The organism is Alicyclobacillus tolerans (genome assembly GCF_900142255.1).
Classification (GTDB): Bacteria; Bacillota; Bacilli; order Alicyclobacillales; family Alicyclobacillaceae; genus Alicyclobacillus_I; species Alicyclobacillus_I tolerans.
In genome coordinates, this window is the sequence record NZ_FRAF01000011.1 from 1 (window position 1) to 57,671 (window position 57,671).

At 48.4% G+C, this 57,671-nt stretch carries 55 protein-coding genes and 1 rRNA gene (1 of these 56 running past the window's edge); 14 read left to right on the forward strand and 42 right to left on the reverse strand.

Features of this window, described 5'->3' with window-relative positions; all coding sequences use genetic code 11:
* A 16S ribosomal RNA gene (locus BUA75_RS07330) occupies positions 1 to 198 on the reverse strand; the annotation flags it as partial.
* A 216-nt stretch (positions 199 to 414) separates the two neighbouring features.
* Complete coding sequence (locus BUA75_RS07335) at positions 415 to 1,632, reverse strand: cytochrome P450 (RefSeq protein ID WP_207549727.1); 1,218 nt, start codon at positions 1,630 to 1,632, stop codon at positions 415 to 417.
* Positions 1,633 to 1,715: 83 nt separating this feature from the next.
* On the opposite strand from BUA75_RS07335, the gene BUA75_RS07340 reads away from it, so the two are divergent.
* Entirely contained in the window at positions 1,716 to 2,096 is a 381-nt protein-coding gene (locus BUA75_RS07340; RefSeq protein ID WP_207549728.1) for a winged helix-turn-helix domain-containing protein, read from the forward strand.
* A 174-nt stretch (positions 2,097 to 2,270) separates the two neighbouring features.
* Here the strand turns inward: BUA75_RS07340 and splB are convergent, their stop codons facing one another.
* The 10 genes from splB to purB all read right to left on the reverse strand — a co-directional run bounded on the left by splB (position 2,271) and on the right by purB (position 14,269).
* Entirely contained in the window at positions 2,271 to 3,296 is a 1,026-nt protein-coding gene (gene splB, locus BUA75_RS07345) for a spore photoproduct lyase (protein ID WP_072873964.1), read from the reverse strand.
* Positions 3,297 to 3,469: 173 nt separating this feature from the next.
* Positions 3,470 to 4,810: a phosphoribosylamine--glycine ligase gene (purD, locus tag BUA75_RS07350; RefSeq protein ID WP_083574174.1), complete on the reverse strand. Its 1,341-nt coding sequence runs from the start codon at positions 4,808 to 4,810 to the stop codon at positions 3,470 to 3,472.
* A gap of 34 nt (positions 4,811 to 4,844) precedes the next feature.
* On the reverse strand, positions 4,845 to 6,425 hold the full coding sequence (gene purH, locus BUA75_RS07355; RefSeq protein ID WP_072873965.1) for a bifunctional phosphoribosylaminoimidazolecarboxamide formyltransferase/IMP cyclohydrolase: 1,581 nt from the start codon (positions 6,423 to 6,425) through the stop codon (positions 4,845 to 4,847).
* Between the two features lie 49 nt (positions 6,426 to 6,474).
* Positions 6,475 to 7,503, reverse strand: coding sequence for a phosphoribosylformylglycinamidine cyclo-ligase (gene purM, locus BUA75_RS07360; RefSeq protein WP_072873966.1), 1,029 nt, complete (start codon positions 7,501 to 7,503; stop codon positions 6,475 to 6,477).
* Positions 7,500 to 9,023 carry an amidophosphoribosyltransferase gene (gene purF / locus BUA75_RS07365; protein WP_083574175.1) on the reverse strand — a complete coding sequence of 508 codons (1,524 nt, stop codon included), beginning with the start codon at positions 9,021 to 9,023 and terminating at the stop codon, positions 7,500 to 7,502. The genes purM and purF overlap by 4 nt, the downstream gene beginning before the upstream one ends.
* A gap of 7 nt (positions 9,024 to 9,030) precedes the next feature.
* Positions 9,031 to 11,268 carry a phosphoribosylformylglycinamidine synthase subunit PurL gene (gene purL / locus BUA75_RS07370; protein ID WP_072873967.1) on the reverse strand — a complete coding sequence of 746 codons (2,238 nt, stop codon included), beginning with the start codon at positions 11,266 to 11,268 and terminating at the stop codon, positions 9,031 to 9,033.
* Positions 11,258 to 11,944: a phosphoribosylformylglycinamidine synthase subunit PurQ gene (gene purQ / locus BUA75_RS07375; protein ID WP_072873968.1), complete on the reverse strand. Its 687-nt coding sequence runs from the start codon at positions 11,942 to 11,944 to the stop codon at positions 11,258 to 11,260. Before purQ ends, purL begins: the two co-directional genes overlap by 11 nt.
* On the reverse strand, positions 11,941 to 12,204 hold the full coding sequence (gene purS, locus BUA75_RS07380) for a phosphoribosylformylglycinamidine synthase subunit PurS (RefSeq protein ID WP_072873969.1): 264 nt from the start codon (positions 12,202 to 12,204) through the stop codon (positions 11,941 to 11,943). The genes purQ and purS overlap by 4 nt, the downstream gene beginning before the upstream one ends.
* The gene (gene purC, locus BUA75_RS07385) at positions 12,201 to 12,923 is read right to left on the reverse strand and encodes a phosphoribosylaminoimidazolesuccinocarboxamide synthase (RefSeq protein ID WP_072873970.1); all 723 of its coding nucleotides are present in this window, start codon (positions 12,921 to 12,923) and stop codon (positions 12,201 to 12,203) included. Before purC ends, purS begins: the two co-directional genes overlap by 4 nt.
* A 53-nt stretch (positions 12,924 to 12,976) precedes the next feature.
* Positions 12,977 to 14,269: an adenylosuccinate lyase gene (purB, locus tag BUA75_RS07390; RefSeq protein ID WP_072873971.1), complete on the reverse strand. Its 1,293-nt coding sequence runs from the start codon at positions 14,267 to 14,269 to the stop codon at positions 12,977 to 12,979.
* A 211-nt stretch (positions 14,270 to 14,480) separates the two neighbouring features.
* Here purB and BUA75_RS07395 point away from each other — a divergent pair, with 211 nt between their 5' ends.
* Both BUA75_RS07395 and BUA75_RS07400 read left to right on the forward strand, forming a co-directional pair.
* The gene (locus BUA75_RS07395; RefSeq protein WP_072873972.1) at positions 14,481 to 15,266 is read left to right on the forward strand and encodes a YheC/YheD family protein; all 786 of its coding nucleotides are present in this window, start codon (positions 14,481 to 14,483) and stop codon (positions 15,264 to 15,266) included.
* 109 nt (positions 15,267 to 15,375) lie between these two features.
* The gene (locus tag BUA75_RS07400) at positions 15,376 to 16,128 is read left to right on the forward strand and encodes an exodeoxyribonuclease III (protein ID WP_072873973.1); all 753 of its coding nucleotides are present in this window, start codon (positions 15,376 to 15,378) and stop codon (positions 16,126 to 16,128) included.
* A 65-nt stretch (positions 16,129 to 16,193) separates the two neighbouring features.
* Here the strand turns inward: BUA75_RS07400 and BUA75_RS07405 are convergent, their stop codons facing one another.
* The 12 genes from BUA75_RS07405 to BUA75_RS07460 form a co-directional block, all read right to left on the reverse strand.
* The gene (locus BUA75_RS07405; protein WP_072873974.1) at positions 16,194 to 16,499 is read right to left on the reverse strand and encodes a Dabb family protein; all 306 of its coding nucleotides are present in this window, start codon (positions 16,497 to 16,499) and stop codon (positions 16,194 to 16,196) included.
* Between the two features lie 23 nt (positions 16,500 to 16,522).
* The gene (gene guaA / locus BUA75_RS07410) at positions 16,523 to 18,088 is read right to left on the reverse strand and encodes a glutamine-hydrolyzing GMP synthase (protein WP_278247851.1); all 1,566 of its coding nucleotides are present in this window, start codon (positions 18,086 to 18,088) and stop codon (positions 16,523 to 16,525) included.
* 64 nt (positions 18,089 to 18,152) lie between these two features.
* On the reverse strand, positions 18,153 to 20,423 hold the full coding sequence (locus tag BUA75_RS07415; RefSeq protein WP_072873976.1) for a DUF4129 domain-containing transglutaminase family protein: 2,271 nt from the start codon (positions 20,421 to 20,423) through the stop codon (positions 18,153 to 18,155).
* On the reverse strand, positions 20,410 to 21,636 hold the full coding sequence (locus BUA75_RS07420; RefSeq protein ID WP_072873977.1) for a DUF58 domain-containing protein: 1,227 nt from the start codon (positions 21,634 to 21,636) through the stop codon (positions 20,410 to 20,412). The genes BUA75_RS07415 and BUA75_RS07420 overlap by 14 nt, the downstream gene beginning before the upstream one ends.
* Positions 21,636 to 22,637, reverse strand: coding sequence for an AAA family ATPase (locus BUA75_RS07425; RefSeq protein WP_242650272.1), 1,002 nt, complete (start codon positions 22,635 to 22,637; stop codon positions 21,636 to 21,638). Before BUA75_RS07425 ends, BUA75_RS07420 begins: the two co-directional genes overlap by 1 nt.
* 161 nt (positions 22,638 to 22,798) lie before the next feature.
* Positions 22,799 to 24,427, reverse strand: a complete 1,629-nt coding sequence (gene groL / locus BUA75_RS07430; protein ID WP_072873978.1) for a chaperonin GroEL — start codon at positions 24,425 to 24,427, stop codon at positions 22,799 to 22,801.
* 29 nt (positions 24,428 to 24,456) lie between these two features.
* Positions 24,457 to 24,741: a co-chaperone GroES gene (gene groES, locus BUA75_RS07435; RefSeq protein WP_072873979.1), complete on the reverse strand. Its 285-nt coding sequence runs from the start codon at positions 24,739 to 24,741 to the stop codon at positions 24,457 to 24,459.
* A 168-nt stretch (positions 24,742 to 24,909) separates the two neighbouring features.
* Complete coding sequence (locus BUA75_RS07440; protein WP_072873980.1) at positions 24,910 to 25,551, reverse strand: molybdopterin-guanine dinucleotide biosynthesis protein B; 642 nt, start codon at positions 25,549 to 25,551, stop codon at positions 24,910 to 24,912.
* On the reverse strand, positions 25,544 to 26,533 hold the full coding sequence (locus BUA75_RS07445) for a molybdopterin-binding protein (protein WP_072873981.1): 990 nt from the start codon (positions 26,531 to 26,533) through the stop codon (positions 25,544 to 25,546). Before BUA75_RS07445 ends, BUA75_RS07440 begins: the two co-directional genes overlap by 8 nt.
* A gap of 65 nt (positions 26,534 to 26,598) precedes the next feature.
* Positions 26,599 to 27,225 (reverse strand): molybdenum cofactor guanylyltransferase, encoded by a 627-nt coding sequence (mobA, locus tag BUA75_RS07450; RefSeq protein ID WP_072873982.1) that lies wholly within the window; start codon positions 27,223 to 27,225, stop codon positions 26,599 to 26,601.
* Positions 27,210 to 27,815 carry a 5-formyltetrahydrofolate cyclo-ligase gene (locus BUA75_RS07455; protein WP_072873983.1) on the reverse strand — a complete coding sequence of 202 codons (606 nt, stop codon included), beginning with the start codon at positions 27,813 to 27,815 and terminating at the stop codon, positions 27,210 to 27,212. The genes mobA and BUA75_RS07455 overlap by 16 nt, the downstream gene beginning before the upstream one ends.
* 36 nt (positions 27,816 to 27,851) lie before the next feature.
* Positions 27,852 to 28,778, reverse strand: a complete 927-nt coding sequence (locus tag BUA75_RS07460) for a phosphatase PAP2 family protein (RefSeq protein WP_072873984.1) — start codon at positions 28,776 to 28,778, stop codon at positions 27,852 to 27,854.
* A 160-nt stretch (positions 28,779 to 28,938) separates the two neighbouring features.
* Between BUA75_RS07460 and BUA75_RS07465 the strand changes: the two genes are divergently transcribed.
* The 8 genes from BUA75_RS07465 to BUA75_RS07500 all read left to right on the forward strand — a co-directional run bounded on the left by BUA75_RS07465 (position 28,939) and on the right by BUA75_RS07500 (position 38,325).
* Positions 28,939 to 30,918, forward strand: coding sequence for an ABC-F family ATP-binding cassette domain-containing protein (locus BUA75_RS07465; protein ID WP_165611974.1), 1,980 nt, complete (start codon positions 28,939 to 28,941; stop codon positions 30,916 to 30,918).
* A 98-nt stretch (positions 30,919 to 31,016) separates the two neighbouring features.
* Positions 31,017 to 32,702: a spore germination protein gene (locus BUA75_RS07470; protein WP_129583557.1), complete on the forward strand. Its 1,686-nt coding sequence runs from the start codon at positions 31,017 to 31,019 to the stop codon at positions 32,700 to 32,702.
* Positions 32,699 to 33,880 carry a Ger(x)C family spore germination protein gene (locus BUA75_RS07475; protein WP_072873985.1) on the forward strand — a complete coding sequence of 394 codons (1,182 nt, stop codon included), beginning with the start codon at positions 32,699 to 32,701 and terminating at the stop codon, positions 33,878 to 33,880. The genes BUA75_RS07470 and BUA75_RS07475 overlap by 4 nt, the downstream gene beginning before the upstream one ends.
* Before the next feature lie 10 nt (positions 33,881 to 33,890).
* Entirely contained in the window at positions 33,891 to 35,039 is a 1,149-nt protein-coding gene (locus BUA75_RS07480; RefSeq protein ID WP_083574178.1) for a GerAB/ArcD/ProY family transporter, read from the forward strand.
* A gap of 122 nt (positions 35,040 to 35,161) precedes the next feature.
* Positions 35,162 to 35,935: a hypothetical protein gene (locus tag BUA75_RS07485; protein WP_072873987.1), complete on the forward strand. Its 774-nt coding sequence runs from the start codon at positions 35,162 to 35,164 to the stop codon at positions 35,933 to 35,935.
* A 10-nt stretch (positions 35,936 to 35,945) separates the two neighbouring features.
* Positions 35,946 to 36,413, forward strand: a complete 468-nt coding sequence (locus BUA75_RS07490; protein WP_072873988.1) for a hypothetical protein — start codon at positions 35,946 to 35,948, stop codon at positions 36,411 to 36,413.
* A 38-nt stretch (positions 36,414 to 36,451) separates the two neighbouring features.
* On the forward strand, positions 36,452 to 37,021 hold the full coding sequence (locus BUA75_RS07495; protein ID WP_072873989.1) for a CBO0543 family protein: 570 nt from the start codon (positions 36,452 to 36,454) through the stop codon (positions 37,019 to 37,021).
* Between the two features lie 200 nt (positions 37,022 to 37,221).
* Positions 37,222 to 38,325, forward strand: coding sequence for a DUF3231 family protein (locus BUA75_RS07500; protein ID WP_072873990.1), 1,104 nt, complete (start codon positions 37,222 to 37,224; stop codon positions 38,323 to 38,325).
* 191 nt (positions 38,326 to 38,516) lie between these two features.
* Here the strand turns inward: BUA75_RS07500 and tsaD are convergent, their stop codons facing one another.
* From tsaD to thiL, 6 genes are read right to left on the reverse strand one after another with little or no spacing between them, the layout of a single operon-like run.
* Entirely contained in the window at positions 38,517 to 39,533 is a 1,017-nt protein-coding gene (gene tsaD, locus BUA75_RS07505) for a tRNA (adenosine(37)-N6)-threonylcarbamoyltransferase complex transferase subunit TsaD (protein ID WP_072874055.1), read from the reverse strand.
* A gap of 11 nt (positions 39,534 to 39,544) precedes the next feature.
* A complete protein-coding gene (gene rimI / locus BUA75_RS07510) occupies positions 39,545 to 40,039 on the reverse strand; it encodes a ribosomal protein S18-alanine N-acetyltransferase (protein WP_255567395.1) in 495 nt (164 codons plus the stop codon).
* Positions 40,017 to 40,763 (reverse strand): tRNA (adenosine(37)-N6)-threonylcarbamoyltransferase complex dimerization subunit type 1 TsaB, encoded by a 747-nt coding sequence (tsaB, locus tag BUA75_RS07515; RefSeq protein WP_072873991.1) that lies wholly within the window; start codon positions 40,761 to 40,763, stop codon positions 40,017 to 40,019. Before tsaB ends, rimI begins: the two co-directional genes overlap by 23 nt.
* Positions 40,748 to 41,332 (reverse strand): tRNA (adenosine(37)-N6)-threonylcarbamoyltransferase complex ATPase subunit type 1 TsaE, encoded by a 585-nt coding sequence (tsaE, locus tag BUA75_RS07520; RefSeq protein ID WP_072873992.1) that lies wholly within the window; start codon positions 41,330 to 41,332, stop codon positions 40,748 to 40,750. Before tsaE ends, tsaB begins: the two co-directional genes overlap by 16 nt.
* Entirely contained in the window at positions 41,287 to 41,409 is a 123-nt protein-coding gene (locus tag BUA75_RS16380) for a hypothetical protein (protein ID WP_278247852.1), read from the reverse strand. The genes tsaE and BUA75_RS16380 overlap by 46 nt, the downstream gene beginning before the upstream one ends.
* Before the next feature lie 30 nt (positions 41,410 to 41,439).
* On the reverse strand, positions 41,440 to 42,423 hold the full coding sequence (thiL, locus tag BUA75_RS07525; protein WP_072873993.1) for a thiamine-phosphate kinase: 984 nt from the start codon (positions 42,421 to 42,423) through the stop codon (positions 41,440 to 41,442).
* A gap of 208 nt (positions 42,424 to 42,631) precedes the next feature.
* On the opposite strand from thiL, the gene BUA75_RS07530 reads away from it, so the two are divergent.
* Both BUA75_RS07530 and BUA75_RS15865 read left to right on the forward strand, forming a co-directional pair.
* Positions 42,632 to 43,231, forward strand: coding sequence for a DedA family protein (locus BUA75_RS07530; protein ID WP_207549729.1), 600 nt, complete (start codon positions 42,632 to 42,634; stop codon positions 43,229 to 43,231).
* A 2-nt stretch (positions 43,232 to 43,233) separates the two neighbouring features.
* Entirely contained in the window at positions 43,234 to 43,455 is a 222-nt protein-coding gene (locus BUA75_RS15865) for a DUF1450 domain-containing protein (protein ID WP_072873995.1), read from the forward strand.
* Between the two features lie 82 nt (positions 43,456 to 43,537).
* Here the strand turns inward: BUA75_RS15865 and BUA75_RS07540 are convergent, their stop codons facing one another.
* The 6 genes from BUA75_RS07540 to BUA75_RS07565 all read right to left on the reverse strand — a co-directional run bounded on the left by BUA75_RS07540 (position 43,538) and on the right by BUA75_RS07565 (position 47,374).
* Positions 43,538 to 43,756 (reverse strand): DUF2922 domain-containing protein, encoded by a 219-nt coding sequence (locus tag BUA75_RS07540; RefSeq protein ID WP_072873996.1) that lies wholly within the window; start codon positions 43,754 to 43,756, stop codon positions 43,538 to 43,540.
* A gap of 75 nt (positions 43,757 to 43,831) precedes the next feature.
* A complete protein-coding gene (locus BUA75_RS07545) occupies positions 43,832 to 44,137 on the reverse strand; it encodes a DUF1659 domain-containing protein (protein ID WP_072873997.1) in 306 nt (101 codons plus the stop codon).
* Between the two features lie 228 nt (positions 44,138 to 44,365).
* Positions 44,366 to 44,974: an acetate uptake transporter gene (locus tag BUA75_RS07550; RefSeq protein ID WP_072873998.1), complete on the reverse strand. Its 609-nt coding sequence runs from the start codon at positions 44,972 to 44,974 to the stop codon at positions 44,366 to 44,368.
* 300 nt (positions 44,975 to 45,274) lie between these two features.
* On the reverse strand, positions 45,275 to 45,553 hold the full coding sequence (locus BUA75_RS07555) for a hypothetical protein (RefSeq protein WP_072873999.1): 279 nt from the start codon (positions 45,551 to 45,553) through the stop codon (positions 45,275 to 45,277).
* 658 nt (positions 45,554 to 46,211) lie between these two features.
* Positions 46,212 to 46,733, reverse strand: a complete 522-nt coding sequence (locus BUA75_RS07560) for an RNA-guided endonuclease TnpB family protein (protein ID WP_072874000.1) — start codon at positions 46,731 to 46,733, stop codon at positions 46,212 to 46,214.
* 278 nt (positions 46,734 to 47,011) lie between these two features.
* Positions 47,012 to 47,374, reverse strand: coding sequence for a helix-turn-helix domain-containing protein (locus BUA75_RS07565; RefSeq protein ID WP_072874001.1), 363 nt, complete (start codon positions 47,372 to 47,374; stop codon positions 47,012 to 47,014).
* 645 nt (positions 47,375 to 48,019) lie between these two features.
* Here BUA75_RS07565 and BUA75_RS07570 point away from each other — a divergent pair.
* Positions 48,020 to 49,393 carry a family 8 glycosyl hydrolase gene (locus BUA75_RS07570; protein WP_072874002.1) on the forward strand — a complete coding sequence of 458 codons (1,374 nt, stop codon included), beginning with the start codon at positions 48,020 to 48,022 and terminating at the stop codon, positions 49,391 to 49,393.
* Positions 49,394 to 49,599: 206 nt separating this feature from the next.
* Here BUA75_RS07570 and BUA75_RS07575 read toward each other — a convergent pair whose 3' ends face one another.
* The 6 genes in view from BUA75_RS07575 to BUA75_RS07600 are tightly spaced (at most 55 nt apart) and all read right to left on the reverse strand, a layout consistent with a single transcriptional unit that may run on beyond the window.
* Positions 49,600 to 50,607: an aldose 1-epimerase gene (locus BUA75_RS07575; protein WP_341350430.1), complete on the reverse strand. Its 1,008-nt coding sequence runs from the start codon at positions 50,605 to 50,607 to the stop codon at positions 49,600 to 49,602.
* A gap of 55 nt (positions 50,608 to 50,662) precedes the next feature.
* Complete coding sequence (xylA, locus tag BUA75_RS07580) at positions 50,663 to 51,973, reverse strand: xylose isomerase (protein ID WP_072874004.1); 1,311 nt, start codon at positions 51,971 to 51,973, stop codon at positions 50,663 to 50,665.
* 21 nt (positions 51,974 to 51,994) lie between these two features.
* A complete protein-coding gene (locus BUA75_RS07585) occupies positions 51,995 to 54,328 on the reverse strand; it encodes a glycoside hydrolase family 3 N-terminal domain-containing protein (RefSeq protein WP_072874005.1) in 2,334 nt (777 codons plus the stop codon).
* A complete protein-coding gene (xylB, locus tag BUA75_RS07590) occupies positions 54,325 to 55,866 on the reverse strand; it encodes a xylulokinase (protein ID WP_072874006.1) in 1,542 nt (513 codons plus the stop codon). Before xylB ends, BUA75_RS07585 begins: the two co-directional genes overlap by 4 nt.
* A 32-nt stretch (positions 55,867 to 55,898) precedes the next feature.
* On the reverse strand, positions 55,899 to 56,777 hold the full coding sequence (locus BUA75_RS07595; protein ID WP_083574194.1) for a carbohydrate ABC transporter permease: 879 nt from the start codon (positions 56,775 to 56,777) through the stop codon (positions 55,899 to 55,901).
* 5 nt (positions 56,778 to 56,782) lie between these two features.
* Positions 56,783 to 57,671 carry the 3' portion of a carbohydrate ABC transporter permease gene (locus BUA75_RS07600; protein WP_072874007.1) on the reverse strand. 5 nt of this gene lie beyond the right edge of the window, so 889 of the gene's 894 nt are visible here — the last part of the coding sequence; its start codon lies beyond the right edge, outside the window — the gene reads right to left on this strand; the stop codon is at positions 56,783 to 56,785.

A 57,671-nucleotide genomic window follows, 5' to 3' on the forward strand; every position in this document is an offset into this window, starting at 1 on the left:
CTTTCCCGCATCAGGCATGCGCCTCATGCGCCTATCCGGCCTTAGCACCCGTTTCCAGGCGTTATTCCGGTCTGTTAGGCAGATTCCCCACGTGTTCCTCACCCGTCCGCCGCTGGTATCTTTCGATACCCGCTCGACTTGCATGTATTAGGCACGCCGCCAGCGTTCGTCCTGAGCCAGGATCAAACTCTCAATGTCTGATTCCTTCTCCCTCGCTCTCTCGAGCTCGGGCACTTCTTCTCTGGCGTTTGGTGATTCTTGTGCGTGTTTAGTTTTCAAGGTTCTCTCGCTGCCAAGGCTCTCTTTCGCGTCCCCTCTTGCAGCGACAGCGACTATCTTACCTCCCTCCAAACTTTTTTGCAACCCCTTTTTGAAAAAAATAATCATGTATTTTTTTCCATCTAATTTATCGGTTTACAAAGAACTTGTGCATTGCTCCAATGGCATGCGGGAAAAACCATAAACAAAGTTAGAGTTAATCAGTTCAGAACGCTTTTCGTCGACCACAAACTGAAAATCCACGTCCAACATATAGCGCAGCGCAATACTAGCTTCCAATCGGGCCAAAGGTGCACCCAGGCAAAAATGGATTCCATGTCCAAAAGCTACATGGCGCAAATTAGTTCTTGTAAGAATAAATTCATTGGCTTGAGGAAAAACGCGATCGTCCCGATTCGCGGATCCTATCCAGGCTACCACGAATTTTCCTGGCGGCAATATTCTTCCCGATAATACCGTTTCACTGATGGTCAATCGAGACATATTTTGCACCGGTGAACGGTAACGTAAAGTTTCCTCAACAGCCTGATCCATTAACTCCGGATTCGCTTTCAGTTGATGCCAGACATCAGGGTAATTGTGAAATGTATAAATGGCATTGGACAATAGATTGGTGGTTGTCTCATTACCCGCCACTAGAAGCAGAATACAAAATCCTAAAATGTCCATATGCGACAGTGCTTCGCCATCTATCTGTGCTTCCAGCAGTCTGCTGATTAAATCGTCCTTCGGTGATTTTTTTCGGCTGGATATAATTTGCGAAAAATACTCAATCATTTCCTGCTGAGCATTGTCATAAGTTATCTCTTCTCCGTTTTCCAAAGCATGCGAGCCAGTAACAATGGCGTCCGACCACTCTTTAAAACGCTCTTGATCGGAAGATGGGACGCCGAGTAATTCGGCAATGACAATCACAGGAAGAGGATAGCTGAATTGTTTTACAAAGTCGGGGCTAGCTGATTCATGAAGATGATGAAATAATTCTTTTGTAATTTCTTGAATGCGAGACTGAAGGGCTGCAATAGCTTTCGGCGTAAAGGCTTGAGATACAAGTGAGCGAAGTAATCGATGACGAGGAGGATCTTGACTGATTAAACTGGCCGAAATCGGATCGTATGCTTCTATATCACCTGATCGTTTTGAAGAAAAGATTGCGTAATTAGAAAGTACTTCTTTCACATCTTCGTAGCAAAACACATGCCAAACTCCCTGTTCGTCTTCATAAATTGGATGGTGTTCACGCATATATGCGTAACCATCAAACGGATTAAGCGATGGCTGTTTAAGAAAGTCGAGCATGTAAAAACCACCCTCCTGATTATTTAACTCTAAAGATACATGAAACTGCGTCACAAAATAACCCTATTGTTTCACAAAATTCCATTACAACTGACGCAAGGTCATGCTAGTCTATGTGATATAGAGAAAGCTTGATGATGTGGGTGCAAAGGGGTGTCAATTCAATCGTGGAGCAGCCCTGGAAAATTCATTTAGGCCCCAATGTCTATTTGGACTTGCGCCAGGAAGCTGTGGTACGTGATGGAATGGTCCGCAATCTATCGCGTCTGCAGTTTCGTCTGCTTCACTTCTTAGCTCAGCACCTCAATACTCCCGTCTCAACCGAATCGTTGATTGAATATGTATGGGGCCAAACTTGGGTGAGTCGTGACGAATTGTACGTCTATATCAGCCGTATTAAGCGAATTTTAGAGATTGACCCAACACGACCAGACCACCTTTTAACGGTACGGGGCTACGGCTATCTTTTACGTACCGAACCGCCCAACTATATCCCAAACATGAATCGTGACGGATGATAACTTCAAGGTTAAATTGAATTTATTAGGGGATAACCTTAACAAACTGTAAGGTTCATTTCTTCAATTGTATGATAATCTAAGACCATCCCAATTGGAATCCTGTAACCAGTATCATCCCTTGAGGACACTTTCTTAAGTGTCTATTTTTTTGGCAGTCAACAACGCTTGCGTTTAAGTGAAGTATTCAATATTCGATCCTTCAAAAAGATTGGCAATTTTTTCTTCAAAGAGCGCACGGATTTGCTGTTGTTGTTCATCACGATACACATATTTCCCTATACCGTATCTCCCCCATTTATATTGCCGATCCGTTTCCTCCATATGGAGTTTAGTCTTTGGATAATTTTTTTCAATCACTCGTTTTGCCGGTTTTGTGAATCGATGCTGAATGATTTCAAAAGTGATTTGCGCGTGATAAGAGCTGGGTATAGTTCTAGAAAGCTCCTCCAATAGCGCTGTGTATTCGTCCTGCCAACCGTCAAACAGATAGACAGGGGCAATAATAAATCCTAGTGGGTACCCCGCCCGTACCACTTTACATGCCGCTTCTATGCGTTTTGAAAGCGGAGACGTGTTTGCCTCAAATTGTTTTACCATGTAGGGCGCATTGACGGAAAATCGAAAACGCGTATGACCTCCATGCTTCGCATCAAGTAAACTATCGACCCAATGATATTTCGTCACAAATCGCAATCTCCCATACGGCTGATTACCCATAAATTCAATTAACCGTCGCAAACTGCCTGTCAAGTGTTCAATACTCAGCGGATCGGACGTACATGCAGCTTCAAAACGGGTAATCTCAGGCTGGCGTTGATGGATATACATTTGTGCCTGTTGAAGAATTTCTTCTATATTCACATAAACGCGAATATAGGGCTTGGCGCCTAGCGTCGTCTGCAAATAACAGTAATGGCAGTGTCCTATGCACCCTGTTGCGATAGGAATTGCATACTCTGCAGAAGGTTTGGATGTATCAAATTTTAATGTTTTCCGTACCCCAACGACCAATGTTCGTTTGGCGTTTCTGTATTTTTGTAACTCTGTATCACCTGGCAAACCTCGGATTTGGTTATGTGAGGTTGTTTCTAGTATTTCCACACCCATGGCATGAAGCTTTTCTAATATTTCTTTGCCCATTGGATATTGAAGCGCTCCGGGTTCAACATAAGCTCTGTCGGGAACGAAAATTTGCATTCAGATCACCTTGCCATCGTTATTTTGACCTATCTTGTACTCTCCCCACACATTCATGCCTTAAAATAAATGAAATTTAGTAAGATTCCTCCATCTGCAAAAAATAAAAAACGACATGCCAATGAATCTACTCATCGACATGTCGCGTTCTATTCAAAATAGATGCAAATGGTTTATGCATCGAGATCGTGCAACAAATCACGACGCAAATATTTTCCCTTCATTTCTACCGCATTCGCCAATGCATAGGCTCGTTCTGCTGCCGTTTGTGCATCTGCTCCTGTCGCGGTAACTGCCAACACGCGACCACCCGCACTCACAAGCTCTCCAGTAGATGAAAGATCTGTGCCGGCTTGAAAAATCACAGTTTGTTTGGGCCAATCCTCTATAGGCGGCAGGACAATGGTATCCCCTTTGCGCGGCGTACCCGGATAACCTTCTGCCGCCAGAATGACAGTTACCGCAGCTTCAGACCGCCAGCTCACTTGCACATCCGATAGACGATGTCTTGCTGTGGCCAGACAAACTTCTAAAAGATCTGTCTCTAGCAGGGGCAGAATTGCCTCCGTTTCAGGATCACCAAATCTCGCGTTGAATTCTACAACCTTCGGCCCATTCGCTGTGACCATTAAACCAACATACAATACACCGCAGTATACGATTCCGTCTTTTTTCAATTCAGACAAAATAGGTTGAACAATGCGCCTCGTGACTTCTTCCACATCAGTCGGTGTAAAACTAGGTACAGGCGCAAAAACACCCATGCCTCCCGTATTAGGGCCTGTGTCCCCTTCTCCAATACGCTTATGATCACGCGCAGGTAACATGGGCTGCACGAAATGTTCATCGACAAAATACATCAGCGAAACTTCTCGACCTGTCATTCTCTCTTCTAATACCACACGGGCTCCCGCTTCACTTTTCATGATTTGCTCAACAGCCGCACGTGTCTCCGCCAGGCTTTCGGCCACAATGACGCCTTTCCCTTTGGCCAGCCCATCCGCTTTTACCACCATAGCTTTTCCAGCCTTGTCCAGATAATCAAGAGCGGACTGCAAATCAGAAAAAGTGGCTGATGCCGCTGTGGGTACATGAGCTCGCTGCATCATTTCTTTGGCATACGCCTTCGACCACTCCAGACGAGCTGCCGCCTTTTTGGGACCAAACGCCAATATCCCCGCAGCTTCTAATTCATCCGCTAATCCGAGAGCGAGAGGAGCTTCCGGGCCAATCACCACCAAGCGGATGGACTTCTCCTGGGCAAAACGAACGATACCTGCCACATCTTCCTCACTGAGAGGAACTCGCGTGGCTAACTTTTCCATCCCCGGGTTGCCCGGGGCTACATATAGCTCCGGCTGTAGATTGCTTTGCGCCAGCTTCCAGATTAAAGCGTGTTCTCTGGCGCCCGATCCAATAACAAGCACCCGCAAAGTTTCAGTCAATGCCAAGCGTCTCCTTTCTCCTAACCGTCCTTGACGCAAAATGGTTGATGGTATCACTTCTCGCAGCATTCCACCTTAAAAATCGCAGTGCAACTTGGATGGTTTAGTGAAGAAAATGCCGTTCTCCTGTAAACACCATGGCAATTTGCTTCTCGTTGGCAGCCTCCACACTTTCCGCATCGCGAATGGAACCGCCAGGTTGAACAATGGCCGCAATACCTGCAGAGGCAGCGGCATCCACCGTATCTCGCATAGGGAAGAATGCGTCAGAGGCCAGTACAGCGCCAACCGCCCTGCTACCAGCTTGGCGTAACGCAATCTCTGCTGCTCCTACGCGATTACTTTGACCAGGCCCAATACCAAGAGTCTGAAAAGCATTAGCCACTACGATGGCATTCGATTTCACATAACGCACTGTTCTCCAGGCAAACTGCAATGCCCGCCATTCTTCCTCACTAGGCGCACGATGAGTTACGACTCTCCATGTTTCCGGGGAACTGACAAACGTATCTACTTCTTGTACCAAAAGGCCGCCGCTAACACGCCGAAAGGTTACATCACCCGGCTGATGAAGAGGCTTGGCCATATCCACGGTCAATAAACGAACATTTTTCTTACGTGCCATAACGGCTAACGCTTCACTGGTATAGTCAGGAGCAATAATAATTTCCAAAAAAAGTTCTGCCATTTTTTCAGCCACACTGCGATTAACCACGCGATTCAAAGCAACTATGCCGCCAAAAATAGATACTGGATCGGCCTCATACGCGCGTGCATAAGCTTCTTCCAGTGTTTCACCAAGGCCAATACCGCAAGGATTCATATGCTTGACAGCAACAACCGCTGCTGTTTGCAAATCATCGAGTCCGCGCAGGATTTGAATCGCTGCATCAGCGTCCTGGATATTGTTGTACGACAATTCTTTGCCTTGTAATTGCTGAGCAGCAGCGATACTTGCCGGGGAAGCTTGCAGATCGCGATAAAAATGTGCAGCCTGATGAGGATTTTCACCATATCTCAACGACTGTTTGCTGATGGCAACATAATGAAACTGCATCGGAAACTCGGATGAAATTGACTTATCATCTGAAACTACGGCTGTATGTTCTGCACGCAGCAAATAATCTGCTACAAAACCATCATAAGCGGCTGTCACCGCAAACACTTTAGCAGCTAATTTTTGTCGATCCGTTGCGGTTAAACTGTCCTCCGCCAGCTTGTCCAAAACCCATCTGTAATCCGCCGGATCGACCAAGGGTATACAACCATGAAAATTTTTTGCTGCTGCCCGCAGCATGGAAGGTCCACCAATGTCAATCATTTCAATACATTCTTCAAACGTAGCGTCCTGACGGGATACTGTATCTGTGAAAGGATATAGATTGACAACCACCAAATCAATTGGATCGATTTGATGTTGACGCAGACTTTCTTGATGTTGCGGATGATTGCGCAAAGCAAGCAACCCTGCATGAATACGCGGATGTAAGGTTTTGACGCGGCCATCCAGCATTTCCGGAAAACCTGTATGCTCTTCCACATCCTTCACAGCTAGACCAGCATTGCGTAAGTGAGTGGCTGTCCCACCCGTAGACAAAATGCCGTAACCCAGTTCAACCAAACGCTGACAAAGCTCCACCACACCTGTTTTATCAAAAACGCTGACAAGTGCATAACGCGCCATGACACATCACCTTTCTGCTTTGAAAATCAACAGATGCTCCCGAACAAATTTAGTTCCAGACAGGTTCATCTCCAGCAATCACTTGACCGATGGGATAGGCCGTTTCCCCCGCCGCCTTGAACCATTCAAGACAAGAAGTTGCGGATTCTTTGGGAACAACCAGCACATAACCAATGCCAAGATTCCAGACGCGCTGCACAGCACGTAAAGATAGACCGGACTGTTCCAGCAAGAACGTCATCAGAGGCGGCAAAGACCATGCGCTGGAGTCGAATTGGACGGTTAATCCTTCCGGCAAGCAACGCGGTACATTTTCAATCAACCCGCCTCCTGTGATGTGAGCCATGGCGTGAATGGGCAGACCCAAAGAGAGAGCTTCGAGCACAGGTTTGACATAAATTCGTGTAGGTTGCAGCAAGGCTTCGCCAAGACTCATCATGCTGCCAGGGAACGTCTGCGTATAAGAAAGTCGCTGATCGGCAACGATTTTACGAACGAGCGAATAACCATTGCTATGCATACCGCTACTAGCTAAGCCAAGCAGTACATGGCCTTCCTGAACAAGGCTTCCATCCACAATCCGATCACGGTTGGCAACCCCTACCGCAAATCCAGCCACGTCGTATTCACCAGGATGATACATACCTGGCATTTCTGCCGTCTCACCGCCAACCAGAGCACAGCCAGCCAACCGACATCCCTCTGCCACGCCTCCTACAACCGCTTCTGCCACATCCACAGACAAGCGTTCTACCGCCAGGTAGTCCAAAAAGAAAAGCGGCGTAGCGCCAGCAGTGAGAATATCGTTGACACACATGGCAACACAGTCAATTCCAATCGTATGGTGTCGATCCAGTTCAAAAGCGATTTTCAATTTTGTTCCAACACCATCGGTACCTGAAAAAAGAACAGGTTTAGGAAAAGCCTGCAAATCGAGTTGAAACCCGCCTGCAAAACCGCCAATTCGCCCCAGCACTCCAGAAGTCTGGGTAGTCCGAGCTAAACGAGCATATCGTTTGGCCGCTTCATTGCCAGCGTCTATATCTACACCTGCCGCTTTGTATACATCTTCACTCACGCACCCCGACCGCCTTTCTCTATATAGGATGGCCTCGTTGCTGTAGCAACGAACGAACCTGTTTCGCCAGTTCCAGCCTTGTCCTTTTCTTGATCTGGCAAATCAGTGGGATAACGTCCTGTAAAGCAAGCATTACAAAAAGGCGCATGTTCGTGAGGGCCAGTAAATTGAAACGCCTCCATTAACTCTTCAACAGTCATATATTCCAGCGAATCTGCTCCCACTTCCCGACAAATCTCCTCCACACTGTGAGTCGCGGCAATCAGTTGCCGGCGAGTGGCTGTATCAATCCCATAATGGCAAGGATTCTTATATGGTGGAGAAGAAATACGCAGATGCACTTCAGTCGCACCAGCGTTTCGCAAAAGTTGTACAATGCGGCGAATGGTTGTACCGCGTACAATCGAGTCGTCAATTAATACAACACGTTTGCCATCCACGATGCCTCGCACCGCGTTCAGCTTCATGCGCACACCCATATCCCGCAATTCCTGAGAAGGTTGAATAAATGTACGCGCAATATATTTGTTTTTAATTAATCCCATTTCAAAAGGAATTTTGCTAGCTTCCGCAAATCCCGAAGCAGCAGAAATACTAGAATCAGGTACACCAATCACAATGTCACCATCCGCAGGATGGCGTTCTGCCAAAATTTTCCCAAGTTTTTTTCGCACTGCATGCACATTGTATCCGTCTATATCGCTGTCCGGACGCGCAAAATAAATATATTCAAACGTACACATGCGTCGTTGCCGCGGTTCGGCAAAGCGTCTGCTGATGATCCCGTCGGATTGAATGGTAATCAATTCTCCTGGTTCAATATCGCGCAAATAACGAGCTCCAATCGTCTCCAGAGCACAGGTTTCAGACGCTAGACAGTAACTTCCATCCAGCTCACCAAGCACCAGCGGACGCAGGCCAAACGGATCGCGCGCAGCAATCAATTGGTCATCTGTCAGCATGACCAGCGCAAAACCGCCTGATATGTCTTGCAGCGCTGACTCTACAGCCGAAACCATCTCTTCTTCTCCCGATCTGGCGATAAGGTGCGCAATAACTTCTGTATCACTGGTGGATTGGAATAAACTGCCCTCCAATTCCAACCCAATTCGCAATTGACGAGCGTTGACCAGATTCCCGTTGTGGGCAATAGCAAGATGATGACGATGCGTAGCAACAGTAATGGGCTGAGCGTTTTGTATCGTATTTTCGCCCGCAGTAGAGTACCGTACGTGACCAATGGCGTTTACACCAGACAACTCTGACAATTCCCCATTGGCAAACACATCTGACACCAATCCCAAGCCTTTGTGACTGTGCATACCGTCGACTGACATGACAGCCATGCCAGCCGCCTCCTGTCCACGATGCTGAAGCGCAATCAGCGCAAAATAAGTGAGTTCTGGAGCTTTCTCATGCTGAAAAATACCAAACACGCCACACTCTTCAACAGGTCGATCCGCTTTTTCTTCTAGATCGCTTGATGTCTCCCATGCTGTTGGACAATCTTTTGATAGCATCCGCGCCTCACCTCCAAGATTGGTTCATGTTATTTTCCAGCGCTGATGTGTAAATTTTCTTTAATTCATGCAAATTAGCCTGAATAGCTGGCGATGATTCACCGTCTATAGAAATGACCAATTCACCACTGGTATTTGTTTCTCCCAAACGCAAAAGCGGCGTGTGGAGAGTGAAAGCTAAATCTTGGAGCATGTTTTCTTTGGAAGCCTGAGCAGCTATCAAGAAACGACTCTGAGCTTCTCCAAACAGTACTCCGGGCAATTGAAATCCTGCTGGCAAGCTGACTGTCATACCAATCGGAGCTGTTTCTTCCACCATTTCAACAAGCGCTACTGCTAAACCACCCTCACTGATATCGTGAGCCGCTGTAATTCCTACTTCGCGAATGGCACGTTGAACAAAACGCTGCACCTTGACTTCCGTTGCCAAGTCAAATGAGGGAGCATCTCCTGCAGCTTGCTGAGCTTTCATTTGCCAGTACAGAGAGCCTTCCAAACCATCCGACAAATTCCCCACCAGATAAACGGCCAAACCCGCTTCCGAAAATTCGGAAGGTGTCGCCAACTGACTGTCCTCCACCACACCAACAACGCCGACGACCGGAGTGGGATAGATATCTTCTCCACCAGTTTCGTTATAAAAAGAAACATTGCCGGAAACTACGGGTGCAGAAAGCGCTCGGCAAGCCTCACTCATGCCTTCAATAGCCTGGGAAAACTGGTACATCACTTCAGGCTTCTCGGGATTGCCGAAGTTGAGACAATTGGTGATAGCCAGTGGCACACCGCCTGCTGCAACGACATTCCGGCAGGCTTCAGCTACCGCAATGGCTCCACCAACGCGAGGATTCAAATATACATAGCGGCCATTACCATCAGACGCCATAGCGACAAGTTTCTCGCTGTCCGGCACGAGTACCAGGGCTGCGTCATAGCCAGGTCCAAAGACGGTAGAAGCCCGCACACTTGTGTCGTATTGATGATAAATCCACTGTTTCTTGGCGATTGACGGATGTGCGAGCAACTTCTCCAGTTCCAACTGATAATTGACCGGATCCGGTGGTAAAGCGACATGAGCACCTGGCGGCTCGTAAACAGCCGCAATTTCACGGTCATAAACGGGCGCTTCATCCACCAACAAACGCACAGGCACATCAGCCACAACTTCGTCGTGAAAATACAGACGAAGACGTCCGTCATCTGTGACTCTGCCCACTTCTGCCACTTGCAAATCCCACTTGCGAAGAATCTGGAAAGCCAGTTCTTCTTTCCCTTTCTCCATGACCACCAACATGCGCTCTTGTGACTCGGAAAGCATCATTTCATAAGGTGTCATCCCTGCTTCCCGACAAGGAACGCGATCGAGCATCATCTCTATACCACCGCCAGCTCGACTCGCCATTTCAGCAGAAGACGATGTCAATCCAGCAGCCCCCATATCCTGAATACCAACTACTGCGCCTGTCGCCATTAGCTCCAGACAAGCCTCCATGAGCAACTTGCCCAAAAAAGGATCGCCCACCTGCACAGCGGAACGCTCTTTGGCGTGCGGATCTTCCGCAGATGCGAATGTCGCACCGTGAATGCCATCTCGACCCGTACGACTACCAACAACAAAAACTGGATTTCCTACCCCGCTCGCCGCGCCTTTGACAATTCTGTCTGCTGGTAACTGGCCCACACACATGGCATTGACGAGTGGATTGTGTCGATAAGACGGGTCAAATACGGCTTCCCCGCCAATGGTTGGAATCCCGACGCAATTGCCGTATCCACCAATTCCAGCAACCACATTCCCGAATAAGTAGCGCGTATGTGCATCATCAAGCGGCCCAAAGCGCAGCGAATTCAAGAAAGCAATGGGTCGCGCTCCCATAGTAAAAATATCTCGCAAAATGCCACCCACACCTGTAGCGGCGCCTTGATAGGGTTCTACGGCCGAGGGATGATTGTGGCTTTCCATTTTGAAGGCAATGCCAATACCGTCGCCAATATCCACAACACCCGCATTTTCACCCGGTCCTTGTAAAACCTGCGGTCCGTCGGTAGGAAATTTTTTAAGATGAATCCGCGAGCTTTTGTATGAACAATGTTCCGACCAAAGGACACCAAACAATCCTGTTTCGAGATAATTCGGTAGGCGTCCAAGTTTTTCCACAACTTGCGCATACTCCGCATCAGTCAGTCCAAGCGAACGATAAATTCCTTCACGTTCTATCTGCTCTGCTGTAGGTTCAGTGTGCATGTGCGCCCTCCCGTTCTGTCACGTATTGATGAATGGAGCGAAATACGCCCGCTCCATCGGTAGAACGCATAAAATCGGCTACCGCCCGCTCTGGATGCGGCATGAGACCTAGCACATTGCGTTCTTTGCTAAGAATCCCCGCAATACTTTCGGACGATCCGTTTGGATTGTCGACATAACGAAACGCGACTCGATGGTCTTCCTGCAGTTCATGAAGAATAGCCGAGTCAGCAAAATATCGCCCTTCGCCATGCGCAATGGGGATACGTAATATATCTCCTGGCTGATAAGCTGCCGTAAACGGTGAACGATTGGTTTCCACACGAAGTTCCACCATTTTGCAATGAAAATGCAAGTCGCGATTTCGCAGCAGTGCTCCCGGTAACAGATGAGCTTCAGTTAACACCTGAAATCCGTTACATATACCAATAATCGGAGTTCCTTGTACCGCCTTGTCGCGCACCGCTTTCATAATCGGCGCAAAACGCGCAATAGCTCCACTTCGCAAATAATCTCCGTAAGAAAACCCTCCTGGCAAAACAATCGCATCGTAATCTGCTAATGACGTCTCTTGATGCCAGACCAGCGTAGCTTCATCCCCTGTTACACGAATAATGGCTTGTTGCGCATCCTCATCACAGTTGGAACCAGGGAAGACAATAACCGCCCATTTCATGCTTCCTGCCTCGCTTCCAAAGTGAACGTGTACATCTCCATAACAGGATTGCAGAGCACATCGCGGCAAGCTCGATCAACCATAGCTTCCGCCGATTCCTGATTGTCTGCTGTCACTAAAAATTCCATGGATTTGCCTATACGCACTTCTTCAATACCCGCAAATCCAAGTGTCAAAAGCGCCTTCTCCACCGCATTACCCTGCGGATCAAATACGCTCGGTTTCAACCAAACGCGCACTTGCGCTCGATACGTTGTCATGATTGAGCACCTCCTGTTAACAATCGACGCAACATTTCTTGATACGCTTCTTCCACACCGCCAAGATCGCGCCGAAAACGATCCTTGTCCAATTTTTCACCTGTCTCTATATCCCAAAAGCGGCAAGTGTCTGGAGAAATCTCATCTGCCAGAAGAATTTGTCCATCCTCTGCAAAACCAAATTCCAACTTAAAATCCACCAACTGTACACCCAATTGCAGAAATTGAGCAAGCAGCAAGCGGTTTACCTCCAGAGCCCGATTGCGAAGTTCTTCCACATCTTGCGGTGTTGCTATATGCAAAACTCGTATGTGGTCTTCTGTCACTAGCGGATCTCCCAAAGCATCATCTTTGTAATAAAATTCCACAATAGGTTCATCCAAATGTGTTCCTTCAACCAATCCCAGTCGCTTGGCCATACTACCTGCAGCCAAGTTGCGCACCACCACTTCGAGTGGAATAATCTCGACTCGACGCACCAGGGTTTCGCATGCCGACACTTCCTCGACAAAATGATTGGGAACCCCGTTCTTTGCGAGATATTGAAAAAGCAAGTTGCTCATACGGTTGTTAATCTCGCCTTTTCCTTTAATTGTTCCGCGCTTCTCTCCGTTAAAAGCGGTAGCGTCGTCTTTATAGCGAACCAGATAGTAGTCTGGGTGATCGGTTGCAAATACTTTTTTTGCCTTGCCCTCATAGATCTGCTCCAGTACTTCCATATACGCGCAAACCTCCTTCGCAAATTGGTGAAAACCCTGTGGTGGGCAACATCTTAAATGCCTAGACGCTCTAAAATCATATCCACATGTTTGGTATGCCAAGCCGGGTTGAAACACTCGTCCAGTTCTTCCGGCGTCAACAACTCGCGAACCTGGGGAACTGAAGAAATGATGTCTTTAAAAGAACGCCCTTCTTCCCATGCTTGCATGGCGCGAGGTTGGACAATGTCGTAAGCCTCTTCGCGCGCCATCCCCTTATCAATCAGCATCGTTAAAACACGTTGCGAAAACGTCAAGCCATGCGTACGTTCCATATTGCGCAGCATGTTTTCTGGGAAAACTGTAAGATCTCCTAAAATCCGGTTCATTCTGTTCAACATATAATCCAGCAAAATGGTAGCGTCCGGAAAAACAATTCGTTCAACGGAGGAATGACTGATATCTCGTTCATGCCACAAAACAACGTCTTCCAGCGCCGGTACCACATAGCCGCGCAAAACCCGAGCCAATCCCGAAATCTGTTCGCAAGAGACAGGATTTCGTTTATGTGGCATGGCGGAAGAACCTTTCTGACCTTTATAAAATGGCTCTTCTAACTCGCGAATTTCCGATTTTTGAAGAGCCCGAATTTCTGTTGCTATTTTGTCCAACGTAGTTCCTATGAGAGAAAGGGTAAAGAGAAATTCTGCATGTCGATCGCGCTGCAACGTCTGTGTAGAGATTGGAGCAGGTTTAAGACCCAACTGCTCACAAACAAACTGCTCTACAAACGGATCGACATTAGCGTAAGTCCCCACTGCGCCTGAAATCTTTCCGTAACGCATCCGTTCAGCAGCAGCTTGAAAACGCTCCATATTGCGCAGCATCTCTGCGTACCAAAGACCAACTTTGAGTCCAAATGTGGTAGGTTCAGCGTGAACACCATGTGTACGTCCCATCATGATGGTATGGCGGTGCTTGTCCGCAAGTTGGCGAAGAGTGACTAACAGGGTTTCTATATCTTGAGTTATCAACTTGACGGCGCCTTGTAATTGAGCTGAGAGAGCAGTATCCACCACATCCGTGGATGTCAGTCCATAATGCACCCATTTTCGCTCAGGCCCCAGTGATTCTGAAACAGCACGTGTAAATGCCACCACATCGTGTCGTGTTTCCTGTTCAATCTCCAACACTCGATGGACATCAAAACGCGCGTTGTCACGAATTTTCTGAGCATCTTCACGAGGCACCACTCCAAGGCGTGCCCACGCTTCCACTGCCAGTTTCTCAACCTCCAGCCACCATTCCATACGCGCTTGAAGCGTCCACAAGTTTGCCATTTCCGGCTGCGAGTAGCGATCGATCACTCTTGTTCCCCCTCATAATGGCCATTTTACAGTTGGCCCTGTTCCTCTCTATGTTACCACGAAAAAACTTAAACCCGAACATTTTTTATAAATTGATACAGAATGTTCGCCATTCATGGCTCTATAGGTTTGTCTACACAATTTTGCCTTTTTGCCGTTCCCTCATGCGCTAATGCAACATACGATGACCATTGTCTGGGGGAACTGACCGATGCATAACAACCGAAAACCTGAGATGGGAAAGTATCTTTTGTGGCAATACTTTCGTCGACACCCATTTTTGCGATCTTATTTGCCAGAAACACGCCGCTATTCATTCGGCGCACTAAAGCATTTTCTCAACCGCTATCAGGCAGTGTATATCAAGCCATCAGCAGGCTCACGCGGACGTGATATTTATAAAGTTTGGCAAGCCAAGCGAAGGTTTTGGTTAAAAGAAACGACTCATCCGGCAATGGCTTTTACTTCTATAGAAAAACTTCACCTTCACTTGCAAAAAACAGCCCTTCGTCGGGAACGTTATATTATCCAACAAGCTATAGATTTGGCCGAATATTTGGGTTCTCCTTTTGATATTCGTTCGATGGCACAAAAAGCAAAGCCGGGTGGTCGCTGGTTGTTCTCTGGGATGCTGGCAAAAGTGGCTGGTAAACACAGCGTCGTCACCAACGTTGCTCGCAGCCACGGCTATGTGATAACAGTCGATGCCGCTTTACGTCACAGCTTTCACTGGGACAGCCAAAAGATTGCTAACGTCAAGAAAGAAATGATTCAAATTACACTACTCGCTGCAAAGCATCTGGATAATTATCAAACTTACCGAGAACTCGGATTGGATATAGCCTTAGACTCATCAGGGCGAATTTGGATTATAGAGGAGAACACAGGTCCTAGTCATGCGCTGTTCGCACGCCTTCATAGTGACCTCTCTATGTATAGACTGATTCAACGGCGCAGTCGCGCTTACCGATTGGCCAAAAAATCACGACGAAAGTAGTTTGTGGTAGAAAATTACAACCAATCAGCCAAATCTTCTTTTTTTAGAAGCAGCCGAGATCGTACAAATCGGTGTATGATGCTTTTGACGCACAAGGAGGCTGGCATGGTTGAAACTGGTATCATGGAATGTCAATGGTTTGCGCGCATGCGTAAATAAAGGTTTTCTGGATTACTTTCATCACATCCAAGCTGATGTCTTTTGTATACAGGAAACGAAGTTGCAGCAGGGACAAATTATATTAGATATAGGCGATACATATCAGACATATTGGAACTATGCTGAAAAAAAGGGCTACTCTGGAACCGCCATATTTACAAAAACCCCCCCTCTGTCTGTCTACTACGGAATTGAACAAAACCTAGAACCTGAAGGGCGCATCATAACATTGGAGTTTCCATCTTGTTATGTTGTCAACGTTTACACCCCTAACGCCAAACGCGATTTGTCTCGTTTGGCCTATCGATTGGAATGGGAGGACAGGTTTCGTGCGTATTTACTGAATCTGGATGCCATCAAGCCCGTCATTGCGTGTGGTGACTTGAACGTAGCACACGAGGAAAAAGATATTAAGAATGCCAAATCGAATCGGGGGAACTCGGGTTTTACTGACGAAGAACGGAACAAAATGACTCTGCTACTAGACTCGGGCTTTACCGATACTTTTCGCTATCTCTATCCAGATCGGACGGAAGCCTATACATGGTGGTCGTATATGCCTAAAGTACGCGAACGTAATATCGGTTGGCGAATTGATTATTTTTTGCTATCCAACCGCTTGCGAGATCGGATAATGGACGTTCAAATCGATGCTCATGTATACGGAAGCGATCACTGTCCAATTGTGCTCGACATGGCTTAATTTCTCCGTTCTGGAGTGTCCACTATATTGTCTTAATATCATGATGAAGAAAGGGAGCGCCTGTATCAGACGTTCCCTTCCGTTTCAAAATCGATGACTATTAAATCTTCCATTCCTAGTTGACGAAGATGTTCCACATAACTTTGATGTGCAGGATGTGGACCGTAAGCAGCCAACGCTTCTCGATTCACAAATTGTACCGTCAATCCAACATTAAAACCTCGTCCACGACCACTGAAGTCTCTCCCCATCTGCATGCCAAGAATACCGGGAATCTCTTTGGAGAGTTTGCTTGCGCCTTGCTCGACCATGCTCCATGTTTCATCATTCAGCGTTTCTCTAAATTGAAACATCACCATGTGTTGAATCATGCGAGAATCTCCTCTCCTTGACTTTACTCCCATTCAATCGTTGCTGGAGGTTTGGAAGTGATATCATAAACCACACGGTTAATTCCCGGTACCTCGTTAACGATGCGAGTTGAAATACGTTCTAGCACGTCATATGGAATACGCGCCCAATCCGCCGTCATTCCATCTTGCGAGACTACACCACGCACAGCTACTGTAAATCCGTACGTCCGTTCATCACCCATAACACCCACAGAACGATTTCCGGTTAAAACAGTAAAGTACTGCCAAATCTCTCGATCCAGTCCAGCTTTAGCAATCTCGTCGCGAAGAATGGCATCTGATTCACGAACAAGAGACAACTTTTCTTCATCCACGTCGCCAATAATTCGAATAGCAAGACCGGGACCCGGAAAGGGTTGACGATGCACAAGCGCTGCGGGTAATCCAAGTTTTTCTCCTAACGCCCGCACTTCATCTTTAAACAATTCTTTCAACGGTTCAACCAATTCAAAACGTATATCTTCCGGCAATCCACCCACATTGTGATGCGACTTAATCGTAGCCGCAGTCGCTGTACCTGACTCCACAATATCCGTATAAAGGGTTCCTTGAACCAGAAAAGAAAATGGTCCGAGGCGCTCTGAAGCTTCCTCAAAGACACGAATAAACTCGGTGCCAATCAACTTTCGTTTCTGCTCCGGATCGCTAACTCCTGTCAATTGACCAAGGAACCTCTGGCGAGCATCAATGCGTTCCACATGCACTCCCAAATCGCCAGCAAGTGATTCCATCACCTGTTGAGATTCGCCTTTTCGCAAAAGACCGTGATCGACAAAAACAGCCGTCAGTTGCTCACCAATGGCGCGATGTACCAACGCTGCCGCAACTGCCGAATCCACGCCTCCAGAGATGGCACAGAGCGCTCGTTCACCACCTACACGCTGACGAATCGCAGACACACTTTCGGAAATCAAATTGTCCATTGTCCAATCGCCGCTGCAACCACAGATTTCAAAGAGGAAATTTCGCAACAAATCGAGGCCGTATTCACTATGGCGCACTTCCGGATGGTACTGAACAGCATAAAATTGCCGCTCTCTATGACTCATGGCAGCAATCGTTCCATTATCTGTGCGAGCGTCACATTGGAAGCCCGGCGGTACAGCCTGAACGGCATCCGTATGGCTCATCCAGACTGACTGTTGTTGAGGCAATCCATTAAAAAGTACAGACGGCTCTGGCTCTAGTCGCAATTGTGAGCGTCCATATTCGCGAACCAGTCCACGATGAACCTGCGCTTCAAAATGTTTAGCCAATAATTGCATACCATAACAAATACCCAAAATGGGGACGCCAAGTTGATAAACTTCCGGTGTTACCGTTGGTGCACCTGGTGCAAAAACACTATTAGGACCACCACTAAAGACAATGCCCTTCAAGTTGCGCGCTCGCAACTCTTCCACACTGACTGTAGGTGTCAAAAGTTCAGAGTACACTTGCATATCGCGAATGCGGCGAGCAATCAATTGATTGTACTGACCGCCAAAATCAATCACCACTACCGTTTCATGCTGGGACACTTGTGATTTCCACTCCCCTGGTGTCACGATGTCCACTGTGTATGGACAAGCGCTGATTCGCCCCTCATTCTACAGAGTGCAAGCCTAATGGTCAACGCGTGCGCGCATTGCGGCGGCGACCTTTTTTCGTACGCCTGTCAACGCCAGCATAAAAAAGCTGCCACAATTCCAACAGACGCTCTCTCTTGCGACGTCCGAGCGGTTGTTTGCCGTACCAGTGAAGCTCCAATGTCCGCACCAATTCCAGCATACCTTCCCGACCCGCGCGTGTACGCTCTCCTAATTGAACGAGATCGCGCAAAGTAGACTGGCGATGATTCGGCAACCACCCAACTCTTTGCAAATGCCGAATTAAAACGACCATGGGCCGAGCAGATAGTTTGCCATCAGACGTCTGCCAGTCACGCAAGGTGCGTTCCGGGCGACGACGGCGCAATCCCCAGAAGATGATAACCACCATGAGCGCTGCCAATCCTACCAGCGAGATCAGTAATGCCAACCAGGGAAAAGTAGTGCCTTGAGATGAGACAGACGCCTTGACTGATGGGAAGCGTGCGCCAGGAATAGGAATAGCCCGTCTTCTTGTGGATGTTGGATTCTGTTGTTTCATGGCAGGACTACTCGCAGGCGTTTTCGCATAGCTCGATCCTAATCCAGTCAAACCCGCCGTTACATTCGGGGCAAACGGCATATGATAGGAAGGCGTAGGATCAAAGGGAACCCATCCATAGCCTGGAAAATAAACCTGGACCCAAGAATGGGCATCGCTCTCACTAATTTGATAGGTGGGCATAGAACCATTGTCTCCAGAGGAAATTTCCTGACCCGCTGTAAATCCAGTAACCCAGCGCGTTGGAATTCCTACTGTACGTAACATGACGGCCATGGACGATGAAAAATTATTACAATACCCCCGCCGCGATTGAAACAAAAATTGAGCTACATAATCTTGATGCGGACCCGGTATGGGAATATTTTGCGTATGGTAGCTATAATGCGTTTGCAAATAATGCATAACATCCATCACAGCACTGTATTCATTGGCCGATCCGGCAATAATTTTTTGGGTTAATTGATATACCGAACGCGGCAATTCAGCAGGCAGTTGCAAATCATGCTCTGCCACCGAATCGGGAAGTTCTATATTCAATCCATTTAATGAAATTGGATGTTGAGCCAGAGTTTGATAAGGATGAACCAATTGCTCACTGACTACAGTATAGCTACTATCTACCGGAAGTTGTGGCGCATAAAGATTTCCTTGTAAATGATCGAAAACAAAAGCGGGGACCTGCATAGGGAACTGTATGACCTTTTTTAATAAATATCCAGCTGGCAGCACATGGGTAGGCAGAGATTCAACCAATTGTATATTTTGGATATTCTCGCGTGTCTGAAACTGCTGCAAGGCATCAGATGTCCCGCCGTAGACAACCTGGTTTAACTTGACGTTGCTGGCCTCATTGCCATTGATGCCTGCACTGATCCAACCGTGTCCAGTATACGTCGATAGAACCTGACCTTCGATATAAGTCGGAAAGGACTCCGTAATGTCAAGCACAGGCGTATCATTTTCGACAAAAGGACCTCCAAGCCGGCTGTCGTTTAACTGATAACCGACAAAATGTTCCGGTGTCTGCTGACTGCGTCCAACCCCAGACGGTGTGGAAGTTATCCAATGTTGCAATGGATTAGGCCAGGCCGCCTTCGGTTTGGGTAAGGCAAAAGCAACACCCGCACAACAAACAAAGAGCAGAATCATGGGGGTAAACAACCGCAGTCCCCACAATCCAAACATCTTTCCTTCAGCGAATATTGGACGCAGCCCATGCAAACTGAGAACGATTGCAAAAAGCAAGAGCATCCATACAAGTTCTATATTGGGATGGACTTTGGTATTGCCATCTATCACTCCAAGCACCATTACACCCAGCAAATTATAGAGAATCCACAAACGGCGATGCTGACTGGCATACACAATTAACCAAAAGAGAACAGCCAGCAAAAACAGAAACAACTGAGTGGCAAGCGGATCGACCAAATGATGCTGCTGAAGGAGCCACAACATTTCTTTTCGCTCACGTTTCAGAAGCTCGCGCAACGCTGTAAACCCGGCATGGTTGGTATAGTAAGAGAAAGTGTAGGCATAGGAAGCGAGCAGGCTGATAACTGCACGCAAAAGTCGAGACGGAAAGAGGGTGACGATGGCAAGGGGCAACAACAATATCCAGAAAGAAGCGGGAGTGCGTAAGAGTTGAAGCGCAGCCATAGGCGGCAAAAAGAGATAGAGCCAAATAGCCGCCAGGCAACCCATGGCCAAACGGACACCCCGCGATACATGAGCCACTTTAGTATCGCTCACGTCCTAGCCCCTCCCTTCCTGCTTGAATAGACTGCGAGAGCATGGTTGTGGCTGGCACCTGGCGTACACGTACGCCAAGTTTTGCTGCTTGTTGAACACAGCGCTGTGTGGCTGGGCTTACATCCGCATAACCCATCGGTATTATCCATTCTATAGGATGATGTCGCCGTACGGACGTCAGCACTTGCATGACTTCTTCTGTCAACGCTGGTGAAATAATCACCAGCGTGCTACCAGCAGCAGCTAAACTATCCAGTCGGCGCAACGACACAGCAAATGGCGTTGATTCTCGCGGTTGAAGTTCTGCGAGCTTGTCCATCGCCCGAATCAATAAAATGTCGCTCGATCCGGTTGGTAATAAACAAGGTGCTCCCAAGTGATACAGCAGCGTGAAACGCTGTTGCCGCTCCTTTGCATAGCGCATCAAACTTGCGCAAATTTCCAAAGCTCGCTCAAACGTCTGCCCGGGTAATGTTGCGTACGACAAAACAGCGGCATCAATGACAAATGTGAGATGAATGGTTAACTGCCTTTCAAATTCTTTCGCTTGCAGCATATGACGCCGGGCAGTAGCGGGCCAGTGAATTCGGCTGAGCCTGTCACCTGGCTGATAGCTGCGAACCCCCACCACACTACTGGCTTCCTCGGTCCGCTGTCGGATAGTCTGTTCAGCACCACCCAGTTCCGTAGCAAGCGGTTTCCAATCACGCACTGTGATAGATTTCGGCACCACCAGCACACGCTCCATGTACGGTTGTTCAAACCGTAAGCTCTGCCAGCCAAAAACATCCTTCGTTTCTATGGAAACTGCAGAAAATGTGTAAATGCCTCGGGCTGCATTGTCAAGAGTAAATCGACAGGAAAATTGGCGAGACAAAAGTGGCAACCGTATCGCTATCCATTTCGATGGAAGGTTAGCCACCGTGCTTTGTGTCTCTACGGAGAGGCGCACCCAGAGGAGTGGCCAGAAACTTTTGCGTTCAATTTGACACTCCAGTTGGAGCGATTGTCCAGCAGTCAAACGGTGCGTTGAAATGCGACAGTCCACGTTTACCCCATTCAAAGAGAATGCACTTGTTCCCCATTCGTATAACGAGAGAAAAGAAGCGCTATAAAAAAGAAACCAAGAAAAAAATCCTCCCTGAACGCGGCTAAAGACATAAAGTGCGGCCAGCAAAATCAAATTGAGACCCACAGCCACGATTTGACGCATTAAACCCTGGCCCCCTGTAGAAAAGGAATCGCAACCCGGGCCAGCACCTCCTCAATCAACACTTCCGTTGTTTCACCATTCAAACGTGCTTCTGGAGCAAGAATGAGACGGTGACTCAACACGTAAGGAGCTAAATAGCGAATATCGTCTGGCACTACATACGTTCTTCCTGAAACAAACGCCAGTGCCTTGGCAGCTTTTTGCAGTGCAATCGCCGCACGTGGTGAAGCGCCAAGCAACAATTTGTCCAACCTTCGCGTATTTTGCACAAGAGTGACAATGTATTGCTGCAATTCTTTTTCCATATGCACAGCCGTGGCTTCATTCCGCCAGTTGAGTACATCTGTGGGACTCGCCACAGGTGAAAGATTTTTTAATGGCGAACCAGCACCATGCTTCTGTAAAATAACGAGTTCTTCTTCAGGCGATGGATACCCCATGTGAATTTTCATCATAAAACGGTCTAATTGCGCTTCGGGAAGCGGGAACGTCCCTTCAAATTCAATTGGATTTTCTGTAGCTAGCAGCAAAAAAGGGGAAGGCAACGTATACGTTTCTCCGTCCACCGTAACCGCTTCTTCCTCAAGCGCTTCAAGCAGGGCGGACTGCGTTTTGGGGGATGTACGGTTGATTTCATCTGCCAGAACCAACTGGCCAAAGATGGGCCCCATACGAAATTCAAAAGTTTGCGTTCGTTGATTATAAATAGATACGCCCGTGACATCCGAAGGTAAAAGATCTGGTGTAAACTGAATTCTTTTAAAATCACAACCCAGCAATTTAGCCAATGACTTGACCAGCATCGTCTTGCCCACACCAGGAACATCCTCAATCAAGCAATGGCCGCTGGCCAAAAGTGCCGTTAAAAGCAATTTCAAAACCTTTTCCTTGCCCACAACCACACTCGCCAATCCGTCTTTAAGCGGAAGCAGCAGTGGATTCCACTCTTCTGTTTCGATCCGTTTTTCTTTCACAGCCGCGTCCCCTTCCTCATCATTCACTTCCAATCTATCACAAATTCACATCCCTGCCGACTGAAAGATTTCGCAGACTAGTAGATTCGATTTGGCGGTAACAAGCACAGATACTCTTTCCATAAAAAAATCGGCGCCCATCAGGGACACCGATTTTTTGGCAGACAACCAAACCAGTCTGCACAAAATTACATCATGCCGTCCATACCGCCCATGCCGCCCATGCCGCCGCCAGCAGCTTTTTCTTTCTCCGGCTTGTCGGCCACAACAGCTTCGGTGGTAAGGAACATTGCAGCCACGGAAGCAGCGTTTTGGAGAGCAGAACGCGTTACTTTAGCCGGATCGACAATACCTGACTTAATCATGTCAACCCATTCGCCTGTAGCTGCATTGTAACCAAAGCCAACTTCCTCTTTCTTGAGGCGGTCAACAATGATGGAACCTTCGACTCCAGCATTGTCAGCAATCTGGCGAACTGGAGCTTCCAGAGCTTTGCGAACCAGGTTGAGACCCGTCAGTTCGTCGCCAGTAGCCTGCACTTTGTCCAAAGCAGCAATCGCATTGACCAACGCAGTACCGCCACCCGCTACAATACCTTCTTCGACAGCAGCGCGAGTTGCGTTGAGCGCATCTTCAATACGCAACTTTTTCTCTTTCAACTCGGTCTCTGTAGCAGCACCAACCTTGATGACTGCAACGCCGCCGGCCAATTTAGCCAAACGCTCTTGAAGTTTCTCGCGATCGAAATCAGAGGTGGTTTCTTCAATCTGAGCTTTAATCTGCTTAATGCGAGCTTCAATTTCAGTCTTGTCGCCATTGCCGTCCACAATGATGGTGTTCTCTTTGGAAACACGCACCTGACGAGCGCGACCCAGCATATCCATCGTGGTATTCTTCAGTTCAAGACCCAGTTCTTCAGAGATAACTTGGCCACCGGAGAGGATAGCGATGTCTTGCAACATCGCCTTACGGCGATCACCAAAGCCAGGCGCTTTGACAGCCACAGCTGTAAAGGTTCCACGCAGCTTGTTGACAACCAAAGTTGCCAGTGCTTCGCCTTCTACGTCTTCCGCAATCAAGAGCAGCGGACGTCCAGACTGAACCACGCGCTCCAAAACGGGCAGGATTTCTTGGATATTGCCGATTTTCTTATCAGTGACCAGAATGTAGGGTTCTTCCAGAACCGCTTCCATTTTGTCCGTGTCAGTAACCATGTAAGGAGAAATGTAGCCGCGATCAAACTGCATACCTTCAACGACTTCAAGCTCCGTGGTAAAGCCTTTGGACTCTTCCACTGTAATAACGCCGTCTTTGCCAACTTTCTCCATAGCGTCTGCAATCAATACGCCAACTTCTTCCGATCCGGCAGAAATTGCAGCCACTTCGGCAATGTTCTTGCGGCCTTCGACAGGTTTGGAAATGCGCTTGATTTCTTCTACAGCAGCAGCTACAGCTTTTTCAATACCACGGCGAAGCACCATGGGGTTTGCGCCAGCAGCTACATTCTTCAAGCCTTCACGAATCATGGCCTGAGCAAGTACAGTCGCTGTAGTGGTTCCGTCACCCGCTACATCGTTCGTCTTGGTAGCGACTTCTTTGACCAACTGTGCGCCCATATTTTCAAAAGCGTCTTCCAGTTCAATTTCTTTTGCAATGGTGACACCGTCATTGGTGATGAGCGGCGAACCAAACTTCTTCTCAAGCACCACGTTGCGGCCTTTAGGTCCAAGCGTAACTTTTACAGCGTCAGCCAAAGCATCGACACCGCGGAGCATGGCGCGGCGAGCTTCTTCGCTAAACTTGATTTCCTTTGCCATTCAAAAGTCCCTCCCTGTCTCGTTGCAGATTACTTTTCTACAATCGCGAGAATGTCGCTCTCGCGCAAAATCAGCACTTCCTCGTTGTTCACTTTCACTTCTGTCCCAGCGTACTTGGAGTAAATGACGCGGTCCCCAACTTTGACGTCAAGCGCAATGCGTTTGCCGTCTTCATAACGGCCCGGACCCACAGAAATAATTTCACCCTCTTGCGGCTTTTCCTTGGCATTGTCCGGCAGGAAAATTCCGCTGGCGGTTTTCTCCTCGCGTTCTACAGGACGCACCACGACGCGATCTGCGAGTGGCTTCAGCATGTGAACACCCTCCTTGATTGTCAACATCATTTCATTTGTTAGCACTCAATCAACCTGAGTGCTAACACCAGTGAATATGATAGCGACTTAAGCCCATCTTTGCAAGGCACTCAACAAAAAAAATTAGGTTTTTTGAAAATCATAGAATTCTACTATTCCATACTCATCTCACATTGACTCCCAACCCAGCGCCTCAAGCAATTGTCGTGGCTGGTCTGCCGGCAGAACAGGCAGGCCCAAAAAAGCAGCACCACCAGCAATCGTTTGGCTGGATATCAGGTTCATATCTCCAAAACTACACTCCTTGTCCAACTGGCTTTCAGAGTGATTCCATAAAACAACTGCGCGCAGATTGCTCATGGGAATACGCAATAATTCCAGCAGACGTCGCTCATCAGGCGCTATAGCTAATTTTGGCCAAGGCGCATCTTTGACGCCTTCGACCAATACAAATTGCGGCCGTTGACACTGCATCGCAAGCCGTTCCAGCCAATAGTTAGCCTGTTCAACCGACGATACTGGTGAGGAAGAAGCATGCTGCGCCAGGCGCTGATAGTAAAGGCTGTGACCTGCAGCAAAGAGGACAGTGGAAGCCGCTCCTGCACGCGCGTAGACATCCGTATCACTGCCCGGCTTCTGCCAGTCTGGCCATACTTCTTCTGAATAGGACTGCTCTAAATGTCCATCATGCTTGAAAACAGCCACTCGCTGACCTTGACTGGCAAGATATTGGACAAGCCGGCAAATCAAAGTAGTTTTCCCATACCCTGAAAAGCCAACGATACCCGCTACACGCATTTCATCAGGCATTCAGCCAGCCACCTACTCCCAACTGCGCAATGTCTTTCTTTGTGATGGCAATACCCGCCAAAACGCGCGGCAGAAGCAAATCAAACGAAGTTTTACTGTCAAAAATCACGGCACCCGGCAGACCAAAGATAACCGTTTCACGCAGATAGGCGAGCATCAGCATAGATCCGGGCAAAACAGGCGTACCATAGCTCACCACTTGACTTGCACTATTTCGAATGGCCAAAGGTGTTCTGTCATCCGGATCAACCGACATGCCACCTGTCACACAAATCAGAGTGGCTCCTGCAGCATGCGCACTGCGAATCGCTTGTTCAATATCTGACGTGTCGTCGCCCACAAATACCTGCTGTGCTATACCCAGACCATAGCGGGCCATTTTTTCGCGGAGAATCGGACCTGATTGATCCTGCACACGTCCGCTGGCAATTTCACTGCCTGTGGTGACTAAATGAATACATTGCGGCTTATACGGAAGCACATCTATCATCGCCATACCGCCTACCGCTTCTCTTGCCATACGTTCCACATGGGCAATCTTCTCTTCAGCAATGACGAGCGGGATTGGCCTGAGTCCGGCAACCGATTCTCCCGCATCCACATGCGAATATGGTTTCTTCGTCGCAATAGAGATTTCGTCGATCTCGTTCATTTCCGTGACTCGACGCTTATCCACCCAAAGCATACCGGAAGTGGCTGCCTTTAAAACGACCTTTCCCTCATGTACAGGTGCAAGAAGAACTCCCTGGCCCGCCAAAGCAGTAGCCATGCGAACTGCCGCCTCGTCTTCATGCAGTTCTCCTGCATCTATCTCCATGACATAAATATGTCGCTTACCCATATCATAAAGGCGGGATATATCTTCTTCTTGAATCACATGCCCTTTGCGAAAAGCAGCTCCCTTAAATTTTCCAGGTACAATTTGCGTCATATCATGAGCCAAAACCAGGCCAACCGCCTGTTCAACCGGGACTTCCCGCAACTTCAATCTTCTCCCTCGCTTTCAGAAGCCAAACGATACCAGCCGTTCATATAGACCCGGAGAACCTACTCAATCTTTCTCGCCATACTTTGAAGTTGGATATGCTGCAGCCAAGCTTGATAATCTTCTGGTGTATGAATAGGACGCAATCCCCAGTCATCGACACAATCCTGCCATTCCTGTACATGAATCTGTTGCAGAACTGGCAAAATCCGCTTCTCACCACGTTCTGCCGCCTGGCGTAAGAGCATTCCTACATGTGGCCGATAAATAGCTACAAGCGGTTGCCAACGCCCTTCATAGACTGCCATCAGACCCTCTATATGGGATGGAAGGCTTTGAAAGAGGGTCCACATTTGCTTCAGGTATAGCGCTTGCAAACCCGGCAAATCCCCCGCAAGCACTAAATAGCCTTTGACATGAGGCAAATCCTTTTCCGGCCAAGCATTCGCTAGCGCCTGTAATGGACCCTGATAGGCTTCCCGATCGCGCTGGTAGACAATGTCCGCAGGCCACGTCTGCTTCATTTCCCTGGTTCCACCAATGATTGTAACTCTCTGAGCCACAGCATACGCTTCTTGAACGACATGACTTAAAACCGTATCTGCCTGGCCTGGAATACGCAACAGGGACAGCTTGTCCACACCCATGCGCAGGCTTTGTCCACCAGCCAGAATCAAGGCATGCAACATGATACCACTCCGTTTTCGTCAAGCAGCATATCCATGCGTACATCATGCGCTTCTGCTGGCAAATCTGCTACTCGTTGCACTGCATAGAGTACACCTATTTTCAATACGCTAGGCGGCAAAACAGCCAAAACGCGATCGTAATAACCGCCACCATAACCCAGACGAACTCCGCTTTCCGTAAAAGCGAGGCCTGGCACCAGAAGCAGAGCAAAATTTTGCGGTTCTACAGCGTTCTGTTCATTCCGCAAAGGCTCGCGAATCCCATAGTGTCCTGTTTGAAAATCTTCTTCCTTTGCAGCACGATAAAAACGCATCTGCCGATTTTCTTCAGATTCCACTGCCGGAAAGGCAAAAATCCATTTTGCAAGGGATGGACGTTCTAACAGAGAAAATAGATTCACTTCTCCGCGCATGGACCGATATAATCCTATAGAATGCGGCACAGGCCAAGAGCGGGAAAGCAAGAAAGACTCTAATATCCCGCATATTTGCTCGTCTTTGTACTGCCTTTCCGGTACAGTGAGTGTCTGCCGAAGGCGAAGCATCTGACTACGCCAACGCTGTTTGTCTTCCCTCGGATTCACTGCCACTTTAATCTCCTTTGAGCAAGCTCAAAAAACATATTTTCATGCTGTCGTTTGATTTCTTGAAGCATAGATTCCAGCCAACTGAAAGAGTAGTGGTGCAACAAATGTGGCAAACAGTCCCATTGCAGTCGTTTGTGCCACCAGTCCAACGCCTGTTGACCACGCGACATGAGCAATTACACTTTTCATTCCCCATTGTACCCCAATTAATCCTGCCATGCCGATGATGCTGGCCGCTACTCGCTGCCAGATACTTTTTCCGCTGACGCTGCCTACAAAACGTTCTTCCAAGACTGCCCCAACGCCCATGCCGAGTAGAAAACCACAATACTGTTGACCACTTGCTGTCTGTTGAAAACTGAGCAAGACCAGTGGCAAAACTACTGCTGCCGTCCACTTCCAGGAAAAAGGCACTTCACGGTAACTCCACCACGTTCCTATACTCCAGCCCACATAGGCAAGAAAAAATCCAAGCGCCCAGCCTACGATTACATCTAAGGGCCAGTGCAAACCTAAATACACGCGCGACCAACCAATCAGTGCCACCAAGAGTATACCTATTGCCCAGAGTACCTTGCGTTTGAACCAACGTCCAAGCAGCGTCCAGAACATCATCGTACCCTGTGCATGCCCGCTTGGCATAGAATAGATGGCATCGCCTATGGAGCTTGTATACCCTGAGCGAATACCGGGCACGCCAATGGGACGCACCCAACCGAAGCTCGTTTTTAACCAACTGTTGACGGCCATGCCCAAAACAAACACGTACGCCATTCGCATTCCAAACTTGCGATTCACAGACCAATATAAAACAGGCAACAAAAGCAGGTAAAACGGTTCTAGACCAAGCCAAGAAAGCATGCGCGCCAGGCTATCAAGATGCGGCGAAGCGTGCGATTGAATGGCTACTATCCATCGATACTGCCAGGCAAATCCGTATGGCAGCGGAAAATTGGTTTGCACCATGAGAATACCCTCTCCTCGCCCCTTGTCAAACAACGATTGATGGACATTCAATGTGAAACAACTTTTCCAGGCGCTTCTGGAGGCGTACACTAGAAAGCGCACAAACGGGACAGCACACTGGATGGGACAAGAGAATTCTATGCATCATGGAGGCCAGTTCATGATAGTTTTGCAAACAAACCGAATTGCTAAATCTTTCTCTGGTATAGATATCTTGCGCAATATTTCTTTGACGGTGCAAGAAAAAGAACGTCTTGCCATTGTTGGCGCCAACGGTGCGGGAAAAACCACGCTGTTGCGCATTCTGGCGGGCGAAATTACTCCCGATAGCGGTTCTGTCGCCATTGCCAACGGAGCCAGCGTCGGCTACGTTTCCCAATACGCCGGCAAGGCCGAAGCGTCGGACAGCGTATATTCGTTTGTGGAAAAAGCTTTCAGCGAGATCCGCCAGATGGAACAGAAATTGCGCCAAATGGAAGCGCAGATGGCCGATCCTGCCCTGCAAGAGAACCTTCACAGCTACAACATGCTTATGGAACGCTATGCTAACCTACAAAAATCATTTGCAGATGCTGGTGGCTTCAGCATAGACGCCCAAATTCGCCGAATTCTGCACGGCATGAACTTCCCACCAGAAACGCATACGCTATCCGTAAGCAGTCTGAGCGGCGGCCAAAAGACGCGCCTTGCTCTAGCCCGGCTGCTTGCCGCTCAACCCAGTCTGCTTCTGCTGGACGAGCCCAGCAACTACCTGGATACAACCACACTCCGTTTTCTTGAAACCTATCTTCAGCAGTACGAAGGAAGCGTCATTGTCGTTTCGCACGATCGCTATTTTCTCGATGAGGTGGCAACCGCCATTTTCCATATAGAGCATGGCACTGGTAAACGCTATCCTGGCAATTACAATTATTTTGTGGAAACCCGGGCTTTGGAACTGGAGCAGCAGAAAAACGCATATGAAGCGGCACTGAGTGAACGACAGCGGCTTGAATCGTTTGTACAGAAAAATATCGCCCGCGCATCGACCACCAAACGGGCTCAAAGTCGACGCAAATTGTTGGAACGGATGGGGGTGCTGCAACCTCCTGACAGCCAATCGCCAAAGCTCGCCCTGCAATTTTCAGAACGCCGCCCATCTGGCAAAGATGTGTTGGAAGTCCATGATTTACAGATTGGCCACAATCAAACACCTTTGACAGCACCTATCCATTTCAGCATTCGACGTGGGCAGCGTGTTGCTCTGCTTGGCGAGAATGGTGTGGGCAAAACTACATTGTTGCGCACATTGGCTGGCGAGCTGCTGCCTTTGGCGGGGCAAATTCAATATGGAACTCATGTCGATCTCGGTTACTACAGCCAGGAACAAGAAAATCTGAATCCCCAACAGACCGTCCTGGCGGCAGTATGGGATGAATTTCCCCATCTCGACCAAACCACAGTGCGAACTGCGCTGGGGCGCTTTCTCTTTCGTGGTGAAGAGGTAGAGAAACTCATAGCGGGTCTATCTGGTGGAGAAAAGAGCCGAATCAATTTGTGCCGCTTGATGCTCCTGCAAGGTAACACGCTTTTACTCGACGAACCCACCAATCACCTTGATTTGTTAGCCAAAGAAGCGTTGGAAGAAGCGATGGAGGACTTTACCGGCACGATTCTGTTTGTCTCCCACGATCGATACTTTATTGATGCTATGGCTACTCATGTGGGTGTTCTTACAAAAGATGGACTCGTCTTACACGAAGGGAATTATACGGATTGGCTTGCGCGCGAAAAGGCGATTCAAGAAGCTGCCGAAGAACGTGCTAGAGAAAATCAACAAATAGCGTTCAACGAGCGCCAAAAGAACGCAGAGAAAAATTCGCTAAAAGAAATTCCAAAAACGCGCGTACGTTCCGCCGATCTCAGACGTGCCAGAGAGCGTGTGGAAAAATTGGAAAACTTGATTGCAGAAGCTGAAACTCAATTGGAAAGCTGTTTGCAGCAACAAACGACTGTCACGCTGGAACAGCAATGGACGGAACTCGAACATTGGCAGCGTCAAGAAAATGAGATTCGTACTCATCTTGCAGAACTCATGAAAGATTGGGAGCACGCACAGATACATTTGGAGGAGTTGGAGCGTCTTAACCACAACTGGTAAACCATGCATAAAACGAAATCGTCCGTGACACGCTAACAGCGAATCTTTGGCTTGGTTCGGACTTCGTCCAAGCCAAACAGATCGGATGGTGAACGTCAGTGTGGTTTCCTGGTAAACGTCCGCACACCGCTTCACGCAAGCAGAAATTTTTTTCCCATCAGATTAATGTCGGATCGGAACCTTTGCGAAAAAAACACCAAAATCCGTTTGATGCTGTGGTGCCCCACCCTGCTGAAGCTCCACACTATCACGGACAATTGAATCAAGCATTGGAATATTTCCACAAACGACTCGGTCATTCAGACGATTTTTTTGTGCGTCCTTTCAAAATTATGGGTCGTTCTTCTGCACTGCTTTTTTTAAGTACCATCACAGATAACCAACAGTTGGAGGTGTTGCTCCGTTCCATTCTACAACACCGCTTTCCATCCAAACGACCGCGTAATCTTTTGCATTACCTAACAGATTCTGTCATCTCGAATAGTACTATCCTCTATAAAGACAATCTTTTTGAGCTTTCTGAAGACATCAACAACGGCTCAGCCGTCCTTTTGATTGACGGTGAAAAAAGTGCACTGGTCATTACCGTCAAGTTTATTGAACACCGTACGCCAGACCAACCCTACATTGAATCCACGGTGCGCGGTGCGCAGGTTTCTTTTGTGGAAAATATCGACATTAACATTGGTGCCATACGCGTTTGGATGGCAACAGAGTCCTTGACCATCAAAAAATTTAAAGTTGGCTACCGCAGCCGCCGGGAAGTTGCAGTTTTATATTTATACGATGTGGCGAATCCTGTCGTGGTAGATACCATTCTGAAACGAATTGAATCGATACACGTGGATGTGGTTACACAAAGCGCCGAGATTGAACAGCGCATCAGCGACCACTCTTGGTCACTATTGCCCATGACACGCGTCACGCAGCGTATCGATTCAACCATCAAAGAATTGAACCAAGGTAAAGTGCTGATTATAGTTGACGGTGACCCAAACGCCCTGTTGGTGCCAGCCACATTTCAGGACTTTTTTCAAACTGAGGAAGATTACGGACACATTTTTTATGAAGCTATGTTTATTCGCTATCTTCGTGTCATCTCATTCTTCTTCGCGCTCTTTCTGCCTGCGCTTTATATTTCATTTGTCGATTTCAATCCAGAACTGTTGCCCAAAGTCCTTGGTATTGCTATAGCCAAATCACGCGAAGGTGTGCCCTTCCCAGCTACCATTGAAGTCATGATGATGCAGGTGGTCATTGAAATTTTGCGCGAAGCTACTTTGCGCATGCCCAAACAGATGGGACAAACCATTGGTATTGTCGGCGGTTTGGTGCTTGGTGAAGCGGCTGTGCAGGCAGAACTGGTTTCAAACATCTTGATTATTGTGGTCGCACTGTGTGCCATGTCTGTCTTTGTTACGCCCAGTTATGAATTTAGTGTCGTTCTGCGCTTGGGGAGTTGGATCATGATTATTGCCGCTACCCTGTTTGGCCTATATGGCGTGGTACTTGCTGCTATGTGGGGCATTATAGAGTTAGGAGGTATGAAATCGTTTGGCGTCTCTTATGTCGATCCGTTTGGCGGTGAACACATCATGGACGTTTTTATTGACTCCTTCATCATTCGTTTGCCTGTACACTTGATGCGCCAACGCACATCCCATCTTCATCCCCAAGATGGCACAGGTGCTGTGGACGTGAAGGAGTTGCCCAATCTGCACCCACAAGTTGAGAAAAGCAATCGGCAATTCAATGACTGGAAACGAAGAAGGCGACAACCATGAACAGACGCTGGCAAAAAATCCTCACTCTGAGTTTCACTACAGTCATACCCCTTTTTCTTCCAGGATGTTGGGATTACCACCGCATCAATGACCGAGCGCAGGTGATTGGCATTGCCGTAGACGCTGTTCCCAAACAGCCGCAGCTGATTCAATACACCTTTCAAGTTCCGCTTTTCTCCGACCCGGAAAGCCGTGGCAAAGTGGGGGGCATTCGAGCAGGCGAGGGCGGCAAGCAACCAAGCGCAACAAACGCATCGAGCGACAAGTTTCGCAATTTTACTGAAGTTGCACCCACGCTCATGCAAGCGATTACCCATGCCCAGATGCATTATGACCGCAATTTTTATTTCAATAATTTGGAATCTGTCATTTTATCTGAAAAACTGAAAACATCTACCATTGAGAAAGTATTGGCAGCGCTGATGCGCTCAGGCAACATCGACAAAATGGCCTTTGTAGCATTCAGTAGAGAACCGGCAAAAGACATTTTGGCAGTAGAGGCATCTTCCCCTCCCGCTGATGTGATGGAACGCACACTGGCAGGAAATTTGAAACAAATCGCCTATGTAGCCCGTACACGACTCTGGGAATACTGGCGAGATTTTGTCTCCATTGGTGTTGATCCACATGCGCCGACTGTCAAAGTGGACACCGACGGAAACTTGATGTTCAGCGGCCTTTATGCTGTAAACCGCGGTAAACAGAGCGTGAATTTGACACCAGAGGAAACTATGATGTTCAACCTTATCAACAACCAAATTAAAAACGCATCACTTTGGGTGAATTATGGTGGACAGCCGTTTGAACTGAGTTTTATGCGCGGCTCGGGGCGATTTTTTGTCACCAACGTCCCTTCCAGCCATCCTGTTCTGCACATTCGCGCCACCGTACACGCGCAATTAGCCCAAGATCCTAGTTGGGGATTAGAAAATGTTTCCCAAAAAGAATTGTACCAGGATGAATGGCGGGCTTCGCAACAAATGGATGAAGAAATCCGCGCCACCATTGAAAAATTGAAAAACAAGGATTTAGATATTCTGGGCTTTGGTCAACAGGTGAGTGTCTTGCATCCTCGACTCAAATCATATATCGAGCACGATTGGGGACGAGCTTATAAACAAGCTCAAATTGATGTGAAAGTGCGGATGCTTATCAACTACAAAGGTAGTCTCATGTAGAACAGAAAGGGTGGAGTCGGTGCACCAGCAAAAGTGGTTTTTGTCCGGTTTTCAAGTGACAGAACTCATTTCCGCCAGTTACTTACCGCTCACTTTCTGGATTTTCCCGCGTATAGCGATTGAACAGGCCGATCGCGATGCTCAGTGGTCTGTATTGGTAGCTATTCTGACAAGTGTCTTTATGGCCTGGATTCACACACTCATCAATCAACGTTTTCCCACTTTGACCGCTTGCGAATACACCAACTTAGTTTATGGAAAATGGTTAGGTAAATTTTTCTCTTTTTGCTATTTGCCAGTTTATCTTGCATTTACTTCTATCTGCGTATATCTTTTCATCACGGCCATCAAACCCTACTTCCCGTCCACGCCGCGCGTTGTTTTAGAAATTGTCATTTTTCTGGTGGCGACTCGGGGAGCCTGGATTGGAGTGGAAACGCTTGGTCGCATTTCGTCCATCGTCCACCCGCTGACGTTAGCTGCCGTCACTTTTATTTTTATCTTTATTATGACGCAAAGTAATCACTTCTGGTTGCCGCACGAAATCGTTTCTCTGCCTTTGACATTAAAAGGGGCTCTACATATTTTGCCCATATATCTTGGCTTTAGTTTTTTTCTGTTGATTGGGCCCTATTATAATCATAACAAGCGCATCGCCAAATGGTATCCATTGATTTCTGTTTTTATCTCTGGTTTTGTTATTTTAGTCGCATTTTTTGCGGTTATTCTCAATTTAGGGTGGGAAGGGACTCGCACGCTTTCCTTCAGTATCCCGTTTGTCCTCCAGCTCATTCGTATTCAAGGTTTTTTTGTAGAGCGACTCGGCATTCTGATTATTGTCGTATCGACAGCCTTCTCTATATTGTTTTTAGCCATCCATATTTGGGGAATCTCCTCATTGGCTTGTCAAATTTTTACTAACTCAGAAAAACATTATAAATACTGGGTCATTCCAGTGAGTGCTTCAGGCGTAATCATCGCCAGCTTGATTCCCAATGAACAAATGATTTTTGACATCATTAACATGATTATGGTTCCAGCCAGTGTTGTTTTACTTCTCATCATTCCTTTCACCACCTTGCTGATTGCCATGATTCGCCGCATAAAAACAGAACCACCACCCTCCTTTAATTTTGAAGGCGATCGACCTCAGCGCTAAAAAGTACAAATACCTCTTTGGGTAAACATGTTTGGCTATTTTTTGAACACACTAGCCAATACATGGCCGCAATCAGAAAAGCGACTGGATAGGCGTGAATTGTCTGCACAGGGAGGAACCGCATGATTGATCCAAATATTCGTTACACTCGCGCCGCCCTCAGTTCCATCGATACCGTTCAGTTACATTTACGCAAACCATGGATGTGTGCCTTTTGGTCCTTCGCATTTCCAGGACTTGGACATCTAGCTCGAAATCGTAATTTAACTGGATATTTTTTTATTATGTGGGAATTAATAGTTAACACCCAATCTCATATCAATCTAGCTATTTTTGAAACGCTCATTGGTCATTTCAATGATGCGACAAATGTGCTGAACACACGTTGGCTGTTACTTTACGTAGGTACGTATATTTATTGTATTTGGGATTCTTATCAGGGTGCGGTTAACTTGAATAAACTCTACATGCTTGCCATTCACCGTCCCAAAGCGTTACAGCCCATGAAAATGAATGCACTGGAAATTAACTATCTTGACAAAAAAACACCATGGATAGCGCCTGTCTGGTCTGCCTTTATGCCGGGAGCAGGACATTTTTATCTACATAAAATCCCAAATGGTATTTTATTTCTTGTCTGGTGGATTGTTGTTGCCTATAAAAGTAATCTACTAACCGCCATTCAACTTGCTTTCACAGGACACTTGTCTGCTTCGGCAGCAGCGCTGAATATTCAGTGGTATTTGTTTATGCCTTCGATTTACAGTTTTTCTCTTTATGACTCCTACCTTACAGCCGTCGAGCAAAATCGGCTCTACGAGTTGGAACAAGCCAGGTTCCTTAAAGAGCATTACCAACGCATATCGTTCTCAATGTCCCGCCTATTTGTGAAATGAGGTTCCCAAAATGATTGTATTTGCCACCTTTGATCATTCCATGTATGTAGAACTGGCCATTCAAAATCTTGAGAAACAAGGAATTGATGAAAAACAAATTTTAGCCGTTCCTCTCGATATACGAAACAATAATTTCCAAATTTTAGATAATATTCATCATTCCGATGGTCAAAGCGTTTTTGATGTGGCTGCTGTGCTTTCAACAGTCGGTATGCTGCTTGGCGCAATATACGGATTTGTCCTGCCAGGCGGACCTATTTTAATTGGGATTGTAGGCATGATTTTGGGTGCTTCCCTGGGTTTTTGTATAAAATTGCTTGTTATGCGTAAACATAATCGGAAACAGCAAGCCGCTCGGCAGGGAGAATGCATTCTGGTGATTCAATGCGAACCCAACCAAGTAGAGCATGTGGAGAAGATTTTACAGAGCAATTATGTCATTGGACTTGCCCGTTATCAGGATGGTTCAGACGGATAGACAACCGCACTTAACCAACTGAAAGAAAGGGATAACTGATGAACAAATCTATCTCTTTTCAAAGCGTTTTACAAGCCAAAAGGATTTCCACCGATCTCGTTAAGCAGTTTTGGTTCCAGCACAGCTTTCTAACTTGGCAGTGGTGGTTTCTTCTGGGAATCGCTTTTCTCCCCTGGATTTTTTGGTACTTGTGGGTTGCTGATAAACGACGCTTGTTTGAATTGCTTACTTTTGCTGCTTTTCTCGATGGATGTTCTTTACTTTTTGATACGATTGGCATTAACGAAGGTGCTTGGTTTTACCCCATTCAACTGTATTGGTCATTCGATCCCCCACTTGTTCCTGTGGATATTACAGCTATACCTGTTCTGTTTGTTATAATATACCAATTATGTGAACGTTGGTGGCCCTTTTTGCTTACCACTACACTTGCTGCCTTGGTGTCTTCTTTTGTTTTTGAACCTTTTTTTGTTAATATAGGAATTTATAAACTATTTTATTGGAAATATATATATTCATTTCCTATTTATATTATGATGGTCATGACTGCGCGTGCCTTTACGCTGTTCGTCAAGCAAAAAATTCAGACCCAATCAAGAACAAACTGAAGGTAAAATTTCTTCATCATTGGCGTATATTTTTTTTCCTCATCTCCATAAACCATACACACATAAAAAAAGATAAATTGGATATCTTGTGACAGAACAAGCGAAACTTAGAAATTTTCTCTCTATAGCGTTCTTCCTTAGCCATGGGTTCTGTGGAAAGCAGAATTTCCGATTTGTGTCTATTCAAAGAGGTGAATGGTGTGGCAGAAACAAGTGGAGCAACAATAACTTCAGCAAGTACCAAACAAACCGATGGCACTCCTCAACCGACTACCAACCCAAATAAGAATAACAATTCAACTCCACCTACACCTGGAGTTGCCAAAGCTGGGACCTTGGTCTCTTCGGAAGTGGCCAGCCTTTGGAGTACCTATATGAACGACAGCATGTCTCTCTGCTTAATGGCTCATTTTGCGGCATCTTCCTTACCACAGGATTTTCAGCCTATACTGCAAAAAGCGCAAAACTTTGCCAATCGACATCTGGAATGGATCCGTCAATCTTTTCAAAATACGGACTATCCTATACCCATTGGTTTTCCGGTCTCAGATATCAACCGTCTAGCCCAGCCAGTCTTTCTCCATCCATTTCCTGCCTATTATTTGTACTCCATGGCTAGAATCGGTCTCGTTTCTTATGCAGGCAGTCTCTCCTCTTCCTACACGCAAGAAGTGCGGGATTTTTTCAGCATCTGTCTGCAAGAATCGAGTGAACTAACCAACCAATTATGCAATTATCTCGACCAGCTTGGCTTATTGGAGCGTGCACCCTACAGCCAGTCTTCCAATCACGTTTACCACGTCAACGACAGAACTTTTCTCGGTTCGCCTTTTCATCGAACACGTCCATTGACTGTCTTGGAAATTACTCATTTGCACATGAACTTGGTACGAAGCGCCTTTACAAAAGCGTTGCTGCTTGGCTTTGCTCAAACCGCCAACGACCCTGCAGTTCAGAAAATTTTAACGGACGGTGTACACTTGTTCCAAAAGCACTTTGATACCTTACACCACAAGTTAAGTGAAGATTTCCTCCCCTCTCCAGGACTTTTGGACGACTATGTATCTCCTAGCGACACGTTTACATTTGCGTTGCCACTGATACTTTTCCACACTTCCGAACTACTCGCTGGAGCGATTGGCAACTACGGTTTGGCGCTTGGCGCATCACCGCGCCAAGATATTGCTGTAATGTACGGAAAGCTTATGATATCAATGGGTAAATACGCCAAACACTGCATGAAATTCGTCATTGATAGAGGTTGGATGGAAGAACCTCCTATGGTTCCAAAAAGGTTGCAGTAAAACGGATCGACCAATTTATCCACAACTTATCCACTTTATGCACAACGTTATCCACAACCCTAAGAGGTCGTACAGATAGAAGTCTAATCGTTTTAGAGAGACTTATTCAACCTGTCCACATATTGTGGACAATCTTTTATCCACATCATCTCACAATATAGGGAACACTCAGCTAAATGGCCTAAGCTCCTTTAACTCGTGAGGTTTTGCCACTCAGCGAAAGATAAATTGGCATACGCATTGACATCCAATGTCCCATGGCGTCCAGCCTTCATCATATGGCTGCCAGCAGCTGCAATCATAGCTCCATTGTCTGTACAATAGACAGGATTGGGAAAGAAAATTTCTAAATCGGCGCGGCAGGCTAATTGAGTCATAGCTTGTCGCAACCCACGATTGGCAGCCACACCTCCAGCTACCACAATTCGGCGTAACCCCGTTTTTTTCGCAGCCTGACTGGTTTTAGTAACCAACACATCAAGAACAGCCTGTTGAAAACTCGCGCATATGTCTTCTACAGGCAAATATTCGTGATTGCGCCGTGCTTTCTCCAATCGATTGGCAACCGCTGATTTCAATCCTGAAAAGGAAAAAGATAGCTCTTCACTATCCAGAAAAGATCGCGGCAAATCCAGAGCATCAGGGTTTCCTTGGGCTGCTAGTTTGTCAATTTCCGGCCCGCCAGGATAATTCAAGCCACAGAGCCGCGCCACTTTATCATAAGCTTCACCTGCAGCATCATCGACCGTACCTCCGAGTCTTTGAAAACGAAAATTTTCATCCACAACCAACAATTCTGTATGTCCACCTGACACTACCAAACAAAGCATAGGAGGACGCCACTGAGCTTCTAAACCAGCCGCCGCTACGTGACCCGCAATATGATGGACAGGAAAAAAGGGGAGTCCACTCACCAAGGCGTATCCTTTGGCAGCAGATAAACCGACCAACAACGCCCCGAGTAGCCCTGGTCCACATGTGACAGCGATTCCATCCAATTGGGAAAGCTGCACATTTGCCTCTGTCAAGGCCTGTTCAACCGTTCGCGTAATCACCGCTACATGTTGGCGCGAGGCCACTTCTGGTACCACACCACCAAAAGCTTGATGAATAGCAATTTGCGAGTAGGTAACCAATGAACGTACAGATTGACCGTCAGCCACTACTGCTGCCGATGTTTCGTCGCAACTGGTCTCAATTCCCAGCATCAAACGTTCTTTCACGCGTCCACCGCCTTGTTTTCTTCCAACGGCAAATCGGCCCACATGATGTATGCATCTTCTTGATTGTCTGTGTAATAACCTTTGCGAACGCCTACCGTCTCAAATCCAAGTTTTTTATAGAGCGTTTGTGCTACTAAATTGGAAACTCTGACTTCCAGCGTCATCTTGCGTGCACCTTGCGACATACAGAGTGACATGAGCGAACGCATCAATATCTCGCCCAGGTTTTTACCGCGAAAATCGGGATCAATCGCTATATTCGTGATGTGTCCTTCATCCAAAATCAACCAGACGCCTGCATAGCCGATGATACGTCCGTCATAATCAAACACGAGATAACGCGCAAACTGATTCTCGACCAATTCTGTTACAAACGCTTGCCGGGACCACGGCGCGCTGAACGAGCGGCGCTCCACCTGCATTACCGCATCAACATCAGCAAGTGTCATACGACGCAACTCCAGCTTTTCAGGATTCCAGTCCGTTTCCAAACCGCGCAGCTCCTCTCTCACGCAGGCGAACCTGCGCCTCCACTTCTAGCATGTAATTCGGCAATACTTCATGTATTTCCTCGCGCATCATCGGACGAACGGTTTGACTCGCCAGCCAAAGACCGCGCGGCAAGCGTTCCTGATTGCTTTTCAAGTGAATGGATGTTGCAAATTGAGGTATCTCATCTGCTTGAGCATCCGGAAAATCGTGAATCATCACAAGTTTCACCTGATTCTGCCTGTCTTGAACAGCACGAGTTGCTAAAGAAGACCATTCACTTATCGGTTGTACAGATTCAGGCGCAAGCACCTCCAACCCATCCCCGGCCCCCTGATAGAGCGCTCCAAAAGCACGTCCACGCCGCGCATACAAAAGCGGCAGCAAAAGAAATGGACCTTTATCAATCAGCGGTACTGCAGCATAGGCAAGAGCGGTTAAAGTACTCACAGGTAGAAGAGGAATTTCCAACGCCATGGCCATAGATTTTGCCATACTGACTGCCATACGGACACCCGTGTATGACCCCGGCCCCACACCCACCACAATTTTTTTTAACTGATGAGGCGTTGTCCGACCGCTTTGCAAGATACTCTGCAATAAAGGAGCTAAAGCCGTTGAATGCCCACGGGGCGTTGACGAAACAGCAGAGACAAGTATATTTTCTTCGACGATCAGACCTGTTGCCAAAACTTCTGTCGCTGTATCCATTACAAGGATTGCCACTGTTTCCTCCAGTTCGCCAGCAGAAACTGGCTCTTTGTGCCCACTGCGAAAATTTGCAATATGCGTTTCTCTACATCATCTGTCATACTGCTCTGCATCACCACCACGAGTGCGTCCGATAAATCATTCACAACTCCCTGAGGCCACTCAGCAACCACCACCGCATCGTCTTCCAAAGCCTCGTACCAACCCACACTGTCTAACAGCTCTGGCTCCAATTCTCTCCATGCATGTCTACTCGATGGCCAATTTGCTAAATTGGGTGTTACGTCTTCCGGCAACTCCTGATAGAGACGATAAAAGTCAAAATGCCACAATGGCAACCGTCCCTTGTCATAAACAAAGGCATATACATAACTTGGGGATGGAACCGATTCGCCCGCCCCCAATCCATGCGCTATTCCACTGGTCAATGTGGTCTTGCCCGCACCCAGTGAACCAAACAATAATAACAATGAATTTTTTTCTGCCACACGCCCAAAAGCTTCTCCCAATTGGTATGTTTCAGCAGCAGAAGTGATACTCACAATCCAAGAAAGTCCACTATCATCGATACCTTGATCTGCCATAAAAATCTCCCCATCTGCTGGATGGTTGCTTTGTCAATCAAGATGGCTTTGTCTGCAACACCAATTCCGCTCAGCATGCTATTTTCCGCCCAAACCTATAAAGATTGTCAAAAATGGTGATACCCTGTAGCAAGAATCACATCGAGCTTGCCATCCGGCCACTCCCCAACCACACCATCTCCTGATTCCACCCGGCCAATGGCCGTGATCGGGAGTCGAACAGCTTCCAGTAAAGGGAGTAACCTGGCATAGACAACTGGCGGCGCAGTAGCCACCAATTCGTAATCTTCTCCACCTGACAGGGCATAATCCAGCGCAGATTCACCCAATTGACGGGCAACATTGCGAGTTGCATGATGAAGAGGAATTTTCTCAATTTCCACACGCAACCGAACCTGACTAGCCTTGGCAATTTCATTCAATTCCGAAGCCAGTCCATCCGAGATATCGTTGCAGGAGTTTACACCATAACGCAAGAAAGTCTGCCCTGCTAAAACCCTTGCAGTGGGCCGCCGATGGCGTGAAATGACATAGGCTGCATCAAGAGCATCCCTCATTCCATATGAAGTAAGCAACAACTTTAATCCGGCAGCACTGGCACCCAGATGTCCGGTGACAAAAAGAACATCACCAGGCTTCGCTCCACTGCGTAAGAGTGCTTGTTTTTTGTCAATTTTGCCAAGCACCGTGCTCGTCAACATACTCTGCGAGGATTGTACCAAATCTCCGCCAATCACAGATACGCAATATTCATGACAAGCATCCGCTACTCCTTGATAAATGTTCAACATCTCATCCATGGACAAAGAAGCTGGCAAAGCCAATGAAAGTAAAACACTGGTTGGCGTTGCCCCCATGGCAGCTATATCACTGACTGAGGCTGCCACACATTTATAGCCGACGTCTGCCCAACTGAGTGTGTCTTGGCGAAAATGCACACCTTCCACCATAGTGTCCGTTGAAACCACCACATCATTGTCTATCGGCAATTGGAGAATAGCCGCGTCGTCCCCAACGCCAACACGCACTTCTTCCCCACATGGCGGCAATTGCTCCATGAGACGGCAAATTCGCTCAAACTCATCCGCCATACTTTCTCCTCACTTCCTAAGCCGCTGCTCATCTTTTGGCTACTGTAACCATCATAACAAAACCAATCGCCACATTCCTTTACGCATGAGAAAAAGCGTTGTCCCATACACATACAGTGTGTCCCCATCCAGGAACAACAATCTTTCAAGCAAAAGCAGCCCAAAACAAAGGCGGGAAAGCTCCATGCACATCTGTCTGACCTGCATGATGAACAATATCATTCAATTTCTGGTCGATCTCGGTTATCCAGGCATCTGGTTTGCTCTGTTTATTGAAGGTCTGGGTGTTCCTTTCCCCGGTGACGCTTTCTTGCTCTTTTATGGATTTTCTGCATCCATGGGTCGCATCCACTTAGGTGGTGTGTTGCTAGCTGCAACTCTTGGTTACTTATGTGGTACCTCTCTTGCTTTTTACGCAGCATCTTCTATGGAGTCACGATTCTTGCAAGCAATGATGCGCACAGGCATTGTCAAGAAGCCGCATCTCGATCGCGCTGCCCATCTCATTGACAGGCACAGTATATGGCTCCTGATTCCGGGTCGCTTTGTCCCAGGAATCCGCGCGCTCTCTTCGTACGCGGCTGGCCTCTCACGCATGGCTTTCACACGTTTTGTGCTGTACACTAGCATCGGATCGGCATTATGGTGTTCAATCATCACTTTAGGTGGATATTTTTTTGGCGAAAGTGTACGCACGCTGCTGCAAACTGCGCGCGGACCCGCTCTTTCAATCGCCGTGGCCCTGCTTATGTCTGGACTCATCTTTTACGCTTGGCGACAATGGCTAAAGCAACGAAGGGGGGATTGAGGTTGTCAAAAGCGACATTCTGTCTGCGCAATTTAAAACGTGGTTCGAGAGAAATTATGCGCCGCTTAGCAGATGAAGCCCCTCAGGTAGAACGGCGCACTGTGATTTGTCTCGATCGTTGCGATATATGTATAGAACAACCTTTTCTGCTTTGGCAGAAAAAAGAGTGGCTAATGGCTGAGACGGTGGAACAACTGTGGGAGATGATAGAGAAACGGATATAACAAGAGGATTGTTAACATGATTTCCACCTCTCCCGGATTATGAACTCCGGGAGAAGCAGAATATAAAAGTTGCAAAGTGCGTTTATCCAACCGTTGAACTACTGGTAGTAATGGCTGCAGCTCCTACTTGTTTGACAATATTTCCTTGCGGCAATAAAAAGATGTTTTTTTCAACAATTAAGCTCATGGCTGCGTCGACAGCCGTTTGATCTACAGGTTGTTTGGGATTCGCAATATTGATATGGACTTTTTTGTTGCTATCTGTAAGAAATTGCATTTGCAGAATCATTTTATCGGCCATTTTATACTCCTCCGTCCTCTTGGGTTTTACCTGAGCAAGTGATGGATAGTCCGGCAGTGGATTGATTAGCGTGGTTCAGGCACCGCTAGCAGCATTGCTCTGCGCAGCTTGACCTGAACTGTTGGTTGAAGAACTGCTGGATGTGCTTACTGTCGAACTGCTATCAACGCTTAACGCGACCTGATCTGTACGGGCAACTTGATAGAGAGGCATACTAAAGAGATCAGCCAAAGCATTGCCGACGGCCAGCAAATCATCGTCTGCAACATTGGGATTAACATGAGGAAAATTATGATTTTTGACCTTGATTTCCCCCTTGCTTGTAGTGCCTACATTGAATTGGAGTTGCAATACTCTTCCTAACTCGGTTGTCTGCGCCATGCGCCTTCCTCCTTTTACATTCAGTCAAACTCTATGGGTTAGCAAACCAACTTACTGCTCTGCCGCCGGCTGACAAAGTTAAGTAAAATGGGCTTTGCAACACCCAATATGCAAATTCACCAGGAGGCAGGGGACATAAACAAAAATGCGAATCGCCTTTTGGAAGGCGACCCGCACTATGCAGATTTTTATAATTCCTCACTGTATACAGTGAAGTCTGTTTGAACTTTACTCTGCCACTATGGCTTGTGTTTCTTCCAAATTCACCACATTGCTTGGCAGTGCGTGATGAGCCGTAGCTGCCATCAACATTTGTGTCAGCAGATAGAGACCAATGGCGGCTGAAATCAAACCTGCATAACCGCCAATGGCTGAATTGAGACCTGTCAAGTTGGCAAAAGCGCCACCAAAGAAAGCTATAGCGACAAAGAAAAACAACCAGCCAAAAAGCATATTTTCACGGAACGCAGCTACCACAAAAGGTATTGTCAGTATAGACCAAATTAAGAGAAAAGTGCCCAGGGCAATATTCGCATCCGCACCAAATTTCAAAAAGCCACTCAATTCCATAATCAAAAACACACCAAGTGAGCTAAAGAAACCACCGTAAAATCCATTTACTGTCATGCCAAAAGTATTTTTGCGAATAAATTCTAGAATGCAACAAAGAAAATAAAGTCCACCACCACAAATGAGAATGACAGGTAAAAAGAACGTGGTTGCTAAAGCAGGAACCAGATGTGCGTTAGGAAGATTCAATAAGGTTTGTGATATAACAAAGGCTGCTAAACCAAGTGGAGTTGCCTCTGCCCACCGTTCGGTAGAATGATTTTGCATATACCCACCCCGCTATCTCGCAAAATATTAGTATGAATATTACAAACCTTTAGAGGAAGCGCTTACATACCACCCGCCTCTCACCATAAAGAAGTCATACACTTTATATGAATGATTTATGACAGATAAGCGTGTATGATGCAATACATTTTGAAAAGAAAATTTAGATTTTTTGAATTTTGACTCAATAAAGATTACCGCCATCATTGAAAACAGACATACTCCCATACATTGACTGATACAGGTTAAGATGGCCCCATCTGTCAATACACGTTTTTTTGGTCATAGTGATGAGTTGAGTCAAGCGCAAAGGAATGTATCTACTAAGATAAAAACCGAAACCATGAAAATGTCCCAAGCCCCCTGTCCATCATACATCCGGAGCACTGGCATCGGCTTATAAGTCTTGGCTTTCAGGTCGCTGAGAAGTTGCTGAAGATTCTCCTCCAGATTCCTTTCAAAAGCGGACAGATTTATGCCGTCTACTCCGCCAGTTCCTTTGTTTGCCTTGACTTTCAGCCATGCCTCGGACAGTCGCTGATAACTCAGTAACTGACCATACAGATTGTACCATTTCATGTTCGAGTGTCTCCTCGCAAGCAGAACCATTTTGGCAGTGTTTCGCAGCGGAGGCTTACCAATTGACATGTCTGCTTCTGAATCAACTTTTCAGTAACGACGCCTTCCTTCATTTCACATCAAGTTAAGGTCTCGAAGCTACTTCGCTACTATGAAGTCGCTCTGACTTCTCTCAGCACACGGACAACTTCGAATACCCTTGATATGTCCACGCCCACTTCGGTAACCGAGAGATCTCGACGGGTCACCCGCACTGGCTACAGTGTGCATGTCTCACCCTCCACGTGATGAGCCGCATACCATGTTATCGTGATCTACAGGGCTGACCTACCCCGATAGGGTTTTGGGTTCCGCAGAGAGCGCAGCGTCCCCAACTCATCCCGCCGTTTCGGCATTCAGCATTGCGCTTTCAACCTGCACACTTCGGATAGGGACCCCTCGACACTCCCTCTCTCCTCCGACACGCTCCTCACGGAGACGCCCTAGACGTATCCTTTGCAGCACTGACCATTATGCAGCGCTGACCTGTCCAGCGATTTTCCGCTAGATGTTCAGCATCCAATGCGAGCTGCCGCCCGCACACATTTTCCCCATGCCTAAAGGCAGGGGATTCCAACCATCTCTAGTTGGCTTTCCTGCTTCGTTGAGGCTTGCCTTCTCATTGGCTGGTGAGCTTTCCAGCGGGTCTTATCGCCTCTCCACAGGCTAACACCGCAAGCCCTGCGGCTAAGATGTTTTGAGCGGCGTTCACATCTCTGTCGTGATTCTCCCCGCACTCTGGACACGTACAGTGTCTGACGCTGAGTGGCATCTTCGGCATGATATGTCCGCAATCAAAACACCGCTTACTGGCTGGATAAAACTTGTCGATTTTGACGACCGTTCTACCGTACCATTCAGCCTTATATTCGAGTTGACGTACAAACTCGCCCCATCCTACATCTGCAATGGATTTTGCAAGGTGGTGATTGCGAATCATGTTCTTAACCTGCAAACTCTCTACGGCGATCACTTGGTTCTCGTTTATCAACCGTGTGCTGAGCTTGTACAGGAAGTCTTGACGACGATCCGCAATTTTGGCTTGAATACGTGCAACTTTGAGACGTTCTTTGTCTCTGTTTTTGGAACCTTTCTTTTTCTTTGCAAGTCGGCGTTGTGCTACGGAATCGGTCAATCCCAAATCAATAGCTACCTGATTTTCGCTTGTTGGAACTTGAGGAATTTCCTCATCCGATGAGAATGACGAACGGCAATGCCGCGAACAGGTTGTCCCATATATGTAAATGGGCTTTGGAACGTCACCGGGTCATATATGTTCAATTCACTAAAGCCGTACCCTGCGGATTTCTGCAATTGGTACATGTGCCCAACCAAAATATTGTTGTCACGTTTGGTGATGATGAAAATGATATTGCTTTTGTCAAGGTTCGGAGAAGGCCCTTTTCTACCCCTTGCTCCCTAGTGAAACAGATGGAACACGCCCACAATTGAACCATAAACTGCCCTCCGTTGCTCGATAACATCAATTAGATTATCGAATATATCTTGATTGTCCTCTTCAAAGACTCGGGAAAGCCGTTGCCGCATGAAGGTATCCCCATATGGAACCAAGTACGTTGTACTCGATTTTTGGGTATCTCGCTCCCTATACACCAAACCAGCCTCAACAAGCTGTTGTATCCAGTAGTCGATGGTTCGGGTTTGCTTGCCAAAATACTTCGCGATGGTTTCAATGCTTGGCCATGAGTGACCGAGTTTGTTATTGGCCGCAAATCCGAAGTATAGGTACAAGCGCAGCGGCCTTGAGTCCAGGGTCTTCAAGTAGCCTTTGTTCCTAGACGCATTATATTGAGCGAAAAAACGATCCGCCGCTCGACAGCCCTACACTGCATTCTCATGGCTTTGCAAATGAAGATTTTGATAATTCTTTTAAAATTTCCTATACCTAGAACATAAATCTTACTCGGACACGTTCCTAGTGTGATCTTACACTGAAATAATCACGAATTACCCTTTCAACCCTGCTTCCGCGAAACTCTAACACGAATGACTTCGGAGTGCGGCATCGAGATCACATCCGGAAAACCCAAATCCGGGTAACCAGCTACTAGTAAATAACGATTGAGTTCGGAGTACCGTGCATCCTTGACCAGTAGTGCAGGGCAAAAAAATGTAATGCAGAAGATGAGCATGAAATTAAAGGGGCTGTTGCGATCGATGGTTGAGGACAGAAATAATTTATCCTATAATTAGTTTGTTTAATGTACAAATCAAATATCATGTAACAGTAAAGAGGTAAAACCACCGTGCAAAGAATCTTGAGTTTGTGCATTAAACAACAGTAGTCAACAAGAGTAACAAACGGGCCCAGCATGAAAACGCTTCACTAAAGGAGGTGAGAAAATAATTCACAAATAGCGGTTGGATATATCTTAGTATTCAGAATTTTCAAGAGGAGAGATGAGCTTGAAAAGTGGAATGAAACTGGGTGTTTCCATTCTTTCTGCCACAGCTTTACTGACTCCAATTACATCATTTGCAGCCACGTCTTCCCACAGGATAGAAAAATCCGTCAATGGCAAAGGGGATAGTCCCCAAGGAGCAGTTCAAACTGGAATATACCCAAATTTATTTAAACAGGCAGGGTATACACAGAAACAAATTAATGAAAAGGTTAATACCGATTGGCACCAGCTTTTTCACGGGAATCCCGGGACGTCTGCTGATCATTACTATAATGGACAGGCGTTATACTATCAAATGACGCCTGATATGGCTTATATCGCCTCCATTTCTTCTTATCCCGGTACTGCCAATCCAAACGATGTGCGTACTGAAGGTATGGGTTACGGAATGATGATTGCCGTACAGTTGAATCACAAAAGGGAATTCGATTCTTTGTGGAATTATGCAAAAACGTATATGCAGATTAAAGAGGGACCGACGAAGGATGAGTTTGCATGGCATACTTATCCTGACGGTAAGGTCATTGATTATGGAGTTGCTCCTGATGGCGATCAATGGATTGCCGCTGCACTCGCCTTTGCGGCGGGACGCTGGGGGAATGGGAGGGGGATCTATAACTATCGGAAACAATCCGAACAGATTCTGCATGCCATGTGGCATGACCCATCTCCCGAATTCAGTCAAACCACTTACTTACCTGTCTTCTCACCGCCAAACGCCATGAACTATACGGACCCATCCTACAGTTTGCCAGCTTTTTATAAAGTTTTTGCATCCGTTGATCCGACTGATAAACAGCTATGGAACAAAGCGTACACTTCCGGCGAAAACCTTTTGAAAGATGCCTACAATCCGGCTACGGGACTAGCGCCCGACTACACAAACTTTAATGGCACCCCTTACCCTTCTATACCATCAAACGAACAGCCGACCAATACAAACTATGGCTACAACTTCGAATTTGATGCGTTTCGTGTTATTGCCAATGCCAATGTTGATGCAGCCTGGTTTGGAGTTAAACCTTGGGAAACTACTTATTCGAATGCATTGGAGAACTTCTTTTACCCTGTCATCAATACCTATGGCAACAACTACGAACTTAATGGAACTGAACTCAATTCCAGTTCGGGTCACTCCCCCGGTTTGGTAGCGATGAACGCGTCCTCTGCCATCTCGGCTACGAACCCAGAAAAGATGGCTTTCGTTCAGGCCCTATGGAATACTGCTCTCCCAACAGGGCAATGGCGTTATTATGACGGCATGTTAACCATGCTTGGTATGCTCTACGACAGTGGTAAATTTCGTGATTGGTGGCATCCGGTTGAAAATCGAGCATACCCACGCTCGTTCAAACATAACATAGAAACAAACTAGCTACATCATCCGGGTGAAGATATCGGCTGAGTATGACGCAAATCTCGCAACGCATGCATTTTATCTTAACGACCACCCAAACGGGTGGTCGTTATTTTCAACAAGTTTAAGACTTCGCTTAGACAACGGACTCAGCTGATTGAGTGGATATTGGCCTGCAGGGACGCGGCTAACACAACTACGGCGCGGCACGACAACACGGCGCGTCAATCCTGCTTCACGCCTCCATCACGTACGTACAGGCGACTGTGCGCTTCCCACACCTCACCTGGTCGTACAGGGAACAACCCGACTTCATCTGCTGGCAACTCCAAATTTGGCGCATTGACGACATTCACTTGCGGTTCGGCACAGAAAAACCCAGGCTGCCCGTAGTGGTTCCAAACCATCCATTGCCCGAACCCAAGCCCCACATCGTAGACCAGCGTCACGTCGCGCTTCATGTCCCAGAGTTCCATGCGATTGTAACCGTCTTGTGCAAGCGCCGTGTAATGATTGTCCATCGACTCGACAAACGGGTACGCCCCGACATCACGCAAGGCTTGCTCGTATAAGGTCAAAGGCAGACGAACCCCTGTAGGCAGACCACGATTATCAAGCTCCCAGCGCTCGCCGATAGTGAAGCGACAGCGGTAGTCGGTAGCGTCTCCATGCTCTGCAAACGGCGCGTTGACCGCCGTGTGGAATCCGACCAGGCACGGCATGGATCCACCCCCATCGTTTCGTACCAAAACGTGTTGAGAAAGTCCAAACTCGTTCAGCCCATAGCGCAATTCAAAAGTGAAACAAAACGGCCACTTTGCGAACAGCGGGTGCGCTTCGTCCACTTTCACAGACAGCACAACATAGCTTTCGACCTGAGTACTGCCAAAGTCCTTGACTTCCCACGCGGTATCGTACAAAACACCGTGCAGGTGCGCGCCAGTGGCCGCTTCGTTCACAGGCAATTGAACGTGCGTGCCGGCGTAGGTGAACGTGCCGGCATCGTAACGGTTAGGGGGGAACAGGACAGGGATCCCGTACAAATATGGTGTCCGCCTGAAGTCGTCCATCTCATTAACGCCTGGTTCGTGCAGCAGTGTGAAGCCGCGGATGAGGTCGCGAAAGCTAATCAGATTGGCCCCGATTTCAGGGAGAACCGTCGCCTGAAGGTTTTCCCACCGCAAGACGACAGCGCGCTCCCCACGGAAGGTCGTTTCCTTTGCCCCTCTCACTATCAGTTCACCCCCTCCGTTCGTATGGCACCTACCAGCAGTCTGGTATCTGCCATTACACGCTCGTCAGGTACTGGTTGAAGATAGACTTCAGCATCTCCTGACGACCTGACTGGTTCGTAATTTCATGTTCCGTAGCGTACTCTGCGAGCGCCTTAAGGTCTGTCTTCCCGGCAACGATGTCGGCGCCGATTCCGCTCTTGTAGCTGCTGTAGCGGTTGGCGACAAAGTCCTCAAGCACGCCGTCTTCGATCAGTTTGGCTGCCACCTTAAAGCCCTTGGCGAAACTGTCGATACCGGCAATGTGTGCATAGAACAGGTCTATCGCGTCGAACGAGGCGCGCCGCGTTTTCGAATCGAAGTTCAAGCCGCCGCTGTGTAGCCCGCCGTTTTGGATGATCTCATACATCGCGAGCGTCGTGTTGTAGAGGTCCGTCGGAAACTCATCCGTGTCCCAACCGAGCAGCGGATCACCCTGGTTGGCGTCGACCGAACCGAGCACGCCGTAGTGACGACACACTCGCAGCTCGTGTTCAAACGTGTGGCCAGCGAGGGTCGCATGATTCGCTTCGATGTTCAACTTAAAGTGGTGAATCAGGTCGTACTTGTAAAGGAACGCGATTGCGCTTGCTGCGTCGTAGTCGTACTGATGCTTGGTCGGCTCTTTCGGTTTCGGCTCGATCAGGAACTGGCCGGTATAGCCGATCTCCTTCGCGTAGGCGATGGCCATGTGGTAGAAGCGCGCGAGATTGTCGAGTTCAAGCCCCATGTCCGTGTTAAGCAGCGTCTCATAGCCTTCGCGCCCTCCCCAGAACACGTGATTTTCGGAACCAAGCTCTTTGCCGATCTCAAGGCTCTTCTTGACCTGGCCAGCCGCGTACGCGAAGACGTCGGCGTTCGGCGAAGTTGCGGCACCATGCACAAAGCGCGGGTTAGTGAACATGTTTGCAGTGTTCCACAGCAGCTTCACGGAGGAGGTCTTCATGTAGTCCTTGATCATTGAGACGATCACGTCGAGGTTGCGATTGGTCTCAGTCAGCGTGTCGCCCTCCGGCGCAATGTCTCGATCGTGGAAGGCAAAGTATTTCAAACCCAACTTTTCAATCAGTTCAAACGCAGCTTCGACGCGCGCCTTCGCGAGGTCCATACCAGTGTAGCCGTTCCACGGGCGTTGCATCGTCGCAACGCCAAATGGGTCGCTGCCGTCGGCGACCAGTGTGTGCCAATATGCGACGGAGAAGCGCAGATAGTCCTCCATCCGCTTGCCAAGAACGATTTCGTCCGGGTTGTAGTACTTGTATGCGAGCGGGTTATTCGACTCCGAGCCCTCAAATTGAATCTTGCCGACGCCCTCGAAGTAAGTCATGATTTGTCTCCTCCTTTAGCTTTAGAAAGCTTCTGTTGTATACTCTCTCTCTACGACGATAGTTGGTTCACCTGTGACTTCAAACGATCCCTTCAGACGAATGTCCTCTGATGAACTGCCGACCATTACCTCAAACGCGCCTGGTTCAACGACGTAGTGCAGATTCACATCGTGGAACCCGAGCGACGAAACCGGCAGCACGAACGTCACCGTCTTCGTCTCGCCTGTCGCAAGCGAGACCCGCCGGAAGCCTTTCAGTTCCTTCACGGGCCGCGTCAAGCTGGCGACCGGGTCGTGAACGTAGAGCTGTACCACTTCGTCTCCAGCGACAGACCCCGTGTTCGTGACATCGACTTGAATCGTCACCCGGTCACTCACTGTCAGGGGGGAGCCGGAGATGACGAGGTTTGCGTACGAGAACTCTGTGTAGCTGAGGCCGTAACCGAACGGATACAGCGGTTTAGAACTCATCTCGACGTAGTCGCCTTTCCAATGAGAGCGCCCGCCGGACGGTTTGTGGTTGTAGTACACTGGCACTTGGCCAACCGATCGCGGAAAAGACATCGGCAGCCGACCGCCCGGGTTGTAGTCCCCAAACAGCACATCCGCGATCGCCGCAGCGCCCTCTTCGCCAGGCAACCACGCTTCCAGAATCGCCGGCACGTGATCGTTCATCCAGTTGATCGAGAGCGGTCTCCCATTCACAAGCACCGCGACAACCGGTGTGCCCGTCGCGTGCACGGAGCGAACTAGCTCCTCTTGCATGCCAGGCAAATCAAGGCTGGCGCGGTCGAGCGACTCACCCGACGAGCAGCCGTCGATGAGCCCTGCCTTGTCGCCGACCACGAGAATCGCAACGTCTGCCTGTTTTGCGGCGGCAACGGCCTCGTCAATACCTTCTTGCGATCCCGTCAGTGTATCGGCGCCTTCTGCAAACAAGACGCACGTCTCTGGCGACACCTTGTCACGGATGGCTTCGAGCACGCTGATGATGGAGACGAAGTTGACATCGAGTTCAATTTTGTCTGGCACCGCTGTGTTGAACGTGTTGGTCATGTCCTGGAGGGTTTCGATATGGCATGGGTATGCATAGTCGCCGAGCAAATGGCGGACGCTGTTTGCATTCGGGCCAATCACGGCGACCGTCCCCACGTTCTTGCTGAGTGGCAACAGGTTGCCTTCATTTTTGAGCAGAATCATCGACTGCTGCGCAATCGTCCGCGCCAGCCTGCGCTGCTCCTGATTGTCGAACACCTCCACGACGCGCGACTCGTCCACATACGGGTTCTCGAACAGCCCCATGCGGAACTTCGCGGTCAGCACGCGCCGGACAGCTGCGTCGACGAGTTCCATATCAATCGCGCTTTGCTGAATCAGCTCCACGAGCGGCGCACCGTAGCAGTCAATACTTGGTAATTCAATGTCGACACCTGTTCGCAAGGCTGTGCGCGCAGCCCCCGGCTTGCCTTCGGCCAGGTGATGGTAGCTCTGTAGCATATCGATGGCGAAGTAGTCCGAGACCACAATGCCGTCAAAACCCCACTCCTTACGCAACACCTCTGTCAGGAGTTCGCTCGAAGCGTGACACGGCACACCGTCTAGTTCGTGATAACCTGGCATGATGGAGCCAAGCTTGCCTTTTCGGACGACCGCTTCAAATGGTTGCAGGAAGACGTCGCGCAATTCTCGCGGTGCAATGTGCGGTGGAGCCCAGTTCATACCGCCTTCAGACACGCCGTAGCCGACGAAGTGCTTGCCAGTCGCAATCACGCCGTTTCTCACATCATTGGTCTGCAAACCGCGCACGTACGACAGCCCCATCTGTGTGACCAAGTAGGGGTCTTCGCCAAACGTCTCTTCGACGCGGCCCCAGCGGGCGTCGCGCGTGACGTCCAGAAGTGGCGCCAAGGCCTGGTGAGCGCCGACCGACTTCATCTGTGTGCGGATGACTTCCCCCATCGCCTCGGTCAGATCAGAGTTCCACGTACTCGCCACGCCGATCGTCTGCGGGAAGAGAGTCGCTCCTTTCGCCATGTAGCCGCTGCACGACTCCTCGTGCACCAAGGCCGGAATGCCAAGGCGCGTCTCATTCACGAGGTAGCGCTGGATATCATTTGCAACCTTTGCGCTATCCACAGGGTCAAGGCTGCTTGCGCCACCAATCCGCGTGATCTGGCCGATCCCGTTCTTCATCCGTGCGTCCGCTTTGACTGTGGAGAACGCCGAGCGCTCTAGCACTTCGTACACCCACAGACTACCAATCTGCGCGGACTTTTCCTCTGGCGTCATCTGCGACAGCAGGTGTTCGACGCGTTCCTCAACGGGCCGACTCGGGTCCCGGTACAGTTCACTCATGCTTGCAACCTCCTTGCCAACCCGTTCAGGTCATGCATCAAGTTCTTTGTCTCCCTATAACCCTTCTGGAACAAGGGGTACAGGTCGTTGTAAAACTCTACCCAGTCCGCGCGCGGCGGAACGCTGTTGCCAGTGCCAAGCCACGCTTGTATCGATGCTGGGTCTTCGGTCAGGGCGCCAATCCCTTGCGCAGCCAGGATCGCACCGCCGAGCGCCGGTCCGTGACTCGCCTGCATAATCTGCACGGGATTGCCGATGATACTCGCGAACACTTCCATCCACAGCCGTCCGCCAGCGCCGCCACCGGATGCTTTCCAGCCGGACGACTTCACGCCGATCTGTTGCATGACCTCCCAGCAGTCTCGCAGACTGAACGAAACGCCTTCGAGGATAGCTCGGACAAGGTGCGCGGCGGTATGCTGCCACTGCAGACCAATCCAGGCGCCGCGCGCTTGTGAGTCGAGGTGCGGACTGCGCTCTCCCATCAGGTATGGCAAAAACAACAGACCGTCCGCTCCCGGCGCGACCGTCTCCGCCTCCTTCATTAGCAGCGTGTAGACATCACTGCCTGACCGAGTAGCGACGGTCTGCTCCATTTGGCCGAAGCGGTTTCGGTACCACTGCAGCGATCCACCCGCAGCCTGGGTGACGCCCATCACAAACCAGCTGTTTCGCTGGGCGTGGCAGAAAGTGTGCAGTCTACCTCCTGGATCACGCAAAGACTTGTCCGTAACAGCCAGCACCACGCCGGACGTACCGAATACCGCGGATACGGTACCAGGCACGACGATGCCAAGACCGATCGCGCCCGCTGCTTGATCGCCAGCTCCCGCCACCACCGGAACGCCCTCAGGCAAACCGAGCAGCTGCGCCGCGGCTGCCGACAGGTGACCGACGACTTCGTTCGCTTCATATACCGGCGGCAGCCACTCCATCGGTACGCCCGCGGCTTTACACATCTCCTCAGACCAAGTTCGCTTCGCGACATCAAGCATCAGCGTGCCGGACGCGTCCGATACGTCTATCGCTAACACATCGGTCAGTCGATAACGTATGTAATCTTTTGGTAGCAGCACCTTATTGATCCGGTTGTACAGGTCACGCTCGTGGTTTCGCATCCAGAGGATTTTCGTAATCGTGAAGTTAGGCAGCGGCGGGTTTTCAGTGAGTTGAATCACTGTGTCCCGCCCAACCGTGCGCTCCAGTTCCAACGCTTCGGCGTCCGAGCGCAGGTCGCACCAGATAATCGACGGTCGAATCACGCGCCCGTCCTTGTCGAGCGGCACAAGACCGTGCATTTGCCCGGACAGGCCAATGCACGCCACTGAGACATCACCCGCCTTTGCCAACACTGTCTGAATTGCCGTGACGGTTGCATTCCACCAATCCTCCGGATTCTGCTCGGCATACCCCGGTTTTGGAGTCAACATCTCGTACGATACTGTCGCGACCGATACGATGGAGCCATCAAGAGCGACAGCAATTACCTTGGTGCCCGAGGTGCCAACGTCAATGCCCAAAACAACTTGTCTGTTCATGTGTCACCTCGATATATCTGTCATCGCTAAGCTTACTTGCCGAACCCAACCAACATGCCCCGGCGCAGGTATTTTCCCGCAAAAATGTACGCCAGAATGAGTGGCAGAGCCGAAAAGAGAACGACTGCCATCGTCACGGGCACGTCGATCGTGTGCTGACCCTGGAATTGGACGATCGCGAGCGGAAGTGTCTGAACCGATTGGCTTTGTGTGAGTACTAAAGGAAACAAAAAATTGTTCCACGACTGGATGAATTCATAGATTCCGACCGACACAAGAGCAGGCATCGACAGCGGTGCTACCAGATGAAGCACGATCTGGAAGTCTGTCGCCCCCTCAAGTCCCATCGACTCGTACAGTTCGTTCGGAATATCGCGAACGAAGTTCACTAAAATCAGCAACGACAGTGGCAGGCCAAACGCGACCATCGGCAGAATCATGCCGATCAGCGTGTCGTATAGTCCAAACTTGTTGATCAAAATGTAGACCGGAATGATAGCCGCCTGAATTGGCAGTGCCAGCCCGACCAAAAACACGTTAAATACCGTGCGCACCGTGCGACTATGCGAGCGGACGATGACGTAAGCGAGCAACAGTGCAAACACTACAATCAGGACTACGGAACAAACAGAGACGATGGCGCTGTTCAGGAAGTAGTGAAAAAACCCGGCCTGCAGCACTTGTGCGTAATTGCTGAGCGTCGGATGCGACGGCGGCAGCCATGGCTTGCCAATCAAATACCCGTTTTGCGTCCGGAAACTGGTCATAACCATGTAGAGCAGCGGGTATCCCGCGATGATCAGCCAGATTGTGCCGAAGGTCGTAAAAGCGATCCCGTAACCAGTAACTTTCCTCTTCCGCTTGTTGGGTCTGACTTTCGCTCGTTGAACACTTGCGGTCTGTGTCCCCATCTCAGTCACGTCCCCTCCATCTGACTTTCCATCTTGTTAAACCCGGTGAACTTGAGAATCAGAATGGACAAGAGCAGTCCGGCAGCTGCGAGAATGACAGCGATTACGCTACCTGCTCCAATGTTCAGATTGGTGAACGCTTCTTTATACATGTCCATCGCCAAAACTTCGGTGGAGTCACCAGGGCCACCGTTCGTCACCACGTAAATCAGGTCAAAGTAGGTGAGCGTACCGGTAAGGATCAGAACCGTCGTCGTGATGATCGTGTACTTCAACTGCGGCAGCGTGATGTGGAAGAACGCCTTTAATGGCCCAGCTCCGTCCAGCATCGCCGCTTCATAGAGGGACGCCGGGATCTGCTTGACGCCACTTTGATACAAGAGAGAGTTGAATGGTATAAATTGCCACGCGATGATGCATGCGACGACCAACATTGCTAGGTGCGGGTTACCCAGCCAATTCTCCGTGCCGTTACCAATGCCGACTGCTTGCAACAAGGTGTCGATGAGACCGAACTCAGGATCGAGGATGTACGACCACGTGATGCCGATGGCGACCGCAGAGAACAGCAACGGAATGAAGTACACCACACCGTAGACAACGCGATGCCGCTGCTTGCCTGCCATAAACACGCCAAGTACGAGACTGAGTGGGTTCTGCAACAGCCAACACAGCACCATCAATTCGATGGTCAGCCACAGGGAGTGCAAAGCTTGCCCATCGTCAAAAGCATGCGTCCAGTTGTAGAAGCCAACCCAAGTCGCCTTTGAGACACCGTCCCAATTCAAGCCGCTGTAGTATACAGCAACCAACATGGGCACCAGCGCGAATACGCCGAAAAAGAGGGCGGCTGGCAGCATCATCACCCAACGCTGCCAGTTCATACGAGAGCCT

What these genes read in the sequence shown, in the direction of transcription:
- BUA75_RS07340 (WP_207549728.1), top strand. Translation starts at nt 1,716, where the DNA reads ATGTGGGTGCAAAGGGGTGTCAATTCAATCGTGGAGCAGCCCTGGAAA.
- splB (WP_072873964.1), bottom strand. Translation starts at nt 3,296, where the DNA reads ATGCAAATTTTCGTTCCCGACAGAGCTTATGTTGAACCCGGAGCGCTT.
- purD (WP_083574174.1), bottom strand. Translation starts at nt 4,810, where the DNA reads ATGCTGCGAGAAGTGATACCATCAACCATTTTGCGTCAAGGACGGTTA.
- purH (WP_072873965.1), bottom strand. Translation starts at nt 6,425, where the DNA reads ATGGCGCGTTATGCACTTGTCAGCGTTTTTGATAAAACAGGTGTGGTG.
- purF (WP_083574175.1), bottom strand. Translation starts at nt 9,023, where the DNA reads ATGCTATCAAAAGATTGTCCAACAGCATGGGAGACATCAAGCGATCTA.
- purL (WP_072873967.1), bottom strand. Translation starts at nt 11,268, where the DNA reads ATGCACACTGAACCTACAGCAGAGCAGATAGAACGTGAAGGAATTTAT.
- purQ (WP_072873968.1), bottom strand. Translation starts at nt 11,944, where the DNA reads ATGAAATGGGCGGTTATTGTCTTCCCTGGTTCCAACTGTGATGAGGAT.
- purS (WP_072873969.1), bottom strand. Translation starts at nt 12,204, where the DNA reads ATGACAACGTATCGAGCGCAAGTGCGCGTTTGGTTGAAACCGAGCGTA.
- purC (WP_072873970.1), bottom strand. Translation starts at nt 12,923, where the DNA reads ATGGAAGTACTGGAGCAGATCTATGAGGGCAAGGCAAAAAAAGTATTT.
- BUA75_RS07395 (WP_072873972.1), top strand. Translation starts at nt 14,481, where the DNA reads ATGCATAACAACCGAAAACCTGAGATGGGAAAGTATCTTTTGTGGCAA.
- BUA75_RS07405 (WP_072873974.1), bottom strand. Translation starts at nt 16,499, where the DNA reads ATGATTCAACACATGGTGATGTTTCAATTTAGAGAAACGCTGAATGAT.
- BUA75_RS07420 (WP_072873977.1), bottom strand. Translation starts at nt 21,636, where the DNA reads ATGCGTCAAATCGTGGCTGTGGGTCTCAATTTGATTTTGCTGGCCGCA.
- groL (WP_072873978.1), bottom strand. Translation starts at nt 24,427, where the DNA reads ATGGCAAAGGAAATCAAGTTTAGCGAAGAAGCTCGCCGCGCCATGCTC.
- groES (WP_072873979.1), bottom strand. Translation starts at nt 24,741, where the DNA reads ATGCTGAAGCCACTCGCAGATCGCGTCGTGGTGCGTCCTGTAGAACGC.
- BUA75_RS07440 (WP_072873980.1), bottom strand. Translation starts at nt 25,551, where the DNA reads ATGCCTGATGAAATGCGTGTAGCGGGTATCGTTGGCTTTTCAGGGTAT.
- mobA (WP_072873982.1), bottom strand. Translation starts at nt 27,225, where the DNA reads ATGTTGCATGCCTTGATTCTGGCTGGTGGACAAAGCCTGCGCATGGGT.
- BUA75_RS07460 (WP_072873984.1), bottom strand. Translation starts at nt 28,778, where the DNA reads ATGGTGCAAACCAATTTTCCGCTGCCATACGGATTTGCCTGGCAGTAT.
- BUA75_RS07465 (WP_165611974.1), top strand. Translation starts at nt 28,939, where the DNA reads ATGATAGTTTTGCAAACAAACCGAATTGCTAAATCTTTCTCTGGTATA.
- BUA75_RS07475 (WP_072873985.1), top strand. Translation starts at nt 32,699, where the DNA reads ATGAACAGACGCTGGCAAAAAATCCTCACTCTGAGTTTCACTACAGTC.
- BUA75_RS07485 (WP_072873987.1), top strand. Translation starts at nt 35,162, where the DNA reads ATGATTGATCCAAATATTCGTTACACTCGCGCCGCCCTCAGTTCCATC.
- BUA75_RS07490 (WP_072873988.1), top strand. Translation starts at nt 35,946, where the DNA reads ATGATTGTATTTGCCACCTTTGATCATTCCATGTATGTAGAACTGGCC.
- BUA75_RS07495 (WP_072873989.1), top strand. Translation starts at nt 36,452, where the DNA reads ATGAACAAATCTATCTCTTTTCAAAGCGTTTTACAAGCCAAAAGGATT.
- tsaD (WP_072874055.1), bottom strand. Translation starts at nt 39,533, where the DNA reads ATGCTGGGAATTGAGACCAGTTGCGACGAAACATCGGCAGCAGTAGTG.
- tsaE (WP_072873992.1), bottom strand. Translation starts at nt 41,332, where the DNA reads ATGGCAGATCAAGGTATCGATGATAGTGGACTTTCTTGGATTGTGAGT.
- BUA75_RS16380 (WP_278247852.1), bottom strand. Translation starts at nt 41,409, where the DNA reads ATGCTGAGCGGAATTGGTGTTGCAGACAAAGCCATCTTGATTGACAAA.
- thiL (WP_072873993.1), bottom strand. Translation starts at nt 42,423, where the DNA reads ATGGCGGATGAGTTTGAGCGAATTTGCCGTCTCATGGAGCAATTGCCG.
- BUA75_RS07530 (WP_207549729.1), top strand. Translation starts at nt 42,632, where the DNA reads ATGAACAATATCATTCAATTTCTGGTCGATCTCGGTTATCCAGGCATC.
- BUA75_RS07540 (WP_072873996.1), bottom strand. Translation starts at nt 43,756, where the DNA reads ATGGCCGATAAAATGATTCTGCAAATGCAATTTCTTACAGATAGCAAC.
- BUA75_RS07545 (WP_072873997.1), bottom strand. Translation starts at nt 44,137, where the DNA reads ATGGCGCAGACAACCGAGTTAGGAAGAGTATTGCAACTCCAATTCAAT.
- BUA75_RS07550 (WP_072873998.1), bottom strand. Translation starts at nt 44,974, where the DNA reads ATGCAAAATCATTCTACCGAACGGTGGGCAGAGGCAACTCCACTTGGT.
- BUA75_RS07555 (WP_072873999.1), bottom strand. Translation starts at nt 45,553, where the DNA reads ATGAAATGGTACAATCTGTATGGTCAGTTACTGAGTTATCAGCGACTG.
- xylA (WP_072874004.1), bottom strand. Translation starts at nt 51,973, where the DNA reads ATGACTTACTTCGAGGGCGTCGGCAAGATTCAATTTGAGGGCTCGGAG.
- BUA75_RS07585 (WP_072874005.1), bottom strand. Translation starts at nt 54,328, where the DNA reads ATGAGTGAACTGTACCGGGACCCGAGTCGGCCCGTTGAGGAACGCGTC.
- xylB (WP_072874006.1), bottom strand. Translation starts at nt 55,866, where the DNA reads ATGAACAGACAAGTTGTTTTGGGCATTGACGTTGGCACCTCGGGCACC.
- BUA75_RS07595 (WP_083574194.1), bottom strand. Translation starts at nt 56,777, where the DNA reads ATGGGGACACAGACCGCAAGTGTTCAACGAGCGAAAGTCAGACCCAAC.